The 57,671-nt window shown below is 58.9% G+C and carries 49 protein-coding genes (1 of these 49 running past the window's edge); 29 read left to right on the top strand and 20 right to left on the bottom strand.

The window, feature by feature from the left end; translation table 11 throughout:
• The first annotated feature begins 7 nt into the window (after window positions 1-7).
• Entirely contained in the window at window positions 8-766 is a 759-nt protein-coding gene (gene deoR, locus RTE01_RS10855) for a DNA-binding transcriptional repressor DeoR (RefSeq protein ID WP_041144739.1), read from the top strand.
• 28 nt (window positions 767-794) lie between these two features.
• On the opposite strand, the gene dacC is transcribed toward deoR, so the two are convergent.
• Window positions 795-1,997, bottom strand: a complete 1,203-nt coding sequence (gene dacC / locus RTE01_RS10850) for a serine-type D-Ala-D-Ala carboxypeptidase (protein ID WP_041144738.1) — start codon at window positions 1,995-1,997, stop codon at window positions 795-797.
• Window positions 1,998-2,253: 256 nt separating this feature from the next.
• Between dacC and RTE01_RS10845 the strand changes: the two genes are divergently transcribed.
• Window positions 2,254-2,874: a glutathione S-transferase family protein gene (locus RTE01_RS10845; RefSeq protein WP_041144737.1), complete on the top strand. Its 621-nt coding sequence runs from the start codon at window positions 2,254-2,256 to the stop codon at window positions 2,872-2,874.
• A 2-nt stretch (window positions 2,875-2,876) separates the two neighbouring features.
• On the opposite strand, the gene RTE01_RS10840 is transcribed toward RTE01_RS10845, so the two are convergent.
• Together RTE01_RS10840 and bssR are read right to left on the bottom strand one after the other, a co-directional pair.
• Window positions 2,877-3,992 carry a PQQ-dependent sugar dehydrogenase gene (locus RTE01_RS10840; protein WP_134525453.1) on the bottom strand — a complete coding sequence of 372 codons (1,116 nt, stop codon included), beginning with the start codon at window positions 3,990-3,992 and terminating at the stop codon, window positions 2,877-2,879.
• Between the two features lie 102 nt (window positions 3,993-4,094).
• Window positions 4,095-4,478 carry a biofilm formation regulator BssR gene (bssR, locus tag RTE01_RS10835; RefSeq protein ID WP_041147557.1) on the bottom strand — a complete coding sequence of 128 codons (384 nt, stop codon included), beginning with the start codon at window positions 4,476-4,478 and terminating at the stop codon, window positions 4,095-4,097.
• Window positions 4,479-4,885: 407 nt separating this feature from the next.
• On the opposite strand from bssR, the gene RTE01_RS10830 reads away from it, so the two are divergent.
• Together RTE01_RS10830 and rimO are read left to right on the top strand one after the other, a co-directional pair.
• Window positions 4,886-6,124: an oligosaccharide MFS transporter gene (locus tag RTE01_RS10830; RefSeq protein ID WP_170197853.1), complete on the top strand. Its 1,239-nt coding sequence runs from the start codon at window positions 4,886-4,888 to the stop codon at window positions 6,122-6,124.
• A 127-nt stretch (window positions 6,125-6,251) separates the two neighbouring features.
• Entirely contained in the window at window positions 6,252-7,577 is a 1,326-nt protein-coding gene (gene rimO / locus RTE01_RS10825) for a 30S ribosomal protein S12 methylthiotransferase RimO (RefSeq protein ID WP_076945022.1), read from the top strand.
• Window positions 7,578-7,663: 86 nt separating this feature from the next.
• On the opposite strand, the gene gsiD is transcribed toward rimO, so the two are convergent.
• The 5 genes from gsiD to iaaA form a co-directional block, all read right to left on the bottom strand.
• Window positions 7,664-8,575, bottom strand: coding sequence for a glutathione ABC transporter permease GsiD (gene gsiD / locus RTE01_RS10820; protein ID WP_041144733.1), 912 nt, complete (start codon window positions 8,573-8,575; stop codon window positions 7,664-7,666).
• A gap of 1 nt (window position 8,576) precedes the next feature.
• On the bottom strand, window positions 8,577-9,497 hold the full coding sequence (gene gsiC / locus RTE01_RS10815; protein WP_134525452.1) for a glutathione ABC transporter permease GsiC: 921 nt from the start codon (window positions 9,495-9,497) through the stop codon (window positions 8,577-8,579).
• Window positions 9,498-9,594: 97 nt separating this feature from the next.
• Entirely contained in the window at window positions 9,595-11,136 is a 1,542-nt protein-coding gene (gene gsiB / locus RTE01_RS10810) for a glutathione ABC transporter substrate-binding protein GsiB (RefSeq protein WP_134525451.1), read from the bottom strand.
• Window positions 11,137-11,173: 37 nt separating this feature from the next.
• The gene (gene gsiA, locus RTE01_RS10805) at window positions 11,174-13,030 is read right to left on the bottom strand and encodes a glutathione ABC transporter ATP-binding protein GsiA (RefSeq protein WP_041144730.1); all 1,857 of its coding nucleotides are present in this window, start codon (window positions 13,028-13,030) and stop codon (window positions 11,174-11,176) included.
• A 13-nt stretch (window positions 13,031-13,043) separates the two neighbouring features.
• Window positions 13,044-13,985 (bottom strand): beta-aspartyl-peptidase, encoded by a 942-nt coding sequence (iaaA, locus tag RTE01_RS10800; RefSeq protein WP_134525450.1) that lies wholly within the window; start codon window positions 13,983-13,985, stop codon window positions 13,044-13,046.
• 254 nt (window positions 13,986-14,239) lie between these two features.
• Here iaaA and moeA point away from each other — a divergent pair, with 254 nt between their 5' ends.
• The 6 genes from moeA (at window position 14,240) to RTE01_RS10770 (ending at window position 22,148) form a co-directional block, all read left to right on the top strand.
• Entirely contained in the window at window positions 14,240-15,475 is a 1,236-nt protein-coding gene (gene moeA, locus RTE01_RS10795; RefSeq protein ID WP_134525449.1) for a molybdopterin molybdotransferase MoeA, read from the top strand.
• Window positions 15,475-16,230, top strand: coding sequence for a molybdopterin-synthase adenylyltransferase MoeB (gene moeB, locus RTE01_RS10790; protein WP_141335003.1), 756 nt, complete (start codon window positions 15,475-15,477; stop codon window positions 16,228-16,230). Before moeA ends, moeB begins: the two co-directional genes overlap by 1 nt.
• Window positions 16,231-16,386: 156 nt before the next feature.
• On the top strand, window positions 16,387-17,286 hold the full coding sequence (locus tag RTE01_RS10785) for a glycyl-radical enzyme activating protein (protein ID WP_123551136.1): 900 nt from the start codon (window positions 16,387-16,389) through the stop codon (window positions 17,284-17,286).
• Window positions 17,287-17,290: 4 nt separating this feature from the next.
• Window positions 17,291-19,723 (top strand): formate C-acetyltransferase/glycerol dehydratase family glycyl radical enzyme, encoded by a 2,433-nt coding sequence (locus tag RTE01_RS10780; protein WP_134528429.1) that lies wholly within the window; start codon window positions 17,291-17,293, stop codon window positions 19,721-19,723.
• 202 nt (window positions 19,724-19,925) lie between these two features.
• On the top strand, window positions 19,926-20,741 hold the full coding sequence (locus tag RTE01_RS10775) for a Cof-type HAD-IIB family hydrolase (protein WP_076945017.1): 816 nt from the start codon (window positions 19,926-19,928) through the stop codon (window positions 20,739-20,741).
• A gap of 141 nt (window positions 20,742-20,882) precedes the next feature.
• Window positions 20,883-22,148, top strand: a complete 1,266-nt coding sequence (locus RTE01_RS10770; RefSeq protein ID WP_141335001.1) for a DUF1479 domain-containing protein — start codon at window positions 20,883-20,885, stop codon at window positions 22,146-22,148.
• Here RTE01_RS10770 and RTE01_RS10765 read toward each other — a convergent pair.
• Window positions 22,145-23,218, bottom strand: coding sequence for a LacI family DNA-binding transcriptional regulator (locus RTE01_RS10765; protein ID WP_041144723.1), 1,074 nt, complete (start codon window positions 23,216-23,218; stop codon window positions 22,145-22,147). The genes RTE01_RS10770 and RTE01_RS10765 overlap by 4 nt on opposite strands.
• 302 nt (window positions 23,219-23,520) lie before the next feature.
• Between RTE01_RS10765 and RTE01_RS10760 the strand changes: the two genes are divergently transcribed.
• On the top strand, window positions 23,521-24,822 hold the full coding sequence (locus tag RTE01_RS10760; RefSeq protein ID WP_115193263.1) for an MFS transporter: 1,302 nt from the start codon (window positions 23,521-23,523) through the stop codon (window positions 24,820-24,822).
• Window positions 24,823-24,836: 14 nt separating this feature from the next.
• On the top strand, window positions 24,837-27,203 hold the full coding sequence (locus tag RTE01_RS10755) for a glycoside hydrolase family 31 protein (protein ID WP_134525448.1): 2,367 nt from the start codon (window positions 24,837-24,839) through the stop codon (window positions 27,201-27,203).
• 93 nt (window positions 27,204-27,296) lie between these two features.
• On the opposite strand, the gene RTE01_RS10750 is transcribed toward RTE01_RS10755, so the two are convergent.
• Window positions 27,297-28,892 (bottom strand): ABC-F family ATPase, encoded by a 1,596-nt coding sequence (locus tag RTE01_RS10750; protein WP_115193265.1) that lies wholly within the window; start codon window positions 28,890-28,892, stop codon window positions 27,297-27,299.
• A gap of 369 nt (window positions 28,893-29,261) precedes the next feature.
• On the opposite strand from RTE01_RS10750, the gene ldtB reads away from it, so the two are divergent.
• Window positions 29,262-30,182 carry a L,D-transpeptidase gene (gene ldtB, locus RTE01_RS10745; RefSeq protein WP_115193996.1) on the top strand — a complete coding sequence of 307 codons (921 nt, stop codon included), beginning with the start codon at window positions 29,262-29,264 and terminating at the stop codon, window positions 30,180-30,182.
• A gap of 54 nt (window positions 30,183-30,236) precedes the next feature.
• On the opposite strand, the gene RTE01_RS10740 is transcribed toward ldtB, so the two are convergent.
• The 5 genes from RTE01_RS10740 to mntR form a co-directional block, all read right to left on the bottom strand.
• Window positions 30,237-30,953, bottom strand: coding sequence for a GntR family transcriptional regulator (locus RTE01_RS10740; RefSeq protein WP_041144719.1), 717 nt, complete (start codon window positions 30,951-30,953; stop codon window positions 30,237-30,239).
• 99 nt (window positions 30,954-31,052) lie between these two features.
• Entirely contained in the window at window positions 31,053-32,429 is a 1,377-nt protein-coding gene (locus tag RTE01_RS10735) for a glycoside hydrolase family 1 protein (protein WP_141334999.1), read from the bottom strand.
• A gap of 193 nt (window positions 32,430-32,622) precedes the next feature.
• On the bottom strand, window positions 32,623-33,660 hold the full coding sequence (locus tag RTE01_RS10730) for an aldo/keto reductase (RefSeq protein WP_115193268.1): 1,038 nt from the start codon (window positions 33,658-33,660) through the stop codon (window positions 32,623-32,625).
• Window positions 33,661-33,767: 107 nt separating this feature from the next.
• On the bottom strand, window positions 33,768-34,880 hold the full coding sequence (locus RTE01_RS10725) for an anion transporter (protein ID WP_115193269.1): 1,113 nt from the start codon (window positions 34,878-34,880) through the stop codon (window positions 33,768-33,770).
• A complete protein-coding gene (gene mntR, locus RTE01_RS10720; RefSeq protein WP_041144715.1) occupies window positions 34,877-35,350 on the bottom strand; it encodes a manganese-binding transcriptional regulator MntR in 474 nt (157 codons plus the stop codon). Before mntR ends, RTE01_RS10725 begins: the two co-directional genes overlap by 4 nt.
• 183 nt (window positions 35,351-35,533) lie before the next feature.
• On the opposite strand from mntR, the gene mntS reads away from it, so the two are divergent.
• Window positions 35,534-35,659 carry a manganase accumulation protein MntS gene (gene mntS, locus RTE01_RS10715; protein WP_041144714.1) on the top strand — a complete coding sequence of 42 codons (126 nt, stop codon included), beginning with the start codon at window positions 35,534-35,536 and terminating at the stop codon, window positions 35,657-35,659.
• A 268-nt stretch (window positions 35,660-35,927) separates the two neighbouring features.
• Entirely contained in the window at window positions 35,928-37,505 is a 1,578-nt protein-coding gene (locus RTE01_RS10710) for a phosphoethanolamine transferase (protein WP_076945009.1), read from the top strand.
• A gap of 103 nt (window positions 37,506-37,608) precedes the next feature.
• On the opposite strand, the gene ompX is transcribed toward RTE01_RS10710, so the two are convergent.
• Window positions 37,609-38,118, bottom strand: coding sequence for an outer membrane protein OmpX (gene ompX / locus RTE01_RS10705; RefSeq protein ID WP_041144712.1), 510 nt, complete (start codon window positions 38,116-38,118; stop codon window positions 37,609-37,611).
• A gap of 353 nt (window positions 38,119-38,471) precedes the next feature.
• On the opposite strand from ompX, the gene rhtA reads away from it, so the two are divergent.
• The 6 genes from rhtA to ybiO all read left to right on the top strand — a co-directional run bounded on the left by rhtA (window position 38,472) and on the right by ybiO (window position 45,130).
• A complete protein-coding gene (gene rhtA / locus RTE01_RS10700) occupies window positions 38,472-39,359 on the top strand; it encodes a threonine/homoserine exporter RhtA (protein WP_041144711.1) in 888 nt (295 codons plus the stop codon).
• Window positions 39,360-39,602: 243 nt separating this feature from the next.
• Window positions 39,603-40,106 carry a DNA starvation/stationary phase protection protein Dps gene (dps, locus tag RTE01_RS10695; RefSeq protein ID WP_041144710.1) on the top strand — a complete coding sequence of 168 codons (504 nt, stop codon included), beginning with the start codon at window positions 39,603-39,605 and terminating at the stop codon, window positions 40,104-40,106.
• Between the two features lie 407 nt (window positions 40,107-40,513).
• Window positions 40,514-41,260 carry a glutamine ABC transporter substrate-binding protein GlnH gene (gene glnH, locus RTE01_RS10690; RefSeq protein ID WP_041144709.1) on the top strand — a complete coding sequence of 249 codons (747 nt, stop codon included), beginning with the start codon at window positions 40,514-40,516 and terminating at the stop codon, window positions 41,258-41,260.
• A gap of 165 nt (window positions 41,261-41,425) precedes the next feature.
• Complete coding sequence (gene glnP / locus RTE01_RS10685) at window positions 41,426-42,085, top strand: glutamine ABC transporter permease GlnP (protein ID WP_041144708.1); 660 nt, start codon at window positions 41,426-41,428, stop codon at window positions 42,083-42,085.
• The gene (glnQ, locus tag RTE01_RS10680; RefSeq protein ID WP_041144707.1) at window positions 42,082-42,804 is read left to right on the top strand and encodes a glutamine ABC transporter ATP-binding protein GlnQ; all 723 of its coding nucleotides are present in this window, start codon (window positions 42,082-42,084) and stop codon (window positions 42,802-42,804) included. Before glnP ends, glnQ begins: the two co-directional genes overlap by 4 nt.
• Window positions 42,805-42,913: 109 nt before the next feature.
• The gene (gene ybiO / locus RTE01_RS10675) at window positions 42,914-45,130 is read left to right on the top strand and encodes a mechanosensitive channel protein (RefSeq protein WP_115193997.1); all 2,217 of its coding nucleotides are present in this window, start codon (window positions 42,914-42,916) and stop codon (window positions 45,128-45,130) included.
• A gap of 61 nt (window positions 45,131-45,191) precedes the next feature.
• On the opposite strand, the gene rlmF is transcribed toward ybiO, so the two are convergent.
• A complete protein-coding gene (gene rlmF / locus RTE01_RS10670) occupies window positions 45,192-46,106 on the bottom strand; it encodes a 23S rRNA (adenine(1618)-N(6))-methyltransferase RlmF (RefSeq protein ID WP_041144706.1) in 915 nt (304 codons plus the stop codon).
• Between the two features lie 95 nt (window positions 46,107-46,201).
• Here rlmF and RTE01_RS10665 point away from each other — a divergent pair, with 95 nt between their 5' ends.
• From RTE01_RS10665 to ybiJ, 6 genes are all read left to right on the top strand, one after another.
• A complete protein-coding gene (locus RTE01_RS10665) occupies window positions 46,202-46,816 on the top strand; it encodes a flavin reductase family protein (protein ID WP_041144705.1) in 615 nt (204 codons plus the stop codon).
• Window positions 46,817-46,987: 171 nt separating this feature from the next.
• Window positions 46,988-47,251, top strand: coding sequence for a YdgH/BhsA/McbA family protein (locus RTE01_RS10660; RefSeq protein WP_134525446.1), 264 nt, complete (start codon window positions 46,988-46,990; stop codon window positions 47,249-47,251).
• Window positions 47,252-47,537: 286 nt separating this feature from the next.
• Window positions 47,538-49,826 (top strand): catecholate siderophore receptor Fiu, encoded by a 2,289-nt coding sequence (locus RTE01_RS10655; RefSeq protein ID WP_141334997.1) that lies wholly within the window; start codon window positions 47,538-47,540, stop codon window positions 49,824-49,826.
• A 45-nt stretch (window positions 49,827-49,871) separates the two neighbouring features.
• Window positions 49,872-50,549, top strand: coding sequence for a PKHD-type hydroxylase YbiX (gene ybiX / locus RTE01_RS10650; protein ID WP_041144703.1), 678 nt, complete (start codon window positions 49,872-49,874; stop codon window positions 50,547-50,549).
• A gap of 192 nt (window positions 50,550-50,741) precedes the next feature.
• On the top strand, window positions 50,742-51,008 hold the full coding sequence (locus RTE01_RS10645) for a DksA/TraR family C4-type zinc finger protein (protein WP_041147552.1): 267 nt from the start codon (window positions 50,742-50,744) through the stop codon (window positions 51,006-51,008).
• A 285-nt stretch (window positions 51,009-51,293) separates the two neighbouring features.
• Entirely contained in the window at window positions 51,294-51,554 is a 261-nt protein-coding gene (gene ybiJ, locus RTE01_RS10640) for a DUF1471 family protein YbiJ (RefSeq protein WP_041144702.1), read from the top strand.
• A 248-nt stretch (window positions 51,555-51,802) separates the two neighbouring features.
• On the opposite strand, the gene ybiB is transcribed toward ybiJ, so the two are convergent.
• From ybiB to rhlE, 3 genes are all read right to left on the bottom strand, one after another.
• Window positions 51,803-52,771: a DNA-binding protein YbiB gene (ybiB, locus tag RTE01_RS10635; RefSeq protein WP_115193273.1), complete on the bottom strand. Its 969-nt coding sequence runs from the start codon at window positions 52,769-52,771 to the stop codon at window positions 51,803-51,805.
• A gap of 125 nt (window positions 52,772-52,896) precedes the next feature.
• Window positions 52,897-55,041, bottom strand: a complete 2,145-nt coding sequence (gene dinG / locus RTE01_RS10630; protein WP_115193274.1) for an ATP-dependent DNA helicase DinG — start codon at window positions 55,039-55,041, stop codon at window positions 52,897-52,899.
• A 207-nt stretch (window positions 55,042-55,248) separates the two neighbouring features.
• Window positions 55,249-56,622 (bottom strand): ATP-dependent RNA helicase RhlE, encoded by a 1,374-nt coding sequence (gene rhlE / locus RTE01_RS10625; RefSeq protein WP_134525445.1) that lies wholly within the window; start codon window positions 56,620-56,622, stop codon window positions 55,249-55,251.
• 257 nt (window positions 56,623-56,879) lie between these two features.
• On the opposite strand from rhlE, the gene cecR reads away from it, so the two are divergent.
• Window positions 56,880-57,557, top strand: coding sequence for a transcriptional regulator CecR (gene cecR, locus RTE01_RS10620; protein WP_123551128.1), 678 nt, complete (start codon window positions 56,880-56,882; stop codon window positions 57,555-57,557).
• Window positions 57,554-57,671: the beginning of a secretion protein HlyD gene (gene hlyD, locus RTE01_RS10615; RefSeq protein ID WP_115193277.1), read on the top strand. Its footprint extends 878 nt past the window's final position; only the first 118 of its 996 coding nucleotides appear in the window; the start codon lies at window positions 57,554-57,556; its stop codon lies beyond the right edge, outside the window. The genes cecR and hlyD overlap by 4 nt, the downstream gene beginning before the upstream one ends.

Genomic DNA, 57,671 nt, shown 5'->3' with positions numbered 1-57,671 from the left:
AGGGATTATGGAAACACGTCGTGATGAACGCATCAGCCAGCTTATTCAGGCACTCAAGCGCAGCGATAAGCTTCACCTAAAAGAAGCCGCAGCGCTGCTTGGCGTTTCTGAAATGACCATCCGTCGCGACCTGAACGGCCATAATGGGCCCGTTGTCCTGCTGGGCGGTTACATCGTCCTCGAGCCGCGCAGCGCCACGCACTACCTGCTTAGCGACCAGAAGACGCGCCTGGTGGATGAAAAACGCCGCGCCGCCCGCCACGCAGCCGGCCTGCTTGAAGCCCACCAGATGGCCTTTTTTGACTGCGGGACCACCACGCCGTGGATCATTGACGCGATTGATAACGCCCTGCCGTTTACCGGCGTCTGCTATTCGCTGAATACCTTTCTTGCGCTGCAGGAAAAGCCCCACTGTCGGGCCATCCTCTGCGGCGGTGAGTTTCACGCCAGCAACGCAATTTTTAAGCCGCTGAGCCTGCAGGATACCCTGAGCCATCTGTGCCCGGACATCGCCTTCTACTCGGCGGCGGGCATTGACTGCGAGCAGGGGGCGACCTGCTACAACCTCGAGGAGCTGCCGGTTAAGCACTGGGCGATGAGCAGCGCGCGCTACCACGTGCTGGTGGTGGATCACAGTAAATTCGGTAAGGTCAGGCCGGCGAGGATGGGCGATTTATCGCGTTTTGACGTGATTGCCAGCGACGTCTGTCCCGACGACGACCTGCTGGCGCTGGCGAAGAAAAAACAGATTTCACTGCTCTACTGATCGCGCCCCGCAGGGCGCGACCGGCGGATTACGAGAACCAGCCGCCGAACCAGCCGTGCAGTTTCATCAGCACGAAGTCCATCATTCGGCTAAAGAAGCCGCCTTCGTTGACCGCTTCCATCACGATAAGCGGGCGCTGCTCGATGGTTTTGTCATTGAGCTTAAAGTCGATAGTCCCTACCACCTGCCCTTTGGTCAGCGGCGCCGTCAGCTGCGTATCCTTCAGGGCATAGCTGGCTTTCAGGTTCTTCATCTGGCCGCGCGGAATGGTAATCGAGCCGGCTTCACCTGCGCCGAGCTTCGCTTCGCTGCTGTCGCCAAACCACACGCGCTGGGTGATAAAGGTGGCGTCCGGCTTAATTGGCGTCACGGTTTCATAGAAGCGGAAGCCCCAGGTCAGCAGCTTTTCTGACTCGTTAAAGCGAATACGGTCGGTTTTGGTCCCCAGCACCACGGCGATCAGGCGCATATCGCCCTGCGTGGCCGAGGAGACCAGATTATAGCCCGCACCGGTGGTGGTGCCCGTTTTCACGCCGTCGGCGTTGAGGTTGGTGCTCCACAGCAGGCGGTTACGGTTCGGCTGGCGAATCTTATTGAAGGTAAACTCTTTTTCTTTATGAATGGCGTACTCTTCAGGGACGTCGTGGATCATCGCTTTGGTCAGCAGCGCCATATCGCGGGCGGTACTGAACTGGCCCGGCGCATCAAGGCCGTGGACGGTCATAAAGGTGGTATTGGTCAGGCCCATTTTTTGCGCATAGCCGTTCATCAGGCTAACAAACGCATCCTGGCTACCCGCGACGTAGTCAGCAATCGCGATGCTGGCATCGTTGCCGGACTGGATGATGACGCCTTTATTGAGGTCCTCAACCGACACCTGCATACCCGGCTTGAGGAACATCACCGACGAGCCGCGCAGCGCCGGGTTGCCGGTAGCCCAGGCATCGCGGCCGACGGTCACCATATCGGTAGATTTAATTTTGCCCGCTTTCAGCGCCTGCCCGACGACGTAGCTGGTCATAATCTTGGTCAGACTTGCCGGGTCGAGTTTTTCATCGGCATTGCCTTCGCTGAGCACCTTGCCGCTGGCGTAGTCCATCAGGACCCAGGCTCGCGCATCAATCGAAGGGGCATCGGGGAGTTGGTCTGCAGCCTGTACCGCAGGTGCAACGAGAACGAGAAGAGCGCAGCCTGCCGCGAGGCCGCGAAGGGAAAAAGCATCATGCGTCATAAGAGCCACCCAAGTATCCTTTCCAAACAAAATATGCCGCAGCACTCTATCGGCGCAGCAGCAGCCGGTGAGTAAAGCGTACAAATGACCTTAAAGAAACAGCGAGTTGGTAAAGTTTTTAAAGTTTACGCAATAACCTCGCGTCTTGCTGAAAACAGAGCAATTTTTTTGATCGCGATTGCCTATATATTAACTTTATTCCAACATGATGACTCACCTTGCTGCAACGACGGCTCAATAACTAACGGGAACCGATATGATTACGCTATGGGGCAGAAACAATTCAACTAACGTGAAAAAAGTACGCTGGGTGCTGGAAGAGCTGGATCTTCCCTATCAGCAGATTTTGGCGGGGCTCGAGTTTGGTGTGAATCACGACGCGGAGTATCTGGCGATGAACCCGAACGGCCTGGTGCCGCTGCTGAAGGACGGCGACCTCGTACTGTGGGAGTCGAACGCCATTATTCGCTATCTGGCGGCGCAGTATGGGCAAAACCGCCTGTGGGTCGACGATCCGCTACGGCGGGCACAGGGCGACAAATGGATGGACTGGGCCAACGGCTCGCTCTCTCCCGCCCACCGTCCTGTATTGATGGGGCTGGTGAGAACGCCGGAGGAGAAACGCGATCCCGCAGCGATTGCCGCCGGTATTGCCGCCTGTGAAGCGCTCTTTGCCATCCTCGACGACGAGCTGGCGGCGTTCCCGTGGCTCTCCGGCGAATCATTCGGCCTCGGTGATATCGCCGTTGCGCCGTTCGTCTATAACCTGATGAGCATCGTACCGAGCTGGCAACCGCGCCCGAACCTGCAGCGCTGGTATCAGCAGATTAGCGAACGTCAGGCCTGGCGCAGCGTGGTGGCGATCCCGGTCACCTGAGGCTAGCCCTGCGGGCTAACCTTCAGCAGTTCGCCGTTGGATTCGTCGGTCAGGACGTACAGATAGCCGTCGGGTCCGACGCGAACGTCGCGAATACGCTGGCCGCGATCGCGCAGAATTCGCGCCTCTTCGCTGACGCTATTGCCGTTGACGTCGAGGACAATCAGCGACTGGTCCTTCAGCGCGCCGATAAACAGCTTGTGCCGCCACTGGGGGAAGGTTGCCGAATCGTAGAAGGCCATGCCGCTGACGGCGGGCGACGTTTTCCAGACAAACAGCGGCGCTTCGGTTCCGTCCACCGCCGTCCCCTTAGCTTCCGGAATAGGCAGACCGCTGTAATTTATGCCGTGCGTCGCCAGCGGCCAGCCGTAGTTCTTGCCTTTCTGCGGGATGTTAATCTCATCCCCGCCGCGCGGACCGTGCTCGTTGAGCCACAGGGTATCGCTCCACGGATTGATCGCCATCCCCTGCGGGTTACGAATACCGTAGGCCCAAATTTCCGGCCTGGCATCGGCGCGGCCGACAAACGGATTGTCTGCCGGTACCTCCCCCGTCTCGGTCAAGCGCACCACCTTTCCCTGCAGCTTATCGAGATCCTGGGCCGTTGCGCGCTGGTTATTCTCGCCTAAGCCGATAAACAGATGTCCCTTACCGTCAAACACCAGACGTCCGCCAAAGTGGTTGCCGGTGGAGAGCTTCGGCTGCTGGCGAAACACCACCCGGAAATTCTCCAGCCGCCGGCGATCCTCACTCAGGCGACCGTATCCTGCCGCGGTTCCCGCTTTGCCATCCTCCCCGGCCTCCGCGTAGCTCAGCCACACCTTGCGCGAGTGGGCAAAGTCCGGCGCCAGCGCCACATCCAGCAATCCGCCCTGCCCGCTGGCCCACACCTGCGGTACGCCGGAAATAGCCGGCGACAGCCCCTCTCCCTGGCGCCAAAGCCTCAGCTCACCGCCGCGCAGGGTGATCAGTATCCCCTGCTGGTCGGGGAGAAACGCCAGCGCCCACGGATGGTCGAGCTTATTTTGCAGGACCTCGACGCGCACCTTCTGGGCGGCGACAGCGGCGGCAGGTAACAGCAGAGCGGCAAGGGTTATCAGGGCGACGGTCTGGCGCATGGCGAACTCCTTTTATCAGCAATGGGATAAGGGTAGCCAGCGCAGGGGATCGGCAGGGGGAGTTTTACATAACATTAAGCAGGGGGGCATGCCCCCCTGAGTTCAGACGCGGGTAATTGGCGCTGATGCATTCAGTTTATGAATGTTTAGCGACAAGCCCGCCAGGCAGCGTTCTAGCGTCTCTACGTTAACCGCAATGTAAGACGGACAATCGTGATGCCCGCTCATCAGGCAAACCGCTGCGGAAGCAACGGCTTCACCCGCAAGACGAAGAGCTTCCCTTTCCTCCGGCGTAACGGCGTGCTGCAATCGCGGCGCACCTTCACGCAATTCACGACAAAGCTCAAACAGGTTATCACGCAGATGCTCATTCTCGCTGACTGACATATAGCCTTTAGCTTTGCGAAGCTGCAGATAAGCATCGAGATCAATGTTGGCATTAATCAGCTTATTCAAAAGGTTACGATACAGTCTGTCAACGGTCATCATGGTTCCTCCTCTGTCATCCATTACCACAATCATAATATGGTCGTTTTTTGCGCAAAATCATGCGCGAGGTCAATAATTCCCGGTTAATTAACATCATTTACAATGTTACAGCAATGTTTACACTGCCTGCGCCAGACGCGCTGCTTCCGCGGTTACATAACCCACAAAAAAACACAAATTTGTTATACGCTCTCATTTTTAGCGTATTTATCACCAGTTGGCAAAGTTGAGAATAAAGCCATTTTTTGCAGCAAAGATCACAAATAACGCCTATTACTGTTGCTCGTTAGCGCCGGCGGGTGTCATATCACTCCGTTAAATGTAATACGTATAACAAACAAATAAAAACGCGAACCTCTCCGCTTCGCGGCGCTAACCTCTACCCGTTTGAAGGAACTGAAATGATTACGCCCGGCAAAAGAAACTATATCTTGTTGAGTCTTTTCGATTTCCTCTACCTGTTCGCCTGGTCATCTACCATGGCGTTCTTCGTTATCTGGACAACCCAGCATCTGGGCATCAGCGCCACCAAAACCGGCCTGCTGTACTCGGTAAACGCCTTTATCGCCCTGTTGATGCAGCCTTTCTTCGGCTTTATTTCTGATAAGTTCGGCCTGAAAAAGCGGCTGATCTGGATTCTGGTAGCCATGCTGCTGCCGGTTGGCCCGTTCTTTATCTATCTGTACGCCCCGCTGCTGGTCCACAGCTTCTGGCTGGGGGCGCTGCTGGGCGGCGTCTACCTGGGGATTATCTTTAACTCCGGCTGCGGGGTTATCGATTCCTATATCGACAAAATCTCCCGCCGCTATCACTTTGAGTATGGCCGGGTGCGGATGTGGGGCTCTTTAGGCTGGGCCGCGGCGGCATGGATCGTCGGAAAATATATCGATAGCAACCCCAACCTCGCCTTCTGGCTGGCCAGCATTGCCATCGTTATTGCCGCCCTGTGCTTCATGCTGACCAAAGTCGAGCTGACCGAGGCCGAGATTGAAAAAACCAGCGCCCTGAAGGTGAGCCACGCGCTGGAGCTCGCAAAGAACAGTCAGTTCTGGATGCTGCTAATCTTTACCCTGTTCGTGACGCAAATCTACGACACCTACGATCAGCAGTTCGCCCAGTACTTTTCTCTGCAATTTGCCACGCCGGAAGAAGGTAACCGTTGGTACGGCATCCTCGCCTCCATTCAGGTCTGCGGCGAAACGCTCTTTTTATGCCTGATGCCGTGGTTCGTGAACCGTACCGGCGCGAAATGGGCGCTGATTATCGCCGGATTGATTATGTCGGTCAGGATCGTCGGCTCCGCGATCCCGCTCGGCCCGGTGTGGATTGGCGCGGTGAAAATGATGCACGCCCTTGAAAAGCCGCTTATCCTGGTATCCGTGTTCAAGTTTATTGCCGCCAACTTTGATAATAAGCTGTCCTCCACGGTCTATTTGCTGGTGCTGTTTGTCGCCTCTATTGCCACCGCCATTTACTCTCCGCTGGCCGGCTATCTGTACGACACCATCGGCTTCGCCCGCACCTATTATATCCTCGGCGGCATCGCCGGCCTGTTCACGCTGATCTCCGTTTTCACGCTGCGTGATAAGCGAGAGCCCCGCGCGCCGGGCGCTGCGCCTGCGGGAGACGCCGCCCAATCCTAGAGTCCCATCGCGCCCGGGAGCCTTTCCCGGGCTTTTTCATCATCTGACGCACCATTGCTATACTTTTTTTGATAAACACCTGTAAAATCCCGCCCTGACACCTTCCTTTATGATGAATTTTTAAGCTATGAGTAATGTAACGCACCAGCCGAAGATCGGCTTCGTCTCCCTTGGCTGTCCAAAAAACCTTGTGGACTCAGAACGCATCCTGACCGAACTGCGCACCGAAGGTTATGACGTGGTTCCTACCTACGAGAACGCCGATATGGTTATCGTCAACACCTGCGGCTTTATCGACAGCGCCGTTCAGGAGTCGCTGGAAGCGATTGGCGAAGCTTTAAAAGAAAACGGCAAAGTGATCGTTACCGGCTGCCTGGGCGCGAAAGTCGACCAGATCCGCGAAGTTCACCCCAAGGTGCTGGAGATAACCGGCCCGCACAGCTATGAAAAGGTTCTTGAGCACGTCCACCACTACACGCCGAAGCCGAAGCACAACCCGTTCCTGAGCCTGGTGCCGGAACAGGGCGTTAAGCTGACCCCGCGCCACTACGCTTACCTGAAAATTTCCGAAGGCTGTAACCACCGCTGCACGTTCTGCATCATTCCGTCCATGCGCGGCGATCTGGTGAGCCGTCCGATCGGCGAAGTGCTGTCAGAAGCTAAGCGCCTGGCCGACGCCGGGGTAAAAGAGCTGCTGGTTATCTCTCAGGATACATCCGCCTACGGCGTTGACGTGAAGCACCGCACCGGTTTCCACAACGGCATGCCGGTGAAAACCAGCATGGTCAGCCTGTGCGAAGAGCTGGCAAAGCTGGGTATCTGGGTGCGCCTGCACTACGTCTATCCCTACCCGCACGTTGACGACGTGATCCCGCTGATGGCGGAAGGTAAAATCCTGCCGTATCTCGATATCCCGCTGCAGCACGCCAGCCCGCGGATCCTCAAGATGATGAAACGCCCGGGTTCCGCCGATCGCCAGCTGGCGCGCATCAAGCAGTGGCGTGAAGTCTGCCCTGAGCTGACCCTGCGCTCGACCTTTATCGTCGGCTTCCCTGGCGAAACGGAAGAAGATTTCCAGATGCTGCTCGACTTCCTGAAAGAAGCCCGCCTTGACCGCGTTGGCTGCTTTAAATACAGCCCGGTCGATGGCGCAACCGCCAACGAGCTGGCGGATCAGGTAGAAGAAGAGGTGAAAGAGGAGCGCTGGAACCGCTTTATGCAGCTGCAGCAGCAGATCTCCGCCGAACGTCTGCAGGAGAAGGTTGGCCGCGAAATCATGGTACTGATCGACGAAGTTGACGAAGAAGGCGCCATTGGCCGCAGCATGGCCGACGCCCCGGAAATCGACGGCGCGGTGTACCTGAACGGCGAAACTAAGGTCAAACCGGGCGACGTGCTGCGGGTTAAAGTCGAGCACGCCGACGAGTACGATCTGTGGGGAAGCCGGGTTTAAACCGCTTCTTACTCCGGCTACGCGTCAGCGCCAGCCGGAGCCTTCCGGAGGCGGCGCGGCGCGCCCTCTCCGGACTCCTTCTCAGCCTATCCCTTTATTTTCGGATCCAGCGCATCGCGCAGGCCGTCCCCCAGCAGGTTAAACGCCAGCACCGTCAGAAAAATAGCGATCGCCGGGAACAGCGCCACGTGCGGCGCCATCACCATGTCCGCCCGGGCTTCGTTGAGCATCGCTCCCCACTCCGGGGTCGGCGGCTGCGCGCCGAGGCCGAGGAATGAGAGGCTGGCGGCGGAGATTATCGACACCCCGATCCGCATGGTGAAATAGACCACAATCGACGACACCGTGCCGGGCAGAATATGGCTGAAGAGGATCGTCGCGTCGCTGGCGCCGATGCTGCGCGCCGACTCGATAAAGGTCTGCTGCTTGAGCACCAGCGTATTGCCGCGCACCAGACGAGCAAACGCCGGAATGGAGAAGATTGCCACCGCGATGATCACGTTCGACATCCCGCTCCCCATGACCGCCACCACGGCGATCGCCAGCAGGATCCCCGGGAACGCAAACAGCACGTCGCAAATGCGCATTATTATCCGGTCCCACCAACCTTCATAGTAGCCAGCCAGCAGCCCAAGCACGGTGCCGATTGCCGCGCCGATCAGCACCGCCAGCACCCCCGCCGCCAGCGAAATCTGCGCCCCGACCAGCACCCGGCTGAAGATATCCCGGCCCAGCGAATCGACGCCGAACCAGTGCAGCGCCGACGGGCCGTCGTTGAGGCGATCGTAGTCAAAGTAGTTTTCCGCATCGAACGGCGCTATCCACGGCGCCACGACGGCTACCGCGATCAGCAGTAGAACAAACACGCCGGCGCCCATCGCCACCGGCTGACGGCGAAAGCGCCGCCAGAACTCGTGCCACGGCGTACGTATCTGACCGGGTTTGATCCCCGGCATGGCGTTGATAACCGCCTGCCTTCTCCAGTTGAGCAATCGCACCTTACTTGTACCTGATAGCCGGGTTAATGGCGGCGTACAGCACGTCCGCCACTAAATTGATAAGAATAAACTCCAGCGAAAACAGCAGGACTTCCGCCTGAATCACCGGATAGTCGCGCATCTCGACCGAATCCACCAGCAGCCTGCCAAGCCCCGGCCAGTTGAAGACTTTCTCCACCACGATCGAGCCGCCGAGCAGGAAGCCAAACTGCAGCCCCATCATCGTCACTACCGGGATCATCGCATTGCGCAGGCCGTGCTTAAGCACCACCAGCGTCTCGCTGACCCCTTTCGCCCGCGCGGTGCGCATATAGTCTTCGTGCAGCACATCGACGAAAGAGGCGCGGGTGAAGCGCGCCATCACCGCCGCAACCGCCGCCCCGAGGGTCACGGAGGGCAGAATATAGTGCCGCCAGCTATCGGCTCCCACCGTCGGCAGCCAGCCAAGTTCGACGGAGAAGACCTGCATCAGCAGCATCCCGAGGGCAAACGCCGGAAAGGAGATACCGGTCACCGCCAGCGCCATCCCCAGCCTGTCCGGCCAGCGATTGCGCCACACCGCGGCGGCAATTCCCGCCGCCATACCAAACACCACCGCCCAGCTCATGCTGGCCAGCGTCAGCCACAGCGTCGGCATAAAGCGGCTGGCGATCTCGCTGCTCACCGGGCGTCGCGAGGCCATCGAGATACCGAAATCGCCCTGCAGCACGCTGGTGATATAGTGCCAGAACTGGACGTGCAGCGGCCGATCGAGCCCCAGCTGCTCGCGCACCATCGCGACAACCTGCGCATCGGCCTCTGGTCCGGCAATCAGCCGCGCCGGGTCGCCGGGCAGCATATGCACAAACAGAAAAACCAGCACCGCCACGATCAGCAGGGTGGGAATCAGCCCCAGCAGGCGTTTAAGCACATAATTCAGCATCGCCCCTCCTCACCCAAACCCTCTGCGCAGTCGGCAGAGGGAGCAAGGCCCGGCACCCTCTCTCCGAAAGAGAGGGTTGGGATAAAGGTAACCACCGTCACTGGGCTAAATCCGCCTGCTCAAAGCTGAATCCGGTATCCGGCTGGATATAAAAACCGCTCAGGTTCTTACTGTGCGCGGAGACCAGTTTTTCCACCACCAGCGGCACCCACGGCGACTCTTTCCAGATAATCTCCTGGGCCTGCTTGTAAAGCCGCGTTTTTTCCTGCACATCGGTCGTCTTCAGGGCATCGGTGAGGTCTTTATCCACCTGCGGATTGCCGTAGAAGGCGGTATTAAACAGGGTTGGCGGCCAGTTTTGCGAGGCGAACAGCGGCGACAGCGCCCAGTCGGCTTCACCGGTCGAGGCCGACCAGCCGGTGTAGAACATGCGCACCCCGCTCTCTTTCTGTCCTTTACCTTCCACTTCCGCCGCGCGCTGGCCGGCATCCATCGCCGTCAGCTGCGCCTTAATGCCCACCTGCGCCAGCTGCTGCTGGGTAAACTGCAGCACCTTCTGGGCGGTGCTGTGGTTATGCGATGACCACAGCGTGGTGCTAAAGCCGTTCGGGTAGCCCGCCTCTTTGAGCAGCTCGCGGGCCTTAGCCGGATCGTACGGCCAGGGTTTAAAGGTCTCGGCATAGGCGATGGACGGCGGCACGACGCCGGTCGCCGGCGTGGCGTACCCGGCGAAGGCAACCTTCACCAGCGCCTGGCGGTTGATGGCGTAGTTAATCGCCTCGCGCACCTTCGGATTATCAAACGGCTTCTGCGTGACGTTCATGCTGATATAACGCTGCATGATTGACGGGCTGGCGACCAGCTCCAGCTTGTCGTTTTTCGCCAGCAGCGGCGCCTGCTCGTAGGGGATCGGGAAGGCAAACTGCGCTTCGCCGGTTTGCAGCATCGCGGCGCGGGTGTTGTTATCCACCACCGGACGCCAGGTAATAGAGTCCAGCTTCGGCAGGCCCGGCTGCCAGTAGCCGGCAAACTTCGTCACCTTCACAAAATCGGTCTGGTTCCAGGTATCGAGCTGATACGGGCCGGTACCGACGGGATGGAAGCCAATCTCTTTGCCATATTTTTTCAGCGCCGCCGGAGAGATCATCGCCGTAGCCGGGTGGGCCAGAACGTTGATAAACGCCGAGAAAGGCTGCTTAAGGGTGATTTTTACCGTCGCCGGGTCAACCGCTTCGGTGCTGGCGATATTTTTGTACAGGTTATAGCGCTTGAGATGGTTTTCCGGATTGCTGGCGCGGTCGAGGTTGGCCTTTACCGCCTCGGCGTTAAAATCGGTGCCGTCCTGGAACTTGACGCCCGGGTGCAGCTTAATGGTGTAGACCAGGCCGTCGGGCGAAACGGTATAGCTCTGCGCAAGAACGTTTTCCAGCTTCATCTCTTTATCGAGGCCAAACAGCCCCTGATAGAACGACTTGGCAACGGCCTGGGATAAGGTGTCGTTGGCATCATAAGGGTCGAGGGTCGTGAAGTTAGAGCCGACCGCCACCACCACATCTTTTGCGGCCAGCGCCGGCGCCGTCGCCAGCGCCGAAGCGACGCCCAGCGCCAGCAACCATTTGCGTGATACGCGTTGTGTCATGTTGTTCTCCTGAAATGCTGCGTTATTGGTGTCGTTGTTATCTGCCCAGCACGTCGGCGGCAGGTTCCCTGGCAACGAAATGCCCGGGCCCTACCTGTTGTAGCGGCGCGCTGGCTACCTCTTCCCCTCGCTTATAGATGTTGCCCGGCAGCTCGTCTGAAAGCAGTACGCGCTGCGGATGACGATGCGCCGGGTCGGCCACCGGTACGGCGGCCATCAGCTTGCGGGTATAGGGATGCTGCGGGTTTTCAAATACGGCGCGGCGCGGGCCAATCTCAACGATGCGCCCGCGATACATCACCGCGACGCGATGGCTGATGCGCTCAACCACCGCCATATCGTGGGAAATAAACAGAAAGGCGATGCCCATTTCACGCTGGAGATCGAGCATCAGGTTAATAATCTGCGCGCGAATCGAGACGTCGAGCGCCGAAACCGACTCATCGGCAATCACCACTTTGGGATTCAGCGCCAGCGCCCGCGCAATGCATACGCGCTGGCGCTGGCCGCCGGAAAACTCGTGCGGATAGCGCCAGGCGTGCTCCGGCTGCAGGCCGACGCGCTCAAGCAGCCAGGCCACGCGCTGACGGGCCGCCTCGCCTGCCAGCAGCCCGTGCACGCGCAGCGGCTCCATAATGGAGTAGCCCACCGTTTGCCGCGGATCGAGCGAGGCGTACGGGTCCTGGAAAATAAACTGTATGTCGCGGCGCAGCGCCTGCAGCTTACCGCTTGCCAGGGTATCGATACGCTCGCCGTTAAACACGATAGTCCCGCTCTCGGTCGCCACCAGCCGCAGCAACGCCCGACCGGTGGTGGATTTACCGCAGCCGGACTCGCCGACCAGCGCCAGGGTTTCCCCCGGCCAGAGGTCAAAGCTGACTTTTTCAACCGCATGCACCTCGCGGGTCACCCGGTTCAAAATGCCGCTGCGCAGCGGGAAGCGCGCCACCAGGTCGCGCACCTGCAGAATCGGCTCGCCGGCGACGACGGTATCCTGTTCGCCGTCATCGGGCGCGCTCTGGTTGAGCAGCGGGAAGCGGCGCGGCAAATCGCTGCCGCGCATCGAGCCTAAGCGCGGGACCGCCGCCAGCAGCGCCTGGGTATAAGGGTGAGCAGGCGCGCGGAAAATCTCCTCGACCGTTCCGCTCTCCACCGCTTCGCCGCGGTACATCACCAGCACGCGGTCGGCAATATCGGCCACCACGCCCATATCGTGAGTAATAAAAATAACCCCCATCTCCATCTCTTTTTGCAGCACGGCAATCAGCTGGAGGATCTGCGCCTGAACGGTGACATCCAGCGCGGTGGTGGGTTCGTCGGCAATCAGCACCGCCGGACGGCAGGAGAGCGCCATGGCGATCATCACCCTCTGGCGCATGCCGCCGGAGAGCTGATGCGGATAGCGCGACAGCATCGCTTCAGCCTCCGGTATCCGCACCTGATCGAGCATTTTTTTCGCTTCGCGAAGGGCCTCGTCATGGCCCAGATTCTGGTGCAGGCGAATGGACTCGGCGATCTGTTCGCCGATGGTAAATACCGGATTCAGCGAGGTCATCGGCTCCTGGAAAATCATCGCGATATCCGCCCCGCGCACGTGGCGCATTGCCGAAGCCGACTGGTCGCTCAGCGCAATGACCTGACGATTGCGCCGACGCAGCCACAGCGCGTCGCTGCTGACCTGGCTGGCGGCGTCATCGAGCAGGCGCATCAGCGCCAGCGCGGTCACCGACTTCCCCGAGCCCGACTCGCCGACGATGGCTAACGTTTCGCCGCGCCGCAGGTTGAACGAAAGATGCCGCACCGCAGAAAAGGTCTGCTGCTCCTGGCTGAACGCCACGTTCAGATCGCGCACCACCAGAACATCACTGGCGTCGATTTCTTGACTATGCGGCAACGTCCCTACCCCCTTATTCCCGATAAATTCCAATGGTGGGCGTATCGCCCGCGTAGCACCAGGCCCGATACATGCCTTCGCTGTTAAACGGCAGCACCACATTGCCTTCTCTGTCGATGGCAATCAGGCCGCCGCTGCCGCCGAGGGCCGGAAGCTTCTCCATCACTACCCGCTCGCAGGCCTCACGCAGGCTCAGGTTCGCGTACTCCATCAGCGCGGCAATATCGTAGGCCGCCAGGGTGCGGATAAACACCTCGCCGGTGCCGGTACAGGAGACCGCCACGCTGGCGTTATTGGCGTAGCAGCCGGCGCCGGGCAGCGGGCTATCGCCAACGCGTCCGGGAAGCTTGTTGGTCATCCCGCCGGTGGAGGTCGCGGCGGCAAGGTTGCCGGCGATATCCAGCGCCACCGCGCCGACGGTGCCCATTTTATGCCGCTCGTCCAGCGGCGCGACGCCGTGGTCGAGGAGTATCTCATCATCCGCCTGCGCCTGCTGCAGCTGCAGGCGGCGCTCGGTCGTCGAGAAGAGATCGTTTTCCACCCGCGCCATCCCGTGAGAGGCGGCAAACGCCTCCGCCCCTTCGCCGATCAGCAGCACGTGCGGGCTCTGCTCCAGCACCAGCCGCGCCGCCAGGATCGGGTTGCGCAGATGCTTAACGCCGGCAACCGCCCCGGCGTGCAGGCTGTTGCCGTCCATTACGCAGGCGTCGAGCTCATGGGTGGCGTCCCGGGTAAACACCGACCCGATGCCGGCGTTAAACAGCGGACACTCCTCAAGCTGGCGCACCGCCTCGGTCACCGTATCCAGCGCGCTGGCGCCCGCCGCCAGCATTTTCTGCCCGCTATCGACAATCGCCGACAGCGCCGCCACGAACTGCCGCTCGCGTTCCGGCGTCAGCTGCGCGCGGCTAATTGCCCCCGCGCCGCCGTGAATTGCTATCACCGCCTTGCTCATTCCGCCATTCCTTCCTGCTGCGCCGATCCGCCGTGGGTTGCGCTATTGATTCACGCCGCACCAGGTCTCTGCCCTCGCAAAGCGAGCTTAAATAATAAAGTGTATAGATATCATTATCGTGCTGACTGTCCTATACAATTTTTGAATATAGAAAGAGCGGACGGTGATGTAAAGCCTGTACCCAGGTGGCATATAGCCGCCCGCACTTTTCTGCCATAATAGGCGTTTTCGATGTTTGCCCGCAGGAGAAACCCATGGATTTTACCGCCGGACTGATGCCTCTCGACACAGCCCTGACCCAGATGCTCAACCGTATTACGCCGCTGAATGCGGTGGAAACCGTGCCGCTGTTGCAGGCCTTTTCGCGCGTCACCGCCCATGATCTCGTTTCGCCGCTGGATGTCCCCGGGTTTGATAACTCGGCAATGGACGGCTACGCCGTACGCCTCGCCGATCTTGCCGACGGCGCGGCGCTACCGATCGCCGGGAAAGCGTTCGCCGGCCAGCCGTTCCACGATGCCTGGCCCGCAGGCACCTGCATTCGCATTATGACCGGCGCGCCGGTGCCGCAGGGCTGCGATGCGGTGGTGATGCAGGAAGAGACCGAGCAAAGCGCCGACGGCGTTCGCTTCATCGCCGCGGTAAAGGCCGGACAGAATATTCGTCGGCGCGGGGAAGATATCGCTCACGGCGCGGTGGTGTTCCCGGCCGGTACGCCGCTGACCGTCGCGGAGCTGCCGGTGCTGGCATCGCTGGGCATCGCCGACGTCGAGGTGGTGCGTAAAGTTCGCGTGGCGGTCTTCTCTACCGGCGACGAGCTGCAGCTGCCGGGCCAGCCGCTTGGCGACGGGCAAATCTACGATACCAACCGCCTGGCGGTGCACCTGATGCTCCAGCAGCTGGGCTGCGAGGTGATCAACCTCGGCATTATCGCCGACGACCCGGCAAAACTGCGGGCAGCGTTTATCGCTGCCGACCAGCAGGCCGACGTGGTTATCAGCTCGGGTGGCGTCTCGGTCGGCGAAGCGGATTACACCAAAGAGATCCTCGAAGAGTTAGGCGAAATCGGCTTCTGGAAGCTGGCGATCAAGCCGGGCAAACCCTTTGCTTTCGGCAAGCTCAGCAGCAGCTGGTTCTGCGGCCTGCCGGGCAACCCGGTTTCCGCCACCCTCACCTTCTACCAGCTGGTGCTGCCGCTGCTGGCAAAACTGAGCGGCAGCGCGAGCGGCGCGCAGCCGATGCGCCTACGCGCGCGGGCGGCGATGCGGTTGAAAAAATCCCCGGGGCGTCTCGACTTCCAGCGCGGCGTGCTGCAGCGCAATCCGGACGGCGAGCTGGTGGTGACGTCCACCGGCCATCAGGGTTCGCACATCTTCAGCTCCTTCAGCCAGGGTAACTGCTTTATCGTGCTGGAGCGCGAGCGCGGTCACGTCGAAGCGGGCGAGTGGGTCGAAGTCGAACCCTTTAACCACCTCTTCGGAGGGCTGTAATGGACGTCGAGCTGAGCGATGAGGAGATGCTGCGCTACAACCGGCAGATAATCCTGCGCAACTTCGATTTTGACGGTCAGGAGCGGCTGAAGGGCGCCCGGGTGCTGGTGGTCGGCCTCGGCGGGCTGGGCTGCGCTGCCGCCCAGTATCTGGCGGCGGCCGGCGTCGGCGCGCTTACCCTGCTCGATTTCGATAGCGTCTCGCTCTCCAATCTACAGCGCCAGACGCTGCACAGCGATGCCACGATTGGTTTGCCGAAGGTGGACTCCGCCCGCGACTCGCTGGCGCGAATCAACCCTCACGTGCGGCTCACCCCGCTTAATGCGCTGCTCGACCAGCCGGCGCTGGCGGCGCAGATCGCCGCCCACGACCTGGTGCTCGACTGTACCGATAACGTGACGATACGCAATCAGCTTAACGCCGGCTGTTTTCAGCATAAAACGCCGCTGGTCTCCGGTGCCGCGATCCGCATGGAGGGGCAAATCAGCGTCTTTATGTATCAGGATAACGAGCCCTGCTATCGCTGCCTGAGCCGGCTGTTCGGCGAGAACGCCCTCACCTGCGTTGAGGCCGGGGTGATGGCGCCGCTGGTCGGCGTCATTGGCTCCCTGCAGGCGATGGAGGCCATTAAGGTCCTGACCCAGTACGGCACGCCTGCCGCAGGCAGGCTGGTTATGTACGACGCCATGACCTGCCAGTTCCGCGAAATGAAGCTGATGCGCGACCCGCAGTGCGAGGTTTGCGCCAGCCGCTAATCCTTCTCCGGCGGCGGCCGTCGCCGGAAAATTTGCGACCGACGGCGACTTTCCCCTCTTCACCAGAGCCACCCGCCCTACTTGTTGATTTGCATCAATGCAACTTTCATTCGAAAGTAATTCAATCTTCATATGCAAAAAAAAGAAGGGGGTCTCATGATTTTCAACATTCAGCGCTACTCAACCCATGACGGCCCAGGGATCCGCACCGTCGTATTCCTCAAAGGCTGCTCGCTGGGCTGTCGCTGGTGTCAAAACCCGGAAAGCCGCTCCCGCACCGCGGATCTGCTGTACGACCCTCGCCTGTGCCTTGCCGGCTGCAACCTGTGCCAGCAGGCGGCGCCGGATGCCATAACCCGCAGCCTCGACGGCCTGATTATCCACCGCCAGAAGCTCACCGCCGAAGGCTATGAGTCGCTGCGCGACTGCTGCCCGACCACCGCCCTCAGCGTGTGCGGCGAAGAAAAAGAGGTGGCGCAGATTATGGCCACGGTGCTGCGCGATAAGCCTTTTTACGATCGCAGCGGCGGCGGGGTCACTCTTTCCGGCGGCGAGCCGTTTATGAATCCCGAGCTGGCGCAGCAGCTGCTGCAGGCCAGCCGCACGGCGGGAATTCACACCGCGGTTGAAACCTGCCTGCACGTGCCGTGGAAATACGTTGAGCCCTCGCTGCCCTGGGTTGACCTGTTCCTCGCCGACCTGAAGCACGTCAACGAAGCCATTTTCAAAGAGTGGACCGACGGCAGCGCCGGTCGGGTGCTCGATAACCTGCAGCGCGTGGCGCAGGCGGGGAAAAAAATCATCATCCGCGTCCCGCTGATTCAGGGCTTTAACGCCGATGAGGCAACGATTGCCGCGATTACCGACTTTGCCGCCGACCGCCTGCAGGTTGGCGAGATCCACTTCCTACCGTATCACACGCTGGGAATGAACAAATATCAGTTACTCAGTCAGCCCTATACCGCTCCGGACAAACCCCTTGCTGACCCCGAGCTGCTCGCCTTCGCGCAGAACTACGCTCAGAGCAAAGGTTTAACGGCTACTCTACGAGGATAAAATGATGACCACACTGAAACTGGACACGCTAAGCCCCCGCATTCAGGCACATAAAACGGCGCTGGTACACATTGTTAAGCCGCCAGTGTGTACCGAGCGCGCCCGTCACTACACCGCCGCTTATCAGCAGCACCTGGATAAGCCAATCCCGGTACGCCGCGCGCTGGCGCTGGCTCATCATCTGGCAGAGCGCACCATCTGGATCAAACACGACGAGCTGATCGTCGGCAACCAGGCCTGCGAAGTGCGCGCGGCGCCCATCTTCCCGGAGTACACCGTCAGCTGGATTGAAAAGGAGATTGACGATCTCGCCGATCGCCCAGGCGCCGGCTTTGCGGTCAGCGAAGAGAATAAGCGCATCCTGCATGAAATCTGCCCGTGGTGGCGCGGTCAGACCGTGCAGGACCGCTGCTACGGTATGTTCACCGACGAGCAAAAAGCGCTGCTCGCCACCGGGATTATTAAGGCGGAAGGCAACATGACTTCCGGCGATGCTCACCTCGCGGTGAACTACCCGCTGCTGCTGGAAAAAGGCCTCGACGGCATGCGTGCTAAGGTCGCCGAACGCCGCTCGCGTATTAACCTGACCGTGCTGGAAGATCTGCACGGCGAGCAGTTCCTGAAGGCCATTGATATCGTGCTGGAGGCGGTCAGCGATCACAGCCGACGCTTTGCCGAACTGGCGCGTACCATGGCGGCAGAAGAAACCCGCCCCTCCCGCCGCGACGAGCTGCTGACTATCGCCGAAGGCTGCGAAATCATCGCCCACGAGCCGCCGAAAACCTTCTGGCAGGCGCTGCAGCTGTGCTACTTCATTCAGCTGATCCTGCAGATTGAATCCAACGGCCACTCGGTCTCCTTCGGCCGTATGGACCAGTACCTGTACCCGTACTACCGTCGCGACGTTGAGCTCCAGCAGTCGCTGGACCGCGAGCACGCCATCGAGCTGCTGCACAGCTGCTGGCTGAAGCTGCTGGAAGTGAACAAGATCCGCTCCGGCTCGCACTCCAAAGCCTCCGCGGGCAGCCCGCTGTATCAGAACGTCACCATCGGCGGCCAGACCCTGCACGACGGCCAGCCGCAGGATGCGGTAAACCCGCTCTCGTACGCGATCCTCGAATCCTGCGGGCGCCTGCGCTCGACCCAGCCTAACCTGAGCGTGCGCTACCACGCCGGGATGAGCAACGACTTCCTCGACGCCTGCGTGCAGGTCATTCGCTGCGGCTTCGGCATGCCGGCGTTCAATAACGATGAGATAGTGATCCCGGAGTTTATCAAGCTCGGGATTGAGCCGCAGGACGCCTACGACTACGCGGCGATCGGCTGTATCGAAACCGCCGTGGGCGGCAAATGGGGCTATCGCTGCACCGGGATGAGCTTTATCAACTTCGCCCGCGTCATGCTGGCCACGCTGGAAGGCGGCCGCGATGCCACCAGCGGTCAAATCTTCCTCCCGCAGGAGCATGCGCTATCAAAAGGCAACTTCAGCAGCTTCGAGCAGGTGCTGGCCGACTGGGATGCTCAGATCCGCTACTACACGCGCAAGTCCATCGAGATTGAGTACGTTGTCGATACCATGCTGGAGGAGAACGTGCACGATATTCTCTGCTCGGCGCTGGTGGATGACTGCATCGAGCGGGCGAAAAGCATCAAGCAGGGCGGCGCGAAGTATGACTGGGTTTCCGGTCTGCAGGTCGGGATCGCCAACCTCGGCAACAGCCTGGCGGCGGTGAAAAAGCTGGTCTTTGACCAGGGCGCCATTGGTCAGCAGCAGCTGGCGAAAGCCCTCGCGGAGGACTTCGATGGGCTGACCCACGAGCAGCTGCGCCAGCGCTTAATCAACGGCGCGCCGAAGTACGGCAACGATGACGATAGCGTCGATACCCTGCTGGCCCGCGCCTACCAGACCTATATCGACGAGCTGAAGAATTACCATAATCCGCGCTACGGCCGCGGCCCGATAGGCGGCAACTACTACGCCGGAACCTCGTCGATTTCCGCCAACGTGCCGTTTGGCGCCCAGACGATGGCCACGCCGGACGGACGTAAAGCCCACTCTCCGCTGGCTGAAGGCGCGAGCCCGGCTTCCGGCACCGACCACCTCGGGCCAACCGCGGTCATCAACTCGGTCGGAAAGCTGCCCACCGGGGCGATTCTCGGCGGCGTGCTGCTGAATCAGAAGCTCAACCCGGCAACGCTTGAGAACGAGTCCGATAAGCAGAAGCTGATGGTGCTGCTGCGTACCTTCTTCGAGGTGCACAAAGGCTGGCATATTCAGTACAACATCGTCTCCCGCGAGACGCTGCTGGAAGCGAAAAAGCATCCCGACCAGTACCGCGATTTAGTGGTTCGCGTCGCCGGCTACTCGGCGTTCTTTACCGCCCTGTCGCCGGATGCCCAGGACGATATTATCGCCCGTACCGAGCATACGCTGTAGGTCGGCTCCCCGCAGTCAATCACACCCCGGCTGGCGCAATGCCCGGCCGGGCTACCCGCTTCCCCACGGCTTTGGCCATTAGGTTTTGAGCGGCAGTACGCCGCCAAAGCCGACGGGTAAACTTTCATTCGAAATAAATTTGTGCTTTGGGTCACATTGTAATTAGAATGTTACTGGTCGCAGTTAAGCCAGGAGCACAGGTATGACCGTTAAAGTTATCGTCACTGATATGGACGGAACTTTTCTCAATGACGCCAAGCAGTATGACCGCTCGCGTTTTCTTGCGCAGTTCGCGCAGCTCAACAAGCAGGGTATTGAATTCGTTGTGGCCAGCGGCAACCAGTACTACCAGCTGATCTCCTTTTTCCCGGAAATTCGCGAGCAGATCTCGTTCGTCGCCGAGAACGGCGCGCTGGTCTACGAGCACGGCCAGCAGCTGTTTCACGGCGAGCTGACCCGCCATGAGTCGCAGATTGTGATCGGCGAGCTACTCAAAGACCCGCAGCTCAACTTCGTCGCCTGCGGCCTTGAAAGCGCCTACGTCAGCGACCGCGCGCCCGATAGCTTCGTCGCGCTGATGTCAAAACACTATCATCGTCTGCAGCGCATCGCGAACTACCATGATATCGACGACACGCTGTTTAAGTTTTCGCTTAACCTGCCGGACAGCGATATTCCACAGCTCATTGATAAGCTGCACGTCTCGCTGGACGGCATCATGAAGCCGGTGACCAGCGGCTTCGGCTTCGTCGATTTAATTATCCCCGGCCTGCATAAGGCCAACGGCATCAGTCGCCTGCTGAAACGCTGGCAGATCTCGCCCCAGGAGTGCGTGGCGATTGGCGACAGCGGCAACGACGCCGAAATGCTCAAGCTGGTGAAGTACTCTTTCGCCATGGCCAACGCCGCCGATAGCATCAAGGCCATCTCGCGCTTTGCCACCGATGACAATAACCACCAGGGTGCGCTGAATGTGATTCAGGCCGTGCTGGACCACGCCGCCCCCTTCAACGAATAGCCTGCCGCCGGGGCCACCCTGCCCCGGATTTTCCCATTTTGTGAACCCTATCCTTTTTTTAAACTTGCATTAACTTAAATTTAACTTAAATTAACGTTTGTAAGATTTAATACTTTCGAATGAAAGCAAAGTGAGGCCATCATGACGGTTATTCATACCAGCGAAACGCTCCCCGCCGACCACAAAGCGGCGATTCGACAAATAAAACAGGATCTGCGCGCGCAAATTGGCGACGTGCAGGCCGTGTTCGATCGGCTGACGGCGCGGATTAGCGCACGTCTGGACGAAATTGACGCCATCAAGGCGCGCGGGGAAGAGGTGTGGCCGATTATCCCGTTCAGCGATATTGCACAGGGCAAAGTGAGCGATGCCCAGCGCGAGGCCATCAGGCACCGCGGCTGCGCGGTGATCAGAGGCCACTTCTCACGCGAACGGGCGCTGGCGTGGGACAACTCGATGCTGGAATACCTCGACCTCAACCGCTTCGACGACGTCTATAAAGGACCGGGCGATACCTTCTTCGGCTCGCTCGACGCCTCGCGTCCGGAGATTTACCCGATTTACTGGTCACAGGCGCAGATGCAGGCGCGGCAGAGCGACGAAATGGCCGCGGTGCAGTCGTTCCTCAACCGCCTGTGGACCTTTAGCCGGGACGGCAAGCAGTGGTTCGACCCTGACGTCAGCGTTATCTACCCTGACCGCATCCGCCGCCGCCCGCCGGGCACCACCTCGAAGGGGCTGGGAGCGCATACCGATTCAGGCGCCCTCGAGCGCTGGCTGCTGCCGGCTTACCAGCAGGTGTTTGCCAACGTCTTTAACGGCAATATCGACGCTTACGATCCGTGGGATGCGGCGCACCGGACCGAGGTGGAAGAGTACACCGTCGATAACACCACCAAATGCTCGGTATTCCGCACCTTCCAGGGCTGGACCGCGCTCTCCGATATGATCCCGGATCAGGGCCTGCTGCACGTGGTGCCGATTCCGGAGGCGATGGCCTACGTTCTGCTGCGTCCGCTGCTCGACGACGTCCCTGACGACGAGCTGTGCGGCGTGGCGCCGGGTAAAGTGCTGCCGATCTCCGAGAAATGGCACCCGCTGCTAATTAAAGCGCTGAGCGCGATCCCGGCCATCAGCGCCGGCGATTCGGTGTGGTGGCACTGCGACGTGATCCACTCGGTGGCGCCGGTCGAAAACCAGCAGGGCTGGGGCAACGTGATGTATATCCCCGCCGCGCCGCTGTGCGAGAAGAATCTCGCCTACGCGCACAAGGTTAAAATCGCGCTGGAGAAAGGCGCGTCGCCGGGTGATTTTCCGCGTGAAGACTACGAAGCCGACTGGCAGGCGCGCTTTACCCTCGACGATCTCAACGTCCACGGCAAACGCGCGCTGGGCATCGAGGTTTAATCGTCGTACAACCCCTGTTGCTCAACGGCGGTGCGGCGGCTACCGGGCCGTATCCGCCGTACCGAATCCCGCACCGCCAGCGTGCCGTTTAGCAGCAGCGAGCCGCTCGGGGCCTGGGGGCGGATCAGCCGCTGCTGCAGAAGCTGCACCGCCTCCGTGCCGAGCTCATCGCGCGGGACGTGAACGGCGGTAAGCGGCACATCCTGGATGGCGGCGAGGTTAAACCCGTCGATGCTCATGACCGAGATGTCCTGAGGAACCCGCAGGCCGCGCTTTTGCAGGGCATTGACGGCCCCCACCGCCATATAGTCTCCGCCGACCAGAAAAGCCGTCGGCAGCGGCTTCCCGGCCTGAGCGTCGAGCCACTCCCCCACCTGCTCCTCCGTCTCCCTGGCGCTGAAGTTCGCCACGCCGATCAGATCCCGCCCGTCGGTAAAACGCAGATTGCGCGCGCGCCAGGCCTCCTTGATGCCCACCAGCCGCAGCTCCATGGTGTAGCGGCGCAGGCACATCACGTTCATGACCGCCCGATGCCCCATCTCAAACAGATAGCGCGCGGCAAACTGGCCGATCAGCCGGTGATCCGGGGCGATCGACGACAGGCGCATGCCCTCATCCCGGCAGTTGATCAGCACGCAGGGTTTGGCAAAATCGGCGGCCAGATCGTGAATATGCGGATCGTCAATACCCAGCAGAATGGCCGCCTCGGTCTCCGCTTCGTTCATGCGGGCCAAAAACAGGTTGGCGTCGCTGTCGTTCTCTTCCAGCGCGCAGGTCCGCAGGCGGACCTCATGCGGCGCCAGCGCATTATTAATGCTCTGAATCACCCGGTAATAATAGATATCGGAGCGCTCATCAAACGCCCGGGAAGGGGCGAAAACCACCAGGCTGTTCAGCAGCATGCGTCCGGCGGCGAGCCCTTCCATTACCCCCATTTCGCGGGCGCACTGCAGGACCCGCTGACGCGCCTTTTCGCTGGTGTTCGCTTTACCCGCCAGCACCCGGGAAACGGTACTCGCCGACATCCCCGTACGGGCCGCGATTTCGGCAATTCTCAGCTTTTTATCCATTTTGTGATCCAGCTCTATCTTGCAAATGAAAGAATTTTCATGGCGCCAAAAAGCAGTTTATCAAGCTAGATTCGCTATCTGTCGTGAGCATCTCCTCATCTCATGAAAAAACTTGCATAAATAAGGCTATTGGCCGCTCATTTTCTATCTTAACCTGAATTGGTCCGATAACTTCCATACTAGTTATACGGAAAACCAAATAAATAAAACAATAATATTCATAACGTTAATAAAACAGGTATGACAACTCAGGGATTGAGCATCGGTCATTTCCCCCCTACAAAGTTCTTGTGGAGAGTTCTATGAGCCAAGGCCTCAACAACGATATGGCGGTCAGCAAATCGCGCCGCGTAGTCAAAAACCTGCGCTGGTGGATGCTGACCCTGTTTCTGCTCGGCGTCACCGTTAACTACATTACCCGCAACTCCTTAGGCATTATCGCCCCCGAGCTGAAGACAACGCTGGGCATCACCACCGAGCAGTACTCATGGATCGTCGGCGCTTTTCAGCTGGCCTACACCCTCTTCCAGCCTCTCTGCGGCTGGCTGATTGACGTGATTGGCCTGAAGCTGGGCTTTATGATCTGCGCCACCCTGTGGGCCGTCGCCTGTATCGCCCACGCCGGTGCCGGCAGCTGGCTGCACCTCGCGCTGCTGCGTTTTTTCATGGGCGGAGCAGAAGCCGCTGCCACCCCGGCCAACGCCAAAACCATCGGCGAATGGTTTCCAAAATCTGAACGCCCGATAGCCGCCGGCTGGGCCGGCGTCGGTTTCTCCATCGGCGCGATGCTGGCGCCGCCGATCATCTATTTTGCTCACGCCTCTTTCGGCTGGCAGGGCGCGTTTATGTTCACCGGGGTGCTGGCGCTGCTGTGGGTGATCCTGTGGTGGGCGTTTTACCACAATCCGGAAAAGCATCCGAATCTGGGCAAGTCGGAGCTGGAGTTTATCCGTCAGGATAACGAGCCGCCGGCGGTAAAGCTGCCGTTCTTTACCGCGCTGAAAACCGTGTCGAAAAATAAGCGCTTCTACGGTATTGCGATCCCGGCCTTTATGGCGGAGCCCGCCTGGGCGGTCCTGAGCTTTTGGGTGCCGCTGTACCTCGCCAAAGAGCACGGCATGGATCTCAAACAAATAGCCATGTTCGCCTGGCTGCCGTTCCTCGCCGCCGATCTCGGCAGCGTGGTGAGCGGCTATCTGACCAAACTCTATACCCGCTGGTTCGGCTGTTCACGGGTTAACTCGGTGGTGGCAAGCTCGCTGACCGGCGCGTTCCTGATGATTTCGCTGGCCCTCGTCGCCATTACCCGCGACCCCTACGTCACCATCGTCCTGATCTCCATCGGCGGCTTCGGCCACCAGATTATCTCCTGCATGCTGAGCGCGCTGGTGGTGGAGTCGTTCGATAAGGGCCAGATGGCGACCGTCAACGGCATGCGCGGCTCCGCCGCCTGGATCGCCAGCTTCCTGTTCTCCTTATTAATCGGGGTGACCGCCGACAAGATTGGCTTCAACCCGCTATTCGTCGCCATGGGCTTCTTTGACCTGATTGGCGCGGTCTTCCTGGTCGCTTTTATTGCTGAACGTCGCGCCAAACGCGCCTGAGAGTGGATGTAAAAATGAAAACGTTGAAACACTGGAAATTGCAACAGCAGCTGGCCCACCACGTCGAGCTGGCGGTGGACGGGCAGCACACCCTGTGCCTGTACGTGCTGGAAGAAAACCTGTTCCGCGTCCTGCTTAAACGCAGAGGAGAGCTGGCGCTGGACCGCACCTGGAGCATCGCCCCGCAGCAGGACGTCCCCTGGGAGGGGCGCAGCCGCGACGACATCAGCGGATTTACCCTCCCCGCCTGGAGCCTGGAGCAGCAGCAGGAGACCCTGACGGTGGCCACCGAACGGCTGCGCGTCACCGTCCACCAGCCCCTGTGGCTGGAGTGGAGCTACCGCGACGATGCCGGAGAGTGGCAGCCGCTGGTTAACGACCGTCCGACCAGCGCCTATCTGGTCAACGCCCACGGCGACGGCGTCGCGCACTACCAGAGCCGGCGTCAAGATGAACGCTTCTACGGACTGGGCGAAAAGGCGGGCAACCTGCAGCGCAACGGGAATCGCTACGAGATGCGCAACCTGGATGCGATGGGCTACAACGCCGCCAGCACCGATCCGCTGTATAAGCACATCCCCTTCACCATCGCCCAGCGCAGCGATATCAGCTACGGCCTGTTCTACGATAACCTCAGCAGCTGCTGGCTGGATCTGGGCAACGAAATCGACAACTACCACACCGCCTATCGCCGCTGGCAGGCCGAAGCGGGCGATATTGATTACTACATGTTTACCGGCAAACGCGTGCTGGACGTCACTAAAGCCTTTGTCCGCCTGACCGGAAAAACGCTGTTCGGGCCGAAGTGGAGCCTGGGCTACAGCGGTTCGACGATGCACTACACCGACGCGCCGGATGCGCAAAATCAGCTGATGAACTTTATCCGCCTCTGCGAAGAGCACGCCATTCCGTGCGACTCGTTCCAGCTCTCCTCCGGCTATACCTCGATCGGCGGTAAGCGCTACGTCTTTAACTGGAATTACGACAAGGTTCCGCAGCCGAAGGTGATGAGCCAGTGCTTCCACGACGCGGGCATCAAGCTGGCGGCCAACATCAAGCCCTGCCTGCTGCAGGATCACCCGCGCTATAGCGAGGTGGCGGAGCGCGGGCTGTTTATTCAGGACTCCGAAAGCGAGTCCCCGGAGCGCTCCAGCTTCTGGGATGACGAAGGGTCGCACCTCGACTTCACCAACCCGCAAACCGTCGCCTGGTGGCAGGAGGGAGTCACCACTCAGCTGCTGGAGATGGGGATTGATTCGACGTGGAACGACAATAACGAATTTGAAGTCTGGGACGGCGAGGCGCGCTGCCACGGTTTTGGCCAGGAGATTGCTATCAAGCATATCCGCCCGGTGATGCCGCTGCTGATGATGCGCGCGTCGCTGGAGGCCCAGCAGCGCTTTGCCCCGGAGAAACGCCCGTACCTGATCTCACGCTCCGGCTGCGCCGGGATGCAGCGCTACGTGCAAACCTGGAGCGGCGATAACCGCACTAATTGGGATACCCTGCGCTACAACACCCGCATGGGGCTGGGAATGAGCCTCTCCGGCCTCTATAACGTCGGCCACGACGTCGGCGGCTTCTCCGGCGATAAGCCGGACGCCGAGCTGTTCGTGCGCTGGGTGCAGAACGGGGTGATGCATCCGCGCTTCACGATCCACTCATGGAACGACGATCGCACGGTCAACGAGGCGTGGATGTATCCGGCGGTCCTGCCGGCGATTCGCGGCGCGATTGAGCTGCGCTATCGCCTGCTGCCCTACCTCTACACCCTGCTGTGGCAGGCGCACGCTGACGATGAGCCGATGCTGCGCCCGACCTTCCTCGATCACCAGCATGACCCGCAGACCTTCGAGGAGTGCGACGACTTCCTGCTCGGCCGCGATCTCCTCGTCGCCAGCGTCGTGGAGCCCGGCCAGCGCCAGCGCCCGGTGTGGCTGCCTGAAAACGAGGCCGGCTGGTACGACTTTTACAGCGGGGAGTGGTTCGCCGGCGGCCAGTGGGTGACGCGCGATGCGCCGCTGGAGAAACTGCCGCTGATGGTGCGCGCCGGGGCGGGTCTGCCGCTCAGCGAGAGGATCGTCCACGTTGACGCCAAAAAAGACGACAGCCGCGAGCTGAAGCTGTTTCCGCTCAAGGGTGCGGGCTCGACGAGCGGCCTGCTCTTTGAAGATGACGGTGAGAGCTGGGGCTATCGCGACGGCGACGCGCTGTGGCTGGGGTGGGAGATGACCTGCAGCGCCAGCACCATCAATCTGCAGGTGAACGCACGCGGCCACTACCGCCCGGCGTGGAAGGCGCTGAAGATAACGCTCCCCGCAGGGGAAAAGCGCCGGCTGTTAATGAATGGCAAAGACGTCGGCGAGTGGCTGCTGGACTAAAGGCAATAAAAAAACCCCGGTCGCGCGAGGCTGACCGGGGCTTTATGTTCACTCCCCGGCAGCGCAGGCGCGTGCCGGGGCGGGCGGCGGACGTTAACCGTCGATGCCTTTGCTGCGCAGATAATCTTCGTAATTACCGCTAAAGTCGATGACGCGTTGCGGCGTAATTTCAATCACGCGGGTCGCCAGCGAGCTGACAAACTCGCGGTCGTGGGAGACGAAAATCAGGGTGCCCTGATACATCTCCAGCGCCATGTTCAGCGATTCGATAGATTCCATATCCAGGTGGTTGGTCGGTTCGTCCATCACCAGAATGTTGGGTTTCTGCATCATCAGCTTACCAAACAGCATGCGGCCCTTTTCGCCACCTGACAGCACTTTTGCCGGCTTTTTGATATCGTCCTGGCTGAACAGCAGGCGGCCGAGGAAGCTGCGCACAACCTGCTCGTCGTCACCATCCTGCTTCCACTGGCTCATCCAGTCGAACACGCTCAGATCGTTATCGAAGTCTTCGGCGTGATCCTGCGCGTAGTAGCCAATCTGCGCATTCTCAGACCATTTAACGGTACCGTTATCCGGCGTCAGTTCACCAACCAGGGTTTTCAGCATGGTGGTTTTACCCACGCCGTTGGCACCCAGAATGGCAATCTTCTCGCCCACTTCCAGCAACAGATTGAATTTTTTAAACAGCGGGCCGTTATCAAAACCTTTCGCCAGATCTTCGACAGCCAGCGCGTTACGGAACAGCTTCTTGTCCTGCTCGAAGCGGATGAACGGGTTCTGACGGCTGGAGGCCTTCACTTCGTCGAGCTTGATTTTATCAATCTGACGGGCACGAGAAGTCGCCTGACGTGATTTAGAGGCGTTGGCGCTAAAGCGGCTGACGAAGGATTGCAGGTCGGCAATCTGCGCCTTTTTCTTGGCGTTATCAGACAGCAGACGCTCGCGAGCCTGGGTGGCCGCGGTCATGTATTCGTCGTAGTTACCGGCATACACGCGCAGTTCGCCGTAGTCGAGATCCGCCATGTGGGTACACACCATGTTAAGGAAATGACGGTCGTGCGAAATGATGATCATGGTGCTGTCACGTTCGTTGAGCGTCTGCTCCAGCCAGCGAATAGTGTCGATGTCCAGGTTGTTCGTCGGTTCATCGAGCAGCAGGATGTCCGGGTTTGAGAACAGCGCCTGGGCCAGCAGGACGCGCAGCTTCCAGCCGGGAGCGACTTCGCTCATCGGGCCGTAATGCTGTTCTACCGGAATACCCACGCCGAGCAGCAGTTCACCGGCGCGGGCTTCAGCGGAGTAGCCGTCCATCTCGCCGTAGGTCACTTCCAGATCCGCCACCTTATAGCCGTCGGCTTCGCTCATTTCCGCAAGGCCGTAGATGCGATCGCGCTCCTGCTTCACTTCCCACAGCTCGCCGTGGCCCATGATGACCGTATCCAGCACGGTGAACTCTTCGAACGCGAACTGGTCCTGACGCAGCTTACCGATACGCTCGTTCGGATCGAGGGACACGTTGCCCAGCGTTGGTTCCAGATCGTTGCCGAGGATCTTCATAAAGGTAGATTTACCGCTACCGTTGGCGCCAATCAGGCCGTAACGGTTGCCGCCGCCAAATTTGACGGAGATGTTTTCGAACAGCGGCTTACTGCCAAACTGCATGGTGACGTTGCTGGATACTAGCACGGGGTTATCCTGAAAAAAGAGAATGAGAAGTGTGACACATCGGACATTATGCCAGCAAAACCATCTCTTTTCACGGTCTGCGGTGAATTCCCTTACCGCTGACGCCGCGTAGAGCGCCTTTTGCCTCCCGCCGCCGGCGTCCGGCAGGCCTCAGCGGCGGCCCGGCGGCCCCAGGCAAGCCGTGCGATCGCCCCTGTGACGGCGCGGCTTCGCCGGTTAAAGGACGACACTTGAAACAAGCAGCAAAAAAGTGTGATTTCGTACACATCTCATTTCCCTGTTGGCGGGAATGCACATATAATGCGCTCCCATCTACTCCCTGAAAAATCTAACAAAGGCCTGTGTGGCTTTAACATCGCACACGACATGATGAATATGAAATTATCGACACTCCTTGCGGCAGCCTTCGCCATCGTGGGCTTTTGCAACACAGCATCCGCTGTAACCTATCCTCTGCCGACCGACGGTAGCCGACTGATTGGCCAGAACCAGGTTGTCACGGTTCCGGACGACAACAAACAGCCGCTGGAATACTTCGCCGCCAAATACCAGATGGGTCTGTCCAACATGCTGGAAGCGAACCCGGGCGTCGATACCTACCTGCCGAAAGGCGGTACCGTGCTGAATATCCCGCAGCAGCTGATTCTGCCGGACACCGTGCATGAAGGTATCGTGATCAACAGCGCGGAAATGCGTCTTTACTACTACCCGAAAGGCACCAACACCGTGATCGTGCTGCCGATTGGTATCGGCCAGCTGGGCAAAGATACCCCGATCAACTGGGTGACCAAGGTTGAGCGCAAGAAAGCTGGCCCGACCTGGACGCCGACGGCGAAAATGCATGCCGAATACGTCGCAGCCGGTAACCCGCTGCCGGCCGTAGTACCGGCCGGTCCTGACAACCCGATGGGCCTGTACGCGCTCTACATCGGTCGTCTGTACGCGATCCACGGCACCAACGCCAACTTCGGTATCGGCCTGCGCGTCAGCCACGGCTGCGTGCGTCTGCGCAACGACGATATCAAATTCCTGTTTGAGAACGTGCCGGTCGGCACCCGCGTCGAATTTATCGATGAGCCGGTGAAAGCCACCAGCGAGCCGGACGGCAGCCGCTATGTTGAAGTCCACAACCCGCTGTCGACCACCGAAGCCCAGTTCCAGGGCGGTGAGATCGTACCGATTACGCTGAACAAATCCGTGCAGGCCGTCACCGGCCAGTCAGACGTCGATCAGAGCGTGGTTGAGCAGGCGGTCCAGAACCGTTCCGGTATGCCGGTACGTCTGAACTAAGCCGCAGACCGGGCGTTAAAAAACCAGATGGCGGGCACGATGCCCGCCATTTTTTTATCCGTTGTTCACCAGAATAATGCCGCCGTGATCGTAACGATAGTGGCAGTGGGCGTACTCCAGCGGGGTGCCGTCCTCCAGATAAATGACCTGTTCCACCTCCAGCACCGGGTCGCTCTCCTCGCAGTTCAGATACTGGCGGTCCAGCGCGTCGGGCTTCATTGCCCGCACCACGCGATAGGAGCCCATCAACCTCAGGCCCAGCGTCTCCTGGACATAGCGAAAGACCGAACTCTCCAGATGCGCTTTATTTAACCCCGGCACCAGCGCCACGGGCATCACCGTCAAATCCAGCGATACCGGTTCACCGTTAAGCAGACGCAGGCGCACAAAATCATAGACCGGGGCGTCGGCATCGATCAGCAGCGAGGTTTGCTCTTTCTCGCTGGCGAAGCGCAGTTCAAAACGGATAACTTCGCTGGTCACCTCGCCCCGATGCTCCCAGGTTTTAGTCGCGCCAAAATAGTCGCTGCCCGGCAGCTCCCACTGCGAGAGCTGGAGAAAATTTTTGCGCACGAAAGTACCGAGCCCTTTTCGGGTATAAATTAACCCTTCGACGATCAGCTGCCGCATCGCCTGCTGGATGGTCATCCTGCTGGTGTTAAACTCAGCCGCCAGCGCAAACTGGTCGGGTAACGGCTCGCTGGCAGGGTACCGTTGACTGATAATCCGCTTTTTTATTTCCCGCGCGATAATAAGGTACTTCGCCGTCATTCCCCGTCCTTCCCGCTGATTGTGGTGTCGCGTTTTTCTTTGTTCGGCATGAACAAAGGCAGGCGTAGAGAATACCTCAAACGCCCGCCTGGTATCCCGCTACATCTCCTGGCCGTTGCTGAGAATCGCGCGTTTTAGCCACGCGTAGCTTTTCTTCGGCACCCGCTGCAGGTCCTTCAGGTCGTGGTTTTCCCGATTAACGTACACCACCCCGTAGCGTTTGCGCATATCGCCCTGCGAGCTGAGAATATCGATAAGCCCCCAGCCGAGATAGCCAATCACCTGCGCGCCGTCCTCAAAAATCGCCTCTTTCATGGCGTTAATATGGTCGCGATGGTAGGCAATACGATAGTCGTCGGCGATTTGCGTCTCGCCATCCCAGGACTCAATGACGCCGATGCCGTTCTCAATCGGGAACACCGGCAGGCGCCAGTCGTTGTAGTAGCGGGTGATTATCATGCGAAAACCGAGCGGGTCTATCTGCCAGTTCCACTCCGTGGCTTTCAGGTACGCATTCGGCTTATCGCCAAACAGCATGTAGTTGTTCACCGGCGTGCTGGCCGGGATCGGGTCGCTGTCGAGGGTTCGGCTGGCATAGTAGCTAAAGGCCAGGTAGTCGATTTTCACCTTCGCCATCAGCGCCAGATCCTCCGCGCGATAGATATCGTCAAAGCCCTCGCGCGCCACCGCGTGCATCACCTCCGGACTGTAGCCCTCACCGGCGAAGGCGCGCAGCAGGTTTTGATTAAAGAACTCGTCGAGCTGCTGGGCACAGAGGACATCCCGCGGCTTGCAGGTCGCCGGGTAGACCATCGCGTGGGCCAGCATGCCGCCCATCAGGCTCTGCGGCTTCGCCCGGTGGAGATAATCGGTCAGATGAACGTGCGCCATCATCACGTGATGCTGGATCTGATAGAGCTCGCGCAGGGTTTTCTCGCCGCGCAGGTAGCCGGTAATAAGAAACGCCTCCGGCATATGGTAAAGGTTCTGCTCGTTGAAGGTCAGCCAGTACTTCACCTTATCGCCGTAGCACTCAATCATCTTCTGGCCGTAGCGGATAAACGCCTCCATCACCCGACGATCGGTAAAGCCGTTGTAGCGCTCCGCCAGCGAAAGCGGCATATCGAAGTGATACAGGCAGATCATCGGCTCAATGCCGCGGGCAATCAGCTGGTCAATAAACCGGTGATAGAAGGCGATGCCCTCTTTATTGAACTCCCCGTCCCCTAGCGGGCAAACGCGGCTCCAGGCAATCTGGAAGCGGTAGCAGTTCATTCCGAGGTCCTGCATTAAATCAAAGTCTTCCTCATAGCGATGGTAGGAGTCGGTCGCCACCTTCCAGTCAGAGGCAAACTCTGCGGGCTGGCGAATATCGTATACCGACATCCCTTTGCCGCCTTCATTCCACGCGCCTTCGGTTTGCATGCTGGAAACCGAGTTACCCCACAAAAAATCTGCCGGCAGTACGTTATTCATCTCACGTCCTCTATGACTAGTCATTTAAATTTCATGACTAGTCATATAGCCGAAAGCGACGCCACAGGCAAAAGAAAGGATCCTTTTTTGTGAGCGGAACAAACAAAAAACCCGGATCGGGGCAGCAAAGCCCCGTCCGGGTCAGGCACGCGATCGCGTCGGTCGACGCGGCGCCGGTGGAGGAAATAACCGGCTAGCGGGCGAGCTGATTGCGGCGATATTCGCCCTGGCGCTCGAGCATCCAGCCGGGATATTCGCGCGGCAGCGCGCTCACCGCATCCAGCTTCCGCAGATCCTCTTCGCTGAGCTGGATTTGAGTGGCGGCAATATTATCCGCCAGCTGATCCGCGCGTTTGGCGCCGATAATCACGCTGGTCACCGCCTGCTGATGGAGCAGCCACGCGAGCGCGACCTGCGCAACCGTCGCGCCTTTGGCGTCCGCCACCTCGCGCATCGCGTCCACGCAATCAAAGGCGCGATCCTTATTCACCGGCGGGAAATCAAATTCCAGCCGGCGACCGCCCGCTTCCCCCTGGCCGTCGCGGGTATATTTGCCGCTCAGCAATCCGCCCGCCAGCGGGCTCCAGACCATCAGCCCCAGCCCTTCGCTCTGCATCATCGGCACCAGCTCGCGCTCGAGGTCGCGCCCGGCAATGGTGTAGTAAGCCTGCAGGGAGGCAAAGCGGGCCAGCCCAAGGCGTTCAGCAATACCCAGCGCCTTGACGATTTGCCAGGCGGCCCAGTTCGATATGCCGATATAGCGGACGTGCCCCTGGCGGACCAGGGTATCGAGGGCGTAGAGGGTCTCTTCGACGGGTGTCGCCGGGTCGAAGCCGTGCAGCTGATAGAGATCGATATGATCGAGCTGCAGGCGCCGCAGGCTCTCTTTGACGCTGCTGAGAATATGGTAGCGGGAGCTACCGCGCGAGTTAACGCCGGCGGTGCCGGTTTCACCGAACACCTTGGTGGCGACCACCACGTTTTCGCGCGGGATCTTGAGATTTTTTAGCGCCTGGCCGGTTATCTCTTCCGAACGCCCTTCCGAATAGACGTTTGCGGTGTCGATAAAGTTAATGCCAGCATCCAGCGCGCTGCCCACCAGCTGCTCGGCTTCCGCCTGGCGCAGCTGGCCAATTTTGCCCCACATCCCCTCTTCACCGCCAAAGGTCATGGTGCCAAGGCACAGTTCAGAGACAAACAGACCGGTATTTCCGAGTTTTTTATAACGCATCGGACTCTCCTCATCAGGATAATTAACGTCAGCGCTATAGTTATACTCCCGCCCGCACGAGTGCGAATGGGGAGATCCTGTCCGTTTCTTGCCCAATCCTCTGAATATCAGAACCCGAAGTGTAGGATGGCGTAGCCCACCAGCGCCGCCCACAGCAGCATCGGCAGAGAGTAAAGATGAAAGCGCCACCAGATACGCCTGTCCGCCGCCATGCGCAGGGCAATCAGGTTGGCCAGCGAGCCGGGAAGCAGGCCAAAGCCGCCGACGTTCACCGCCCAGGCCAGCAGCGTCGACGGCGGAACGTAGTTGAGCAGCAGAATGGTTGCCGGGACGTTGCTGATGAACTGCGACAGACCGATCGCCGTCAGCCACAGGCCGCCGGGGGAGAGCTGGCCGACGCTGCTCAGCAGCTGATGCAGCACCGGCAGCTGGATCAGCAGGTGAACGTCAATAAACATCACCATAAAGACCAGCAGCAGGGACCAGTCAACGTTGATAATCACCGCCCGCGCCAGCAGCAAAAAGCCGATGACGAGCAGCGCGAGGCCCCAAAGCCCCTGCTTCATCTCTAACGCCGTCAGGAAAACCAGATACAGCGCCAGGCAGCCCCAGACCAGCTTTGGCCGCCAGGAGGGCACCCGATCGCCGCTGTGATAGGTGAGGCGTACGGCTGAAAAACAGCACCAGCACAGCGCCAGCAGCGTTATCATCATCGCCGCCGCCAGCGGCAGCATCTGCCCGATAAACGCCGGGAAGCTGAGGCCGGAGCGCCCCCACAGCAGAATGTTTTGCGGATTACCGATCGGCGTCAGCAGCGAGCCGGCGTTCACCGCCAGCGCCTCGAAAATAATCAGCCGGTTAACCGGAATGGCGCACCATTTTTTTAACGTCAGGGTGAGCGGAACGACGATAAAAAGCGCCACATCGTTGGTTAAGAAGGTAGAAAGCAGCGCCGCCGCCAGCACCATAAAGATGGCCAGCTGCCGTTCGGTCACAAACCGCCGCGCCATTTTGCGGCCCAGCACGTCAAAATAGCCGCTCAGCTCGACCCCTTTGGTCAGCAGCATCAGCCCGCTGAGGGTAATAATCGTCTGCCAGTCGATAGCCTGAGGCCAGCTGGCAGGGGCAAAGGGCACAAAAATGCTTAATACGCCGGCAATAATCAGCAGTAAATGGAGGAAGCGGTCACCCGCCAGCGACTGAATAAAGGGCAGGTTCATTCTCCGTGCTGCCCGTACTTGAGGGTGAACTGGCTAAAAGCCTCCAGCGTCTCCTGACTCACGTGATGCTCCATCCCTTCGGCATCGCGACGGGCAATCTCCGGGCTGACGCCGATCACCAGCAGGAAGTTTTCCACAATCTGATGACGTTCGCGGCTTTCGTGCGCCAGCTTCTCGCCTTCCGGGGTTAAAAAGACGCCACGCCACGGGATCTGCTCGATCAAACCTACGGTAGCCAGGCGCTTGAGCATTTTCGCGACCGTCGGCTGCGAAACGCCCAGACGCGCGGCCATATCGACCTGACGCGCTTCGCCCACCTCGCGGATCAGATCGGAAATCAGCTCAACGTAGTCGTCAATCAGCTCGCGACGATGCGCCTCACGCACCTGACGAAACCCCTCAACGTGCTCTTCAACATTCACTAGCTGCGTCACTTTTTTTGTTATTTGTTTGCCTGCGCGACGGTTCATTGTGCTTCCTCAAATACGTGTGACGCAGCAAGCGTCATCTCAAAGAGGGCCATTGTAAATGATTGGGCCCGTAGCACAAAAAATTAACTTTTTAGCCATAGCTATAAAATATAGCCTGTGCTATATCTGTATGTAATGCAGACATCCTTCACCGAGCGAAGGGCGAAAGCGCAGGAGGTTACGATGAACGAACTCAAGAGGTGCTTACAGGTGTTTACCCACTCTCCATTTAAAGTACGCTTAATGCTAATCGGCATGCTGTGTGACCTGCTCAACGGCAAAAAAGAGCAGGACAAACCGGGCAACTAACGCGGCGTCGCGGCACGCCGCTTCATTTTTCGGTCATAATTCCCCGTCATACTGGTCCGTTTCCCCGCCTTTCACCCGCTTTTTTCAAGTTTTGTAAGCTTTCTCCCAAAACAATCTGTTATGGCTAGTTGACCTTATCATTTGCAAGCCCTATCGTTTGTCAGCCCTGCCACTACTGCGGCTCGCAGAGACCCTCTTCCGGCACTGTCCAGCAGGTTTTACCCCTTGATGCCAGGGGATGCACATGGCGTCTTTTTGATTGTTAACTATGAACCTCACCCTGAAAGAAACGCTGGTCGCTCGTGGATTGGTCCTGAACCCGTGGACCGGATTCTACTTTTTACAGTCTCTGCTGATTAACCTGGCCCTTGGCTACGATTTTAGCCTGCTCTATGCCGTTGCCTTTACATGCGTGCTACATCTGCTGTGGCGCAGCTTTCCGCGCGCTCAGAAGGTCGTGGTCGGCGGCTACTCGCTGCTTGCCGCGCTCTATTATCCGTTTGGCCAGGCCTACGGAGCGCCCAATTTCAATACGCTGCTGGCGCTACACGCCACCAACGTCGAAGAATCCACCGAAATTTTGACCATCTTCCCGTGGTACAGCTATCTGCTGGCGGTGTTTATTTTTGCGCTGGGCGTTATTGCCGTGCGTCGCAAGCCGGACGAACGCAAGCGCTGGAGCAAAATGGACAGCCTCGGCCTGCTGTTCAGCGTCGGCATTTTCTTCCTCCAGCCGGTACAAAATCTGGCCTGGGGCGGCGTCTTCAAAGTGATTGATACCGGCTACCCGGCTCTGCGCTTCGTCAAAGACGTGGTGGTAAATAACAACGAGGTGCTGGATGAGCAGGCGCGCATGGCGCAGCTGGCGAATATCAAGGACAGCTGGCACGTCGTGGCGGTGAAGCCCAAATATCACCTGTACGTGGTGGTGATTGGCGAAAGCGCGCGGCGCGACGCGCTCGGCGCCTTCGGCGGCCACTGGGACAACACCCCTTTCGCCAGCTCGGTGAACGGCTATCTGTTCAACGACTACATTGCGGCCAGCGGTTCAACGCAAAAGTCGCTGGGCCTGACGCTTAACCGGGTCGTTGACGGCAAGCCGCAGTATCAGGATAACTTCGTCACGCTGGCCAACCGCGCGGGCTTCCAGACCTGGTGGTTCTCGAATCAGGGGCAAATCGGCGAGTACGATACGGCGATTGCCAGTATTGCCAAACGCGCCGACGAGGTGCAGTTCCTCAAAAACGGCGATTTTGAGGCCAATAAAAATACCCAGGACGAGCAGCTGCTGAAGCTAACCGAGCAGGTCCTGTCGACCCAGCGCACGCAGCCGCAGCTGATCGTTCTGCATTTGATGGGCTCACACCCGCAGGCCTGCGACCGCACCAGGGGAAAATATACCGTATTCGTGCAGTCGAAGGAGACCTCGTGCTACCTCTACAGCATGACGCAAACGGATGCCCTGCTGGGCAAACTTTATAGCCAGCTGCAGAACTCCGGCGACAGCTTCTCGATGACCTATTTCTCCGATCACGGCCTGGCCTTCAAGGAGCGCGGGAAAGAGGTGCAGTACCTGGCGCACGACGATAAGTTCCAGCAGAACTTCCAGGTGCCGTTCATGGTGCTGTCCAGCGATGATAAAGCGCACAAGGTTATTAAAGCCCGCCGCTCGGCCAACGATTTCCTCGGCTTCTTCTCGCAGTGGACCGGGATCGCTGCCGAGGAAATCAAGCCGCGCTATCGCTTTATCTCTGAGCAAAAGGCCGGACCGGTTTTCATCACCAACTTCCAGCTGCAAAAAGTGGACTATACCCATCTGGGTAGCGACCTGTTCACCACCCAGTAGACCGCCTCATTCGCCATCGGGATGCCGATGGCGACGGGTTTTATCGAATGACAGGCAAAAAAAATCCGCCCCTTGAGGCGGATTTTTTATATCACCGAAGTGATTAGAAGCGGTAACCAACGCCCGCGATCCAGGTACCAACGTCAACGTTACGAATGCGAGACTGCTCGTAAGAGAAGTCCAGAGCAACGTTTTCGATCGGGTTGAACTGCAGACCAGCGCCGTAGGAGAAACCGTAGTCGCTCATGTCAGCTTTGTTCGGGTAGCTGTTGTCCTGGAATTTACCGTAACCAACACCCACTACGCCGTAGATGCTTGCCCAGTCGTTGATACGGTAAGCCGGACCAGCGGTGATGCCGTAGTACTGGCCTTTTTCGTATACGCCAGATTCGGTGCGATCTTTTTCAGTGTAAGTGAAGGAACCGATAACACCCAGCGGGCTATTGTCTTGCTCGTAACGGTACTTCAGGTTGAAACCGCCTGCTTTATTCGCTTCGCCCTGCATGTCGCTCTGAGCATAACCACCGGTAACGGTAGAAGTTGCAGCGAACGCGGTACCTACGGATGCAGCCAGTACAACAGCCAGTGCTGAAAAACGTGCAATTTTATTCATAACCACCTCAAATGTGTTTCTAATAAGTCCTAAGTCTTAAATATATCAAAAACTTTCGGGAAACTCTTTTCACTTTACACTGTCTAACATACTTTTTCATGTAACTAAAAGTTTCCACAAAACTATAACAATCTGGAAAACAACCGTTTTTAGCGGATACAATCCTATTTATGCGCGCAGCTCGCCGGACGTGCATCCAGATTATTCCTAATCACCAGACGAGTGTTTCAGCGGTGTGCTTGCGATTGTACTCCTCTCTCCGGGGATTTTTTCAACAATAGCTCAACTGCGGTTGGGTAATTCATTTACACTGGAACCTTTACCGGTTTTGACAAATTTTGACAGGAGAAAGGATGCCCGGCTCGTCCCGTAAGGTCCCGGCGTGGTTGCCGACGGCTGTTATTTTAATCGCCATGATCTCGATTCAGAGCGGCGCATCGCTGGCGAAATCGCTCTTCCCGCTGGTTGGCGCGCCCGGCGTGACGGCCCTGCGCCTGGCGCTAGGCACCCTGATTCTGGTGGTCATTTTCAAGCCCTGGCGGCTGCGCTTCGCCCGCGAACAGCGCCTGCCGCTGCTCTTTTACGGCCTCGCGCTGGGGGCGATGAACTATCTGTTCTATCTCTCTATTCAGCGCATACCGCTGGGCATTGCGGTGGCCCTCGAGTTTACCGGCCCGCTGGCGGTGGCCCTCTTTGGCTCGCGGCGTCCGCTCGATTTCGTATGGGTGGTTCTGGCGGTTCTGGGGCTATGGTATCTCCTGCCGCTGGGTCAGGACGTGGCGCAGGTCGATCTCACCGGCGCGCTGCTGGCGCTGGGCGCCGGGGCCTGCTGGGCGGTCTATATTCTTACCGGCCAGCGCGCGGGCGAAGAGCACGGCCCGGCAACGGTGGCGATGGGCTCGCTCATTGCCGCGGTGATTTTTGTGCCGCTGGGTATGCTGCAGGCAACCGATACGCTGTTCCAGTGGTCGCTGCTGCCGCTGGGCCTGGCGATCGCCGTGCTCTCTACCGCGCTCCCCTACTCGCTGGAAATGATCGCCCTGACCCGCATGCCGACCAAAACATTCGGCACGCTGATGAGCATGGAGCCCGCCCTTGCCGCGCTGTCGGGAATGGTGTTCCTTGGCGAGACGCTGACCTTCACGCAAACCCTGGCGCTGGGGGCAATTATCCTCGCCTCGATGGGTTCGACGCTGACGATGCGGCGGGAAACGCAGCTCAAAAAAGTCGATATCGGCTAATTTGTCAGACGGTTCTGTACGGCCGCCGCGCCGTACAGCGCTGACGCATAAAAAACTCAACCCATTGATTTAAATACCTTTCAAATTATCAACAAGCCTGCGCTATCAAACCGATAGAGACTACCGACACCGCCTTCTGCGTATCCGTTGCTATACTTGTCCCCATGAGTTACCGGGGGCAAGCGCTCCATATGATTCGAATTTGATGTATGACGAGTATAAATATCAAGAGGATATGAAACTATGAGTACCGCAAAACTGGTTAAAACTAAAGCATCTAACCTGCTCTATACCCGCAACGATGTGACCGACAGCGAAAAGAAAGCCACCGTCGAGCTGCTCAATCGTCAGGTTATCCAGTTCATCGACCTGTCGCTGATCACCAAACAGGCTCACTGGAATATGCGCGGTGCCAACTTTATTGCCGTTCATGAAATGCTGGACGGTTTCCGCACGGCGCTGACCGATCACCTCGATACGATGGCCGAACGCGCCGTCCAGCTCGGCGGCGTTGCGCTGGGCACCACGCAGGTTATCAACAGCAAAACTCCGCTGAAAAGCTACCCGCTGGACATTCACACCGTCCAGGACCACCTGAAAGAGCTGGCCGACCGCTACGCGATCGTGGCGAACGACGTGCGCAAAGCGATTAGCGAGGCAAAAGACGAAGATACGGCCGATATCTTCACCGCCGCTTCTCGCGATCTGGATAAATTCCTGTGGTTTATCGAATCTAATATCGAATAATCACCACCCCGACTGCCGTCAGCTCCGCTGGCGGCATTGCACCACCCTCCTCGCCTCACGTTTCCCGTTTTTTTTATCGCCTCGCGCCATCGCACTATTTTAGTGCATCACAATGGTTAAAATGCGTACTAAAGTAAATCAAATGTAATAATCACCTCACACAATCGTTACAGCAAGATTGTTTTCCCATCGGTGTTTGCGTTAAAAATGCTCTTGTTATTCGGCATATTTATGACGCACCAAAACAACGCCCCGCCGTGGTGCAGATTGCGTTTGCCAGACCCGAAAGCGTGCAACAGGAACCACTCTGGTTGTTATAAAACAACAAGTTGTAAAACTGGCACGTTTTTTTCATAGGGTTACTCGTTCTCGCAGGGGATCGTCCCGTGGATATAAAAGGAAATGCTATGAAGTCTGTATTAAAAGTTTCACTGGCTGCACTGACCCTGGCTTTTGCGGTTTCTTCCCAGGCCGCTGAAAAACAACTGATTGTTGCGACCGATACGGCGTTTGTTCCGTTTGAATTTAAGCAAGGCGATAAGTACGTTGGCTTCGATGTCGACCTGTGGGCCGCCATCGCCAAAGAGCTGAAGCTGGACTATGCCCTGAAGCCAATGGATTTCAGCGGCATCATCCCGGCGCTGCAAACGAAAAACATCGACCTCGCGCTGGCGGGGATTACCATTACCGAAGAGCGTAAAAAAGCGATCGACTTCTCCGATGGCTACTATAAAAGCGGCCTGCTGGTGATGGTGAAAGCGAACAACAACGATATCAAAGACGTGAAGGATCTGAACGGCAAAGTGGTCGCGGTTAAAGGCGGCACCGGCTCCGTTGACTACGCCAAGGCTAACATCAAAACCAAAGACCTGCGCCAGTTCCCGAACATCGATAACGCCTACATGGAGCTGGGTACCGGCCGCGCTGATGCCGTGCTGCACGATACGCCAAACATCCTCTACTTCATCAAAACCGCCGGCCACGGCCAGTTCAAAGCGGTAGGTGACTCGCTGGAAGCGCAGAGCTACGGCATCGCGTTCCCGAAAGGCAGCGACGAACTGCGTGAAAAAGTGAACGGCGCGCTGAAAACCCTGCGCGAAAACGGCACCTACAACGAAATTTATAAAAAATGGTTCGGTACTGAGCCAAAATAATAATCAGACCGTATCCGCACGGATATATCTCTTACCGGCCTGCTGAGGTCTGGTAGCCCGGCATCGGCGCTTGCGCCCTCTGCCGGGGATCGCCTCGCAGCAGGCCTGAGTCATTTTTTCTCAGAGGGCCATCCTCTGTTTTCGACACGGTAACAGGAACGAATTATGCAGTTTGACTGGAGTGCCATCTGGCCCGCCATTCCAATTTTGCTGGAAGGCGCCAAAATGACGCTGTGGATCTCGGTCCTCGGCCTGGCTGGCGGTCTGATAATCGGCCTCGTCGCCGGTTTCGCCCGCTGCTTTGGCGGCTGGATAGCGAACCACATCGCGCTGGTCTTTATTGAAATTATTCGCGGCACCCCGATCGTGGTGCAGGTCATGTTTATCTACTTCGCCCTGCCGATGGCGTTTAATGATTTGCGCATCGATCCATTCTCCGCCGCGGTGGTGACCATCATGATCAACTCCGGCGCCTACATCGCAGAAATTACCCGCGGCGCGGTGCTCTCTATCCACAAGGGCTTCCGCGAAGCCGGCCTGGCGCTCGGCCTGTCACGAAGCGAAACGATTCGCCACGTGATCCTGCCGCTGGCGCTGCGCCGCATGCTGCCGCCGCTGGGTAACCAGTGGATCATCAGCATCAAAGATACCTCGCTCTTTATCGTCATCGGCGTTGCCGAACTGACCCGCCAGGGACAGGAGATTATTGCCGGTAACTTCCGCGCGCTGGAGATCTGGAGCGCCGTTGCCGTTATCTATCTCATTATCACCCTGGTTCTGAGCTTTATTCTGCGCCGTCTTGAAAGAAGGATGAAAATCCTGTGATTGAATTTAAAAACGTTTCCAAGCACTTTGGCCCAACCAAGGTGCTGCACGATATCGATCTGAAGATTAACCAAGGTGAAGTCGTGGTGATTATCGGGCCTTCCGGCTCCGGTAAATCAACCCTGCTGCGCTGCATCAACAAACTGGAAGAGATAACCAGCGGCGAGCTGATTGTCGACGGCCTGAAGGTCAACGATCCGAAGGTAGACGATCGCCTGATCCGCCAGGAAGCCGGCATGGTGTTCCAGCAGTTCTATCTCTTCCCGCACCTGACGGCGCTGGAGAACGTCATGTTCGGACCGCTGCGCGTGCGCGGCGCGAAGAAAGAGGCGGCCGAGAAGCTGGCGAAAGGTCTGCTGGAAAAAGTGGGGCTGGCGGAACGCGCGCACCACTATCCTTCAGAGCTCTCCGGCGGCCAGCAGCAGCGTGTAGCCATCGCCCGCGCGCTGGCGGTGAAGCCGAAGATGATGCTGTTCGATGAGCCTACCTCCGCGCTGGATCCGGAGCTGCGTCATGAAGTGCTGAAGGTGATGCAGGATCTGGCAGAGGAAGGGATGACGATGGTTATCGTGACCCACGAAATCGGCTTCGCCGAAAAAGTGGCCTCACGCCTGATCTTCATCGACAAAGGGCGTATCGCGGAAGATGGCGATCCGCAGGTTCTGGTCAAGAACCCGCCAAGCCCGCGCCTGCGCGAATTCCTGCAGCACGTCGCCTGATAGCCACCGGCTCCCCCGTCGCGGGGAGCCGCTTTCCAGATTCATCCCACCCCCGTCCTCCCGACATCGTCTTCTATACTTACTGGTTTGAGACGCAATGGAGGTGCTCGTGCCGTGGATCCTGTTACTGCTTGCCGCTCTATTTACCGCCCCGCTTTCGGCCGCAGCCCTGCCCGGCGTCCCGACCGCCGCCCCGCAGCAGTCCGCCAGCAACGAACCCGACCTTGAGAAGAAAAAGGCCGCCTACGCGGCGCTGGCCGACGTGCTGGATAACGACGCCGCTCGCAAGGAGCTCATCGACCAGCTGCGCTCCGCCGCCGCCACGCCGCCGCCGGCCAGCGCGCCAACGCTGACGCCGCCGAAAGAGGAAGAGCAGCCGACGGTGCTGGAAAACGTCACCCACATCAGCCGCGAATACGGCGAGCGCTTCTCGTCGCGTTTCTCGCAGCTGTGGCGCAATATTACCGGCGCGCCGCATAAGCCTTTCCATGCCGATACCTTCCGCCACGCCGCGAGCACCTTCCTGATGCTGGCGGCGCTGGTCTTTGCCTTCTGGTGGCTGGTGCGGCTGGCCGCGCTGCCGCTGTATCGCAAAATGGGCCAGTGGGGGCGGCATAAAAACCACGATCGCAGCAACTGGCTGCAGCTGCCGGCCACGATTGCCGGCGCCTTTATCTTCGACCTGATCCTGCTGGCGCTCACGCTGTTCGTTGGCCAGCTGCTCAGTGACAGGCTCAACGGCGGCAACCGCACCATCGCCTTCCAGCAAAGCCTGTTCCTGAACGCCTTCGCGCTGATCGAGTTCTTCAAAGCTATTCTGCGGCTGATTTTCTGCCCACGGGTGGCGGATCTGCGGCCGTTTAACCTCAGCGACGACAGTGCAAAATACTGGAACCTGCGCCTGAGCGCGCTCAGCAGCCTGATTGGCTACGGCCTGATCGTCGCCGTGCCGATTATCTCCAACCAGGTCAACGTCCAGGTCGGCGCGCTGGCCAACGTGGCCATTATGCTGTGCATCACCCTGTGGGCGCTGTACCTGATTTTTCATAACAAGCACGTGATTACCGAAGGGCTGATTCATCTGGCGGACCGCTCGCTGGCCTTCTTCAGCCTGTTTATCCGCGCCTTCGCGCTGGTCTGGCACTGGCTGGCCTGCGCCTATTTTATCGTGCTGTTTTTCTTTTCGCTTTTCGACCCGGGCAACAGCCTGAAGTTTATGATGGGCGCCACGGTGCGCAGCCTGGCGATCGTCGGCGCCGCGGCGCTGATCTCCGGCATTTTGTCGCGCTGGATAGCCAAAACCATCACCCTGTCGCCGCAAACCCAGCGCAGCTATCCTGAGCTGCAGAAGCGGCTTAACGGCTGGATCTCCGTGGCGCTGAAGGTGGCGCGCATTTTGGTGGTCGCCGTCGCCATTATGCTGCTGCTCAGCGCCTGGGGACTGTTCGATTTCTGGAACTGGATGCATAACGGCGCCGGGCAGAAGGCGGTGGATGTGATGATCCGCATCGCGCTGATCCTGTTCTTCTCCGCCATCGGCTGGACGCTGCTCGCCAGCCTGATAGAAAACCGCCTCGCCTCGGATATTCACGGACGTCCGCTACCCGGCGCCCGGGCGAGAACGCTGCTGACGCTGTTTCGCAACGCGCTGGCGGTGATCATCAGCACCATCACCGTCATGATCCTGCTCTCGGAAGTGGGGGTCAATATCGCCCCGCTGCTGGCAGGCGCGGGGGCGCTGGGGCTGGCAATCTCCTTCGGCGCGCAAACGCTGGTGAAAGATATTATCACCGGCATTTTTATCCAGTTTGAAAACGGGATGAACACCGGCGATCTGGTGACGATCGGGCCGTTAACCGGCACGGTGGAGCGGATGTCGATTCGCTCGGTCGGGGTGCGCCAGGATACCGGCGCCTACCACATTATTCCGTGGTCTTCGATCACCACCTTCGCCAACTTCGTGCGCGGGATCGGCTCGGTGGTGGCTAACTACGACGTCGACCGCCATGAGGATCTGGATAAGGCTAGCCGGGCGCTGAAGGATGCGGTGGCGGACGTGATGGCCCAGGAGGAGGTGCGCGGGCTGGTGATTGGCGAGCCGTCGTTTGCCGGGCTTGTCGGCCTGAGCAATACCGCCTTTACCCTACGGGTGACGTTTACCACGCTGCCGCTGAAGCAGTGGACGGTGCGTTTTGCGCTGGATACGCAGGTTAAAAGGCATTTCGACCTTGCCGGCGTGCGCGCCCCGGTGCAAACCTACCAGGTGCTGCCGATGACGCCCGCCGCCGTTGACGGGCCGCCGGCCCCGGCGGAACCAACGCTATAGCGCCCCGGCTGCGCGGAGCAGACCGGGGCGCTAACAACGCTAAGCAGAGACGCCGAACGGCTTAAAACGGGCGTCGGCGCTTTGCTTCATCCATAAAGGTCCAGGCGATAAAGCGGCTCTGCTTCTGCCCCTGCGCCATCTCTTTTTTCACCACCTTCACCGCGCCGACTTCGGTCAGGGCACGATACAGCGGCGGCAGGTTGTCGCCGCGGGAGACCAGCGACGTAAACCATTTCACCTGGCGCCCAAACTGCTGGCTCTCCTCAATCATGCGGGTGATGAAGGCCACTTCGCCGCCTTCGCACCATAGCTCCTGCTGCTGGCCGCCAAAGTTCATCACGCTATCGGCGCCGAGGCCCAGGTTACGGCGCTTGCGCTCGCCGCCCGCCTGCGCGCTGGCGGCAGAATCGTGGAACGGCGGGTTGCACAGCGTCGCGTCAAAGCATTCGTTTTTATGGATAACGCCGGTAAAGATCGCCGTGGCGTCTTTTTGACGACGCAGGCGAATCTGGCGGCTCATTCCCGGGTTGCCGCTGATAATAGCCAGCGCGCTGGAGAGCGCCTCCTGGCTGGTTTCGCTGCCGGTAAAGCGCCAGCCGTATTCATGCGCGCCGATCAGCGGATAGATGCAGTTTGCGCCGGTACCGATATCCAGAATGCTCGCACTCTCGGGGATCGTGCCGGTATCCAGCGCCAGCAGGTCGGCGAGATGGTGGATATAATCCGCCCTTCCCGGCACCGGCGGACACAGGAAGCCATCCGGAATGTCCCAGTGTTTCACCGCGTAAAAGTGCGCCAGCAGCGCCTTATTCAGCGCCTTCACCGCGAGTGGGTTGGCAAAGTCAACGGTCTGCTCGCCCGCCGGATTCAGGGTGATAAAACCCTCGAGCTCGGGGTGAGCCAGGCAGAGCTCGGGCAAATCATAACGTTGATGGTGACGGTTACGCGGGTGTAACCCCGGTTTCTGGGCTTTCATGGCAATCTCCTTTGAACAGCCGCGTAAGATACCCGTTGACGGCGGCGCGGTAAATAAGGGAGTCTGGATATCTCCTCTTCGGTTACGGGTATTCTATGTATTTCTATCAACCTTCGCAGGGACACGGGCTGCCACACGACCCGCTTAACGCCATTATCGGGCCGCGTCCTATCGGCTGGATCGCCTCGCTGGATGCGGCAGGACAGCGCAATCTCGCGCCCTACAGTTTCTTTAACTGCTTCAACTATCGGCCACCAATTATCGGCTTTGCCAGCAGCGGTTGGAAGGATAGCGTACAGAATATTGTCGAAACGAAAGAATTTGTCTGGAACCTGGCAACCCGCCCGCTGGCCGAAGCCATGAACGAGACCTCTGCCAGCCTCCCGCGCCACGAAGATGAATTCACCCGCGCCGGGCTGACCGCCGCCGCCAGCCGGATCGTCGCCGCCCCGCGGGTTGCACAAAGCCCGGTGAACTTTGAGTGCCGCCTCTCGCAGTGCATCCGCCTGACCACCGCCGACGGCACTCCCGTCGACAGCTGGCTGGTACTTGGCGAGGTTGTCGCGGTCCATATCGACGAATCGCTGCTGGAAGAGGGCATCTATCAGACCGCCAAAGCCCAGCCTATCCTGCGCGCCGGCGGCCCGAGCGCCTACTACAGTATTGATGAAAGCCAGCGTTTTGACCTGATCCGCCCCGACGCCCGCTAGCGCTGTCCCGGCGCCGACTCGCCGTCCGTGCGACGCGACCTTATTCGCACGGGCGGGCGAGCGGCATTTGCCCAAAAAAATCGTTGTTTAGCCTCAATTTTTTATCCTGAATATCCTGTGGCAAAGGCCTAAACTTAGAGTATGTCCCATGCCGTTAATGAGGATATGCTCATGAGAAAATCTCTGCTGCTACTCGCGACTGTCGCCCTTGCCGCCGCCTCTTTTACTGCCCAGCCCGCAGCCCCCCTCTCCGCTCCCGCCGACCCCGCCCCGCTGCGGCCTTCAGGCAGCGTCTCCGCCTCCGGCGCCAGCAATCTTGACGATCTGCAGGTAAAGCTGGCGCAAAAAGCGCATCAGCAGGGGGCGATAGCCTGGCGAATCAACGCTGCCGGCGGCACAAACAGGTTGGCAGGCACCGCCATCATCTATAAATAACGCCCCGACGGCCCGGACAGGGAGCGAATTTCCCACCGCCCTGGCCCGCGTTCGCCCTGTTCTCTGCTGACAAAATCGGTTTATGTAGAAAAAATGCAGTGAATGTAAACAAATGTATTTATTTTTTTATAAATGAGTGATAGAAATCTGCCGTTATTTGATAATGCTTATCACAATCATTATCAAAATCATTGTTATTGTAACAACACCTGCAGTGGCCGAGGCACGGCCTGGCTTTGCCTGCGGTCTTAATGGCTCAAATTAAAACTATAAGTTGCTCATGGATATGGATAAAAAACATAATTTACCGTTCAGCAGTTTTGGCTCGCTGACGATCTTTACCGGCCTGTGTCTGAGCCTGTCGCCGACAGGCCAGGTGCTGGCAGCCGATAGCACTGAAAAAAACGGCGGTGAAACGCTGGTGGTAGAGGCGCAGGCGCCCTCGCTGTATGCCCCAACCCAGTCCGCTGACCCCAAGTTTTCCCGACCGCTGGTCGACACCACCCGTACGGTAACGGTGGTTTCCGAACAGGTGATGAAAGATCAGGGCGTCACCAACCTCACCGATGCGTTGAAAAACGTGCCGGGCGTGGGGGCCTTTTATGCCGGTGAAAACGGCAACTCTTCCACCGGCGACTCCATCTATATGCGCGGTGCCGATACGTCAAACAGCATCTACGTTGATGGCGTTCGCGATATCGGTAGCGTGACCCGCGATACCTTTAACACCGAGCAGGTAGAAGTCATCAAGGGGCCATCGGGTTCTGACTATGGCCGCAGCGCGCCAACCGGCTCGATCAATATGATCAGCAAGCAGCCGCGTCTGGACTCCGGCATTGACGCCTCCGCCAGCGTCGGCAGCGCCTGGTTCCGCCGCGGTACGCTCGACATCAACCAGGCGGTCGGCGAAACCAGCGCGGTGCGTCTGAACCTGATGGGGGAGAAAACCCACGACGCCGGTCGCGATAACGTTAAAAATGAACGCTACGGGATTGCGCCGTCGGCCGCCTTCGGCCTCGGTACTGAGAACCGTCTCTATCTCAACTATCTGCACGTGACCCAGCACAACACGCCGGACGGCGGTATTCCGACCATCGGCCTGCCGGGATACTCCGCGCCGAGCGCGGGAACCGCGGCTCTGAACCACTCCGGTAAAGTCGCAACCAGCAACTTCTACGGCACCGAGTCGGATTACGACGATTCCACGACCGATACGGTGACCATGCGCTTTGAGCACGACCTGAGCGATACCACGACCATCCGCAACACCACCCGCTGGTCGCGCGTGAAGCAGGATTATTTGCTCACCGCGGTGATGGGCGGCGCATCAAATATTACCCAGCCGAACCCGAACGACGTCGGCACCTGGACCTGGTCGCGCCTGGCTAACACCAAGGACGTCAGCAACAAAATCCTGACCAACCAGACCAACCTGACCACAAAGTTCTATACCGGATCGATCGGTCATGACATCAGCACCGGCTTCGAGCTGACCCGCGAAACGCAGACCAACTACGGGGTTTATCCCATCACGCCTCCGGCGGTGAATATTTACCACCCGAACAGCGCGATCTCCATCGGCGGCCTGGATCGCAGCGGCGCCAACGCCAACGGCCAGACCGACACCTTCGGGATATACGCCTTTGATACCCTGCAGATTACCCGGGACTTTGAGATCAACGGCGGCATTCGTCTGGATAACTACCAGACTCAATACGATAGCGCGAGCCTGTGTGGCGGCACCGGTCGTGGGGCAGTGGCCTGCCCGGCCGGCGTGGCAAGAAACAGTCCGGTAACCACCGTTGATACCTCAACCAGCGGCAACCTGGTTAACTGGAAAGCCGGCGCGCTGTATCACCTGACCGATAACGGCAACGTCTACGTCAACTACGCCATCTCTCAGCAGCCTCCGGGCGGCAACAACTTTGCCCTGGCGCAGAGCGGAACGGGAAATAGCGCTAACCGCACTGATTTCCAGCCGCAGAAAGCGAAAACCAGCGAAGTGGGCACCAAGTGGGAGTTGATGGACAAGCGCCTGCTGCTGACGGCGGCCCTGTTCCGTACCGATATTGAAAACGAAGTCGAGCAAAACGACGACGGCACCTACTCGCAGTACGGTAAAAAACGCGTCGAAGGCTACGAGCTGTCGCTGGCCGGCAACATCACGCCGGACTGGCAGGTTATCGGCGGATATACCCAGCAGCACGCCAGCATCAGAGAAGGCAGCAACGTCACCCAGGATGGCACCAGCGCGCTGCCGTATACGCCTGAGCACGCCTTTACCGTCTGGAGCCAGTATCAAGCCACCGATGCCCTTGCCCTTGGCGCCGGCGCGCGCTATATCGGCAGTATGCACCGCGGCAGCGATGGCGCCGTCGGCACGCCGTCCTATACCGAAGGCTACTGGGTGGCAGATGCGAAGGTCGGCTATCGCATTAACCGTAACCTCGATCTGCAGCTGAACGTCTATAACCTGTTTGATACCAACTATGTCGCCTCAATCAACAAGAGCGGCTACCGTTATCATCCGGGCGAGCCGCGTACGTTCCTGCTGACCGCCAATATGCACTTCTAATCCGCAGCGGGGCGCTTGCGCCCCGCTTGTTCAGGAGAAATAACCATGATGTACCATATTCCCGCCGTCCTCAGCCCACAGGAAGTTGACTATTTTAGCGGGCGGCTGCAGCAGGCCGAGTGGGTTGACGGACGCGCAACCACCGGCGATCAGGGCGCGCAGGTAAAAAATAATCAGCAGGTAGATACCCGCAGCGCGCTGTACGACGAGCTGCAGGGTAAAGTGCTGGCGGCGCTCAACCGCAGCTCGCTGTTTTTCGCCGCCGCGCTGCCAAAAACCCTCTCCAGCCCGCTTTTCAACCGCTACCAGCAGAGCGAAACCTACGGTTTTCACGTTGACGGCGCGGTGCGCAGTCAGGCCCAGGGCGGCTGGATGCGCACCGACCTTTCCGCCACCCTGTTTCTGAGCGCCCCGGAGGACTATACCGGCGGCGAGCTGGTCATCAACGATACCTACGGACAGCACGCGGTTAAGCTCCCGGCGGGCGATCTGGTGCTCTACCCTTCCAGCAGCCTGCACTGCGTGACCCCGGTGACCCAGGGTGCCCGCGTCGCCTCCTTCCTGTGGGTTCAGTCGATGATCCGCGATGATAAACGGCGCGCGATGCTGTTTGAGCTGGACGGCACTATCCAGGCGCTGAAGAGCCGCCACGGCGAGAGTGAAGAGGTCCTGTCGCTGCTCAACCTGTACCATAACCTGCTGCGGGAATGGTCAGAGATCTAAGCCTTGTCTGACCCTTTTCTGCCCCCATCTTATCTATACTCTTCTTATTTCCGGCGGCCGTCGCGCTGATAAAGCGCGCTCACGCCGCGCCGTTTTCCGCGTTCCGGGAAAGCGCGGCTCCCGCCGCCAGGCGGCAGAGTGAACGATTTTGACTCTCTGTTAATTGATACAGCATCAGATGGGAGGTACATCATGGCATCAGGCTGGGCAAATGATGACGCGGTGCAGCAGCAGATCGACAGCACGATTGACGATGCGGTTGCGCGGGCGCGAAGCGAGCTACCGGGCGGCGAGAGCCACAAATTTTGTGATGAATGCGGGGAGCCCATTCCTGAGGCCCGACGCAGGGCCATTGCCGGGGTCAGGTACTGCGTGAAATGCCAACAGGATAAAGACTTACATAACAATACATTTTCAGGATATAATCGTCGTGGTTCCAAGGACAGCCAGCTACGCTGACCTTCCTTTACCGTTCATTACCGCAGATCGCATTATCTTTTCGCGCACGTTTTTTGGCGAATAAAGTAGCAAAATGTGCCCTAAAAGCCCGCAGCACTTTTCTGCCAAAGCCGACGCCCTGTCGCTGATAAATAATTTATTAATAATCAATAAATTAATAATCATTCAAAAAATTCGATGGAGACTGTTAATTTCCTTCGATTTTATATCTCGCAAAAAAACGTGATACTTCTCACATCGACGGAACATCGTCACCCTAACAGAACAACCTGCGAGAGATTAACTATGAAAACCATCAAATATGCTGCCGCTGCTATCGCCCTGTCCGCTCTGTCCTTTGGTGCTTTCGCCGCTCAGTCGGTCACCCCAGCTCAGGCAGAGAGCATGAACAAAATCGGCGTCGTTTCTGCTGAAGGCGCAACGACTCTGGATGGCCTGGAGGCCAAACTGGCTGCTAAAGCGGATGCCGCTGGCGCAACTGGTTACAGCATCACCTCCGCTAACACCAACAACAAAGTTAGCGGTACCGCGGTTATCTATAAATAATCGCCGCCCGACCCTGTAGTGCCACTGTATTACCCCTGAAATACCCTTTAATACCCTTGTTTTGCCCGTCCGTGCCACCGGACGGGCTTTTTTTTGGTTTTTTTCTGGGCCGAGTGATGCATTCAGGCGGTGGTTTTGCAAAGCCTTATCGCGTGATTGACTTCTGTCTATGCTCGCACAGAGGGAATGTTCCGTTCACTATGCCCTGCGCGCTCCTTGATGCTCCCGCAGCGTTGAGCGTCCGCGCGCTACCAGCGCTCCGCAACCTTAGCCAGCCCCGCCTCCAGGGACGCCACCTCTCCGGTCGCCAGCAGGCAGCACGCCAGCTGGATCCGCAGCGGCTGCGGCAGCGGCTCAAGGCCCGCCGCGCAGCGCTCGGTCCAGCGCGCGGTCACCGCAGGATCTTTTGACTCAGGCAGCGCTGGGGCCTGCGCCGGTGTATCATTCTGCCGCTCATACAGCGCCCGCGTTCCGCTCCCGTCAATCAGGCTAATTTGCGGACAGCGCTGAGGGTTGGCATACACCTCGCCTTCGGTACCGTGCATCAGCAGCGCGCGACCGCCGGTTTCGGTAAAGAATTTTGCCACCTTGCCGATGTATTCCGGATGCGACACGCTCGATAATCGCAGGGCCGCGTCTTCGGCAAACGGCGTCGCCAGCTTAGCCAGCGTATGCGCGCTGTTGCGAACGCCCAGCCGCCAGCGCAGAGCCAGCTGCTTCTCCAGCGGCGGACAGAGGGCACCAACCGGGATATAGACCGGCTCGTGGCCGTCCAGACGCGCCTGGGCCTGGCCGGCGTGCTGCGTAATCGGGATCCCCATCAGCTCAAAAATCGTCTCCGTCAGCACCCGGGTTGGATCGTGGCTGACGCCGTGCACCAGCACCGGGAAGCCGAGCTTATGCAGCAGGACGGCTAGCAGCGGCGTCAGGTTAGCCTGCTTACGCGCGCCGTTGTAGCTGGGGATCACAATCGGCATCGGCCGCGCTACCGGCGGCGTCAGGCGCAGCGTTTGCTGCTGCATCGCCTCATAGAAGCCCCTCATCTCCGCTTCGCCTTCACCCTTAATGCGCAGGGCAATCAGGATCGCCCCCAGCTCCAGCTCGGCAACTTCACCGTTGAGCATCCGCACGTACAGCGCGCGGGCGGTCTCCACATCCAGGTCGCGGGCGTGATTTTTCCCCCGCCCGACTTCTTTAACGATCTTGGTGTAATCCATCGAAGATTCCTCTTATCCGCCCTACTTCACGCGATAAACGGCTTGCCGCAGTACCCTTGCAGCTGCCCTTTACCGATGCGCGAAGGAGGTCGAGTCCGTGCTGCTCACATTGCCGACCTGCGCCGCTAGCGACGTTTGCGACGCGTCTGTTTGGTTTTACTTTTTACTACAACCTCCGGGACGGCAGGCTGCTCTATCGGAAATACGGGTAATGCATTCAGTAAACGCTTGCCGTAATTTTTGGTCAACAAACGCTTATCGTAAATCACCACCTCCCCCCAGCAGCTGTGGCTGCGGATCAGACGGCCGACCTGCTGAATCAGGTTAAAGGAGGCGCTCGGCAGGCTTTGTACCTCGAAGGGGTAGCGGTTCAGGCTTTTAAGCCACTCGCCTTCGGTGATCACCACCGGGCTGTCTATCGGCGGGAAGGCAATTTTGTGGATATGGACCTGGCTCAGCAGCTCGCCCTTGAGGTCCAGCCCCTCGGCAAACGACTGCAGCCCGACCAGCACGCTACGCTCGCCGCTCTCGACCTTTTTACGGTGCAGCTCCACCAGCCGGTAGCGGGGCTTATCGCCCTGCACCAGCAGCATCAGGCGCAGATCGGTGACGTGCTCGAGAAAGCGCTGCATCGCCCGCCCGCTGGCAAACAGCACCAGCATCCCGAGGTGCTTTTTACTCTCGACGTGCTCGCGAAAGCAGGCCGCCATTTCGGCAATATGCTGCTCTTCGTTGTCGATGACCGGCTCATAGTGCATCTGCGGGATGATAATTTTTCCCTGCTCAACGTGGTTGAAGGGCGAATCCAGGGCGACGAAGCGATCTCCGGCCTTCTCCTTAAGACCGCTCATCTCCTGCAGGCGAGAAAAGCTGTTCAGCGAACGCAGGGTGGCGGAAGTGACGACAATATGCGGTACGCTGCGCCACAGCAGCCTTTCCAGCTGTTCGCTAACGCGAATCCCGACGCAGTGGAACCAGATATGCGCCTGGCCGTCGCGCAGATCGCGGGAGGCCCACTTAGTGACCGGCGCGCCGGATGATTGCGCCAGCGACGCCAGCCGCCACAGCTTGCTTTGGCTTTCAAACATGCCCAGCGCGCGGTTCATTTGCAGCAGCACCCGGTGCAGGCGGACCACGTCATGGCTGCCGGTTTTTTCGCTGAGATCGTTAAGAAACAGCTCCGCCAGGCCGCGCAGCGTCTCGGTCAGCTTGGCCAGCCGCTGGCAGATATCCATCACCTCCTGCGGCAGCTCCCCCATCGGGAAGCGGTGCTCGGCTTCCTGACCGGCAGGCATATACAGATTCAAAATGTTATTCAGCGAGGAGATGAGCTCGGACAGCTCCTCGCAGTGGGCGTTCAGCCGCTCGGGGTTTGCCAGCGGCGGCGTCGTTTTGGGCCGAAACTGCTCCATGCAGGTCGCCACCAGGCGGGTGAAAAGATCGAGCTGTAGCCGATACCAGGGGGCGGTAATTTCAGCGCTCATCTCCAGCGCATCCCGAGCGACATCGGGCAGATGGTGGCCCTCATCGAGCACCAGCAGCAGGTTTTTCGGCTCCGGCAGCACCGCTTCGCTCTCCATCGCCGCCATCACCAGCGCGTGGTTTGCCACCACCACTTCGGCTTCCTGAATCTCACGCCGGGCGACGAAGAACGGGCATTCGCGATAGTAATGGCAGTTGCGGTTCAGGCAGCTTGCCTTATCGGTGCTCAGACGGCCCCAGAGCGCGTCATCGATGGCCTTGTCGCTGTGATCGCGTAGGCCGTCCCATTTATAGCTATCAAGATCGCTCTTCAGCGTGGCGCACAGTTTCTGCTCCGCCTGGTTATTCGGCGTGAGATCGTCGTCAAGAAACGCGAGCAGGTCCTGCTGCGTTGGCTCGGTGCTGGCCATCGCGTTGAGGTTGCGCGGACAAACGTAGCGCCCGCGGCCAAAGGCGGCGGTGAAGCGCAGGTCGGGAATAATTTTACGCAGCAGCGGCAGGTCTTTGCTGAAGATCTGGTCCTGCAGGGCAACGTTGGCGGTGCTGACCACCAGCGTTTTTTGCTCTTCGCGGGCGATGGCAATACCGGGGATCAGGTACGACAGGGTTTTCCCGACGCCGGTCGGCGCCTCGATCGCCAGGTGCCTTCCCTCTTCCCCGGCGAGCGTTTTCGCGACGTCAGCAATCATCTGCCGCTGCGGGGTGCGGGGAATAAAGTCCGGAATCTGTTCCTGGAGCGCCTTATACCAGGCGGCGATTTGCGTTTTTAGCGCAGTGGTCAAAGCCATGAGAAAACCTGAATACTGTATAAACAGCCACTATTGTGACACTTTTTGCCTGGCTGGAGGAATTTCTTTCTGAACAAACGGGGATCGTGCTCGAGGTTTAGCATCAGGCGGGGGAGTTCCGGGCAGGGAGACCCGCCCGGAGAGGCAAACCTGTACCCTCGGGCAGCGTCGGGCTGCCGCGGGGATAGCGGGTTTGCGGAAGTCTGGTTACTCAGCGGCCGCTGGCTTGCGCGAGCGACGACGCTGCGGTTTGCCGTCCTGAGTACGCGCTTTCGGCGCATCACCGTCGCTGCGGCGCGGTGAAGACTGCTGACCACGACCCTGGCTCTGACCGGCGCGACCCTGACTCTGGCCGCCGCGTCCCTGGCCCTGACCGCGACCACCGCCACCGCCGCCGCTGCGCTGCTGACGACCGTTTTGAATCGGCTCCGCTCTGATGGACGGATCCGGCTCATAGCCGGCAACGCTAATGCGTGGGATCTCTTTTTTCAGCAGGCGTTCGATATCGTGCAGCAGCTTATGCTCATCAACGCAGACCAGCGACAGCGCTTCGCCGGTAGCGGCGGCGCGGCCGGTACGGCCAATACGGTGGACATAATCTTCCGGCACGTTCGGCAGCTCGTAGTTCACCACGTGCGGCAGCTCTTCGATATCCAGGCCGCGCGCGGCGATGTCGGTCGCCACCAGCACGCGAATGCCGCCGGATTTAAAATCAGCTAATGCGCGAGTACGCGCGCCCTGGCTTTTGTTGCCGTGGATGGCGGCGCTGCGAATGCCGTCTTTGTTCAGCTGTTCCGCCAGGTGGTTGGCGCCATGCTTGGTACGGGTAAAGACCAGCACCTGCTGCCAGTTGCCTTCGCCGATCATCTGCGACAGCAGCTCGCGCTTGCGCTTCTTATCAACGAAATGCACGTACTGGCTGACCTGCTCGGAGGCCGTGTTGCGACGGGCGACTTCGATTTCCAGCGGGTTATGCAGCAGCTTTTCCGCCAGCGATTTAATCTCGTCGGAGAAGGTTGCCGAGAACAGCAGGTTCTGGCGCTTCGCCGGCAGCTTCGACAGCACGCGGCGAATATCATGGATAAAGCCCATGTCCAGCATCCGGTCGGCTTCATCCAGCACCAGCACTTCAACCTTATCCAGGCTGACGGCGTTCTGGTGTTCCAGATCCAGCAGGCGACCCGGCGTTGCCACCAGGATATCGACGCCGCTGCGCAGCTTCATCATCTGCGGGTTAATGCTCACGCCACCGAATACCACCAGCGAGCGAACATTCAGATACTTACTGTAATCACGAACGTTTTCGCCAATCTGAGCGGCCAGCTCACGCGTAGGGGTGAGGATCAGCGCGCGCACCGGGCGACGGCCCTTCGCGTGCGGCTCTTGCTGGATCAGATGCTGAAGCAGCGGCAGGGTAAAGCCCGCCGTTTTGCCGGTGCCGGTCTGGGCGCTGGCCATCAGATCGCGCCCCTGCAACACCGCAGGGATAGCCTGCTGCTGAATGGGGGTTGGCTCAACATAACCCTGTTCGGCTACGGCACGCAGGATTTCAGGATTAAGGCCAAGGGAATCAAAAGACATAACAACTCCAAACCGCCCCGGCCTTTTAGAGGCGTAGTTTTCGGGGAGATTATTGCGAAAGAGATGGCAAAAACCACAATGCCATGAAGGGGCGCAGTCTAGCAGGTTTTGTGACGTATCGCATAAAAATCCCCTCAGGGTTTTTCTGCGAAATCAAGCTCCTCTATTTGGCGATAAATAGAGTATTCACCATTCTGGACAGTTCCGCGAATTGGTCATACTCTTAATCAATCGATTGATTAATTTTTTCAGGTGCGATGAATACCACTCCCGCGACCAGCAAAGGCGAACAGGCAAAAAGCCAGTTGATTAGCGCAGCCATCGCCCAGTTTGGCGAATATGGCCTGCATGCCACCACCCGCGACATTGCCGCCCAGGCAGGGCAAAACATCGCCGCAATCCCCTACTATTTCGGCTCAAAGGACGATCTCTATCTCGCCTGCGCGCAGTGGATAGCCGACTTTATTGGCCACAATTTTCGCCCTCACGCCGAAGCGGCGGAGCGGCTGCTTGCCGAGCCGCACCCGGATAAAGAGGCCATGCGGACGCTGATCCTCGGCGCCTGCCGGAACATGATCCTGCTGCTCACCCAGGATGACACGGTCAACCTGAGCAAATTTATCTCCCGGGAGCAGCTGTCGCCCACCCCGGCGTACCAGTTAATCCATGACCAGGTGATCGCTCCGCTACACTGCTACCTGACGCGATTAATCGCCGCCTTTACCGGGCTTGAAGCGGACGACACGCGGATGGTCCTGCATACCCACGCGCTGCTGGGGGAGATCCTCGCCTTTCGCCTTGGCCGAGAAACCATTTTGCTGCGCACCGGATGGACGCAGTTTGATGCCGAAAAAACCGAGCAAATTTATCAGGTTATTACCTGCCATATCGATTTCGTTCTGCAAGGATTATCGCAAAGGAGTTTGGGATCATGAAAAAACCGCTCATCGTCGTCCTGGTGGTGCTGCTACTGATCGTTGCTACGGGCGGCGGCTGGTGGTGGTATCAAAGCAGCCAGCAGAAGGGGCTGACCCTGTATGGCAACGTTG

The organism is Klebsiella terrigena (assembly GCF_006539725.1).
In the GTDB taxonomy this organism is placed as follows: Bacteria; Pseudomonadota; Gammaproteobacteria; order Enterobacterales; family Enterobacteriaceae; genus Klebsiella; species Klebsiella terrigena.
The sequence above is the reverse complement of the archived record's forward strand: the minus strand, read 5'-3'. Positions and strand labels throughout refer to the sequence as shown.

Bases quoted from the DNA above. Each gene is read 5' to 3' on its own strand.
- ybiJ (WP_041144702.1), top strand. From the start codon at position 51,294: ATGAAAACCATCAAATATGCTGCCGCTGCTATCGCCCTGTCCGCTCTG.
- RTE01_RS10760 (WP_115193263.1), top strand. From the start codon at position 23,521: ATGAGCCAAGGCCTCAACAACGATATGGCGGTCAGCAAATCGCGCCGC.
- RTE01_RS10660 (WP_134525446.1), top strand. From the start codon at position 46,988: ATGAGAAAATCTCTGCTGCTACTCGCGACTGTCGCCCTTGCCGCCGCC.
- gsiC (WP_134525452.1), bottom strand. From the start codon at position 9,497: ATGCTGAATTATGTGCTTAAACGCCTGCTGGGGCTGATTCCCACCCTG.
- iaaA (WP_134525450.1), bottom strand. From the start codon at position 13,985: ATGAGCAAGGCGGTGATAGCAATTCACGGCGGCGCGGGGGCAATTAGC.
- moeA (WP_134525449.1), top strand. From the start codon at position 14,240: ATGGATTTTACCGCCGGACTGATGCCTCTCGACACAGCCCTGACCCAG.
- RTE01_RS10655 (WP_141334997.1), top strand. From the start codon at position 47,538: ATGGATAAAAAACATAATTTACCGTTCAGCAGTTTTGGCTCGCTGACG.
- rhlE (WP_134525445.1), bottom strand. From the start codon at position 56,622: ATGTCTTTTGATTCCCTTGGCCTTAATCCTGAAATCCTGCGTGCCGTA.
- glnP (WP_041144708.1), top strand. From the start codon at position 41,426: ATGCAGTTTGACTGGAGTGCCATCTGGCCCGCCATTCCAATTTTGCTG.
- RTE01_RS10725 (WP_115193269.1), bottom strand. From the start codon at position 34,880: ATGAACCTGCCCTTTATTCAGTCGCTGGCGGGTGACCGCTTCCTCCAT.
- RTE01_RS10840 (WP_134525453.1), bottom strand. From the start codon at position 3,992: ATGCGCCAGACCGTCGCCCTGATAACCCTTGCCGCTCTGCTGTTACCT.
- dinG (WP_115193274.1), bottom strand. From the start codon at position 55,041: ATGGCTTTGACCACTGCGCTAAAAACGCAAATCGCCGCCTGGTATAAG.
- RTE01_RS10845 (WP_041144737.1), top strand. From the start codon at position 2,254: ATGATTACGCTATGGGGCAGAAACAATTCAACTAACGTGAAAAAAGTA.
- RTE01_RS10775 (WP_076945017.1), top strand. From the start codon at position 19,926: ATGACCGTTAAAGTTATCGTCACTGATATGGACGGAACTTTTCTCAAT.
- dps (WP_041144710.1), top strand. From the start codon at position 39,603: ATGAGTACCGCAAAACTGGTTAAAACTAAAGCATCTAACCTGCTCTAT.
- RTE01_RS10665 (WP_041144705.1), top strand. From the start codon at position 46,202: ATGTATTTCTATCAACCTTCGCAGGGACACGGGCTGCCACACGACCCG.
- rlmF (WP_041144706.1), bottom strand. From the start codon at position 46,106: ATGAAAGCCCAGAAACCGGGGTTACACCCGCGTAACCGTCACCATCAA.
- ybiX (WP_041144703.1), top strand. From the start codon at position 49,872: ATGATGTACCATATTCCCGCCGTCCTCAGCCCACAGGAAGTTGACTAT.
- dacC (WP_041144738.1), bottom strand. From the start codon at position 1,997: ATGACGCATGATGCTTTTTCCCTTCGCGGCCTCGCGGCAGGCTGCGCT.
- RTE01_RS10740 (WP_041144719.1), bottom strand. From the start codon at position 30,953: ATGACGGCGAAGTACCTTATTATCGCGCGGGAAATAAAAAAGCGGATT.
- RTE01_RS10645 (WP_041147552.1), top strand. From the start codon at position 50,742: ATGGCATCAGGCTGGGCAAATGATGACGCGGTGCAGCAGCAGATCGAC.
- cecR (WP_123551128.1), top strand. From the start codon at position 56,880: ATGAATACCACTCCCGCGACCAGCAAAGGCGAACAGGCAAAAAGCCAG.
- RTE01_RS10755 (WP_134525448.1), top strand. From the start codon at position 24,837: ATGAAAACGTTGAAACACTGGAAATTGCAACAGCAGCTGGCCCACCAC.
- RTE01_RS10785 (WP_123551136.1), top strand. From the start codon at position 16,387: ATGATTTTCAACATTCAGCGCTACTCAACCCATGACGGCCCAGGGATC.
- deoR (WP_041144739.1), top strand. From the start codon at position 8: ATGGAAACACGTCGTGATGAACGCATCAGCCAGCTTATTCAGGCACTC.
- moeB (WP_141335003.1), top strand. From the start codon at position 15,475: ATGGACGTCGAGCTGAGCGATGAGGAGATGCTGCGCTACAACCGGCAG.
- RTE01_RS10770 (WP_141335001.1), top strand. From the start codon at position 20,883: ATGACGGTTATTCATACCAGCGAAACGCTCCCCGCCGACCACAAAGCG.
- RTE01_RS10735 (WP_141334999.1), bottom strand. From the start codon at position 32,429: ATGAATAACGTACTGCCGGCAGATTTTTTGTGGGGTAACTCGGTTTCC.
- ybiB (WP_115193273.1), bottom strand. From the start codon at position 52,771: ATGGATTACACCAAGATCGTTAAAGAAGTCGGGCGGGGGAAAAATCAC.
- mntS (WP_041144714.1), top strand. From the start codon at position 35,534: ATGAACGAACTCAAGAGGTGCTTACAGGTGTTTACCCACTCTCCATTT.
- mntR (WP_041144715.1), bottom strand. From the start codon at position 35,350: ATGAACCGTCGCGCAGGCAAACAAATAACAAAAAAAGTGACGCAGCTA.
- rhtA (WP_041144711.1), top strand. From the start codon at position 38,472: ATGCCCGGCTCGTCCCGTAAGGTCCCGGCGTGGTTGCCGACGGCTGTT.
- ompX (WP_041144712.1), bottom strand. From the start codon at position 38,118: ATGAATAAAATTGCACGTTTTTCAGCACTGGCTGTTGTACTGGCTGCA.
- glnH (WP_041144709.1), top strand. From the start codon at position 40,514: ATGAAGTCTGTATTAAAAGTTTCACTGGCTGCACTGACCCTGGCTTTT.
- RTE01_RS10780 (WP_134528429.1), top strand. From the start codon at position 17,291: ATGACCACACTGAAACTGGACACGCTAAGCCCCCGCATTCAGGCACAT.
- RTE01_RS10730 (WP_115193268.1), bottom strand. From the start codon at position 33,660: ATGCGTTATAAAAAACTCGGAAATACCGGTCTGTTTGTCTCTGAACTG.
- gsiB (WP_134525451.1), bottom strand. From the start codon at position 11,136: ATGACACAACGCGTATCACGCAAATGGTTGCTGGCGCTGGGCGTCGCT.
- RTE01_RS10710 (WP_076945009.1), top strand. From the start codon at position 35,928: ATGAACCTCACCCTGAAAGAAACGCTGGTCGCTCGTGGATTGGTCCTG.
- rimO (WP_076945022.1), top strand. From the start codon at position 6,252: ATGAGTAATGTAACGCACCAGCCGAAGATCGGCTTCGTCTCCCTTGGC.
- bssR (WP_041147557.1), bottom strand. From the start codon at position 4,478: ATGACCGTTGACAGACTGTATCGTAACCTTTTGAATAAGCTGATTAAT.
- RTE01_RS10765 (WP_041144723.1), bottom strand. From the start codon at position 23,218: ATGGATAAAAAGCTGAGAATTGCCGAAATCGCGGCCCGTACGGGGATG.
- ldtB (WP_115193996.1), top strand. From the start codon at position 29,262: ATGAATATGAAATTATCGACACTCCTTGCGGCAGCCTTCGCCATCGTG.